The sequence below is a fragment of the Acinetobacter sp. YH01006 genome, from assembly GCF_013420445.1.
Lineage (GTDB): Bacteria > Pseudomonadota > Gammaproteobacteria > Pseudomonadales > Moraxellaceae > Acinetobacter > Acinetobacter pseudolwoffii.
In genome coordinates, this window is the sequence record NZ_VOYB01000018.1 from 1 (window position 1) to 55,294 (window position 55,294).

47 protein-coding genes, 1 tRNA gene and 3 pseudogenes are annotated in these 55,294 nt (G+C 41.7%); 35 read left to right on the plus strand and 16 right to left on the minus strand.

Annotated elements, in window-relative coordinates:
• Positions 1–133: 133 nt before the first annotated feature.
• From FTT73_RS12885 to FTT73_RS12920, 8 genes and pseudogenes are all read left to right on the plus strand, one after another.
• A pseudogene (locus FTT73_RS12885) lies at positions 134–1,102 on the plus strand (tyrosine-type recombinase/integrase); the annotation flags it as partial.
• A gap of 620 nt (positions 1,103–1,722) precedes the next feature.
• Entirely contained in the window at positions 1,723–3,174 is a 1,452-nt protein-coding gene (locus FTT73_RS12890) for a hypothetical protein (RefSeq protein WP_228127733.1), read from the plus strand.
• The gene (locus tag FTT73_RS12895) at positions 3,171–4,634 is read left to right on the plus strand and encodes a hypothetical protein (RefSeq protein WP_005096117.1); all 1,464 of its coding nucleotides are present in this window, start codon (positions 3,171–3,173) and stop codon (positions 4,632–4,634) included. Before FTT73_RS12890 ends, FTT73_RS12895 begins: the two co-directional genes overlap by 4 nt.
• Before the next feature lie 32 nt (positions 4,635–4,666).
• Positions 4,667–5,077 (plus strand): hypothetical protein, encoded by a 411-nt coding sequence (locus FTT73_RS12900; RefSeq protein WP_180077114.1) that lies wholly within the window; start codon positions 4,667–4,669, stop codon positions 5,075–5,077.
• Between the two features lie 52 nt (positions 5,078–5,129).
• Entirely contained in the window at positions 5,130–8,852 is a 3,723-nt protein-coding gene (locus FTT73_RS12905; protein WP_005096121.1) for a tubulin-like doman-containing protein, read from the plus strand.
• A gap of 79 nt (positions 8,853–8,931) precedes the next feature.
• Positions 8,932–10,344 carry a lipopolysaccharide assembly protein LapB gene (locus FTT73_RS12910; protein ID WP_180191539.1) on the plus strand — a complete coding sequence of 471 codons (1,413 nt, stop codon included), beginning with the start codon at positions 8,932–8,934 and terminating at the stop codon, positions 10,342–10,344.
• A gap of 28 nt (positions 10,345–10,372) precedes the next feature.
• Positions 10,373–11,035, plus strand: coding sequence for a hypothetical protein (locus FTT73_RS12915; protein ID WP_005096125.1), 663 nt, complete (start codon positions 10,373–10,375; stop codon positions 11,033–11,035).
• Between the two features lie 72 nt (positions 11,036–11,107).
• Positions 11,108–11,659: a DUF2799 domain-containing protein gene (locus FTT73_RS12920; RefSeq protein ID WP_005096126.1), complete on the plus strand. Its 552-nt coding sequence runs from the start codon at positions 11,108–11,110 to the stop codon at positions 11,657–11,659.
• Between the two features lie 93 nt (positions 11,660–11,752).
• Here the strand turns inward: FTT73_RS12920 and FTT73_RS12925 are convergent.
• Positions 11,753–11,923, minus strand: a pseudogene (locus tag FTT73_RS12925) (IS982 family transposase); the annotation flags it as partial.
• A 27-nt stretch (positions 11,924–11,950) separates the two neighbouring features.
• On the opposite strand from FTT73_RS12925, the gene FTT73_RS16410 reads away from it, so the two are divergent.
• From FTT73_RS16410 to FTT73_RS12955, 7 genes are all read left to right on the plus strand, one after another.
• Entirely contained in the window at positions 11,951–12,079 is a 129-nt protein-coding gene (locus tag FTT73_RS16410) for a hypothetical protein (RefSeq protein WP_005096127.1), read from the plus strand.
• A gap of 300 nt (positions 12,080–12,379) precedes the next feature.
• Positions 12,380–13,603: an efflux RND transporter periplasmic adaptor subunit gene (locus FTT73_RS12930; protein WP_180077116.1), complete on the plus strand. Its 1,224-nt coding sequence runs from the start codon at positions 12,380–12,382 to the stop codon at positions 13,601–13,603.
• Entirely contained in the window at positions 13,600–14,823 is a 1,224-nt protein-coding gene (locus tag FTT73_RS12935) for an ABC transporter permease (protein ID WP_074383142.1), read from the plus strand. The genes FTT73_RS12930 and FTT73_RS12935 overlap by 4 nt, the downstream gene beginning before the upstream one ends.
• Positions 14,816–15,538, plus strand: a complete 723-nt coding sequence (locus tag FTT73_RS12940) for an ABC transporter ATP-binding protein (protein ID WP_159138448.1) — start codon at positions 14,816–14,818, stop codon at positions 15,536–15,538. Before FTT73_RS12935 ends, FTT73_RS12940 begins: the two co-directional genes overlap by 8 nt.
• Before the next feature lie 202 nt (positions 15,539–15,740).
• Positions 15,741–16,157 (plus strand): YeeE/YedE family protein, encoded by a 417-nt coding sequence (locus FTT73_RS12945; protein ID WP_100357595.1) that lies wholly within the window; start codon positions 15,741–15,743, stop codon positions 16,155–16,157.
• Position 16,158: 1 nt separating this feature from the next.
• The gene (locus FTT73_RS12950) at positions 16,159–16,581 is read left to right on the plus strand and encodes a YeeE/YedE family protein (protein ID WP_005096132.1); all 423 of its coding nucleotides are present in this window, start codon (positions 16,159–16,161) and stop codon (positions 16,579–16,581) included.
• A complete protein-coding gene (locus tag FTT73_RS12955) occupies positions 16,578–17,453 on the plus strand; it encodes an MBL fold metallo-hydrolase (RefSeq protein ID WP_159516390.1) in 876 nt (291 codons plus the stop codon). Before FTT73_RS12950 ends, FTT73_RS12955 begins: the two co-directional genes overlap by 4 nt.
• Before the next feature lie 174 nt (positions 17,454–17,627).
• Here the strand turns inward: FTT73_RS12955 and FTT73_RS12960 are convergent, their stop codons facing one another.
• Positions 17,628–18,128, minus strand: coding sequence for a Dps family protein (locus tag FTT73_RS12960; protein ID WP_005096135.1), 501 nt, complete (start codon positions 18,126–18,128; stop codon positions 17,628–17,630).
• A 778-nt stretch (positions 18,129–18,906) separates the two neighbouring features.
• On the opposite strand from FTT73_RS12960, the gene katE reads away from it, so the two are divergent.
• The 7 genes from katE (at position 18,907) to FTT73_RS12995 (ending at position 25,874) form a co-directional block, all read left to right on the plus strand.
• A complete protein-coding gene (gene katE, locus FTT73_RS12965) occupies positions 18,907–21,030 on the plus strand; it encodes a catalase HPII (protein WP_180077118.1) in 2,124 nt (707 codons plus the stop codon).
• Between the two features lie 59 nt (positions 21,031–21,089).
• Positions 21,090–21,299, plus strand: coding sequence for a hypothetical protein (locus tag FTT73_RS12970; RefSeq protein ID WP_005096139.1), 210 nt, complete (start codon positions 21,090–21,092; stop codon positions 21,297–21,299).
• Positions 21,300–21,350: 51 nt separating this feature from the next.
• Positions 21,351–22,334, plus strand: coding sequence for an acyl-CoA dehydrogenase (locus tag FTT73_RS12975; RefSeq protein WP_180077120.1), 984 nt, complete (start codon positions 21,351–21,353; stop codon positions 22,332–22,334).
• Complete coding sequence (locus tag FTT73_RS12980; protein WP_180077122.1) at positions 22,322–23,107, plus strand: PIG-L deacetylase family protein; 786 nt, start codon at positions 22,322–22,324, stop codon at positions 23,105–23,107. Before FTT73_RS12975 ends, FTT73_RS12980 begins: the two co-directional genes overlap by 13 nt.
• The gene (locus tag FTT73_RS12985; RefSeq protein WP_180191540.1) at positions 23,097–23,711 is read left to right on the plus strand and encodes a class I SAM-dependent methyltransferase; all 615 of its coding nucleotides are present in this window, start codon (positions 23,097–23,099) and stop codon (positions 23,709–23,711) included. The genes FTT73_RS12980 and FTT73_RS12985 overlap by 11 nt, the downstream gene beginning before the upstream one ends.
• Positions 23,708–24,421, plus strand: a complete 714-nt coding sequence (locus tag FTT73_RS12990; RefSeq protein ID WP_005172136.1) for a glycosyltransferase family 2 protein — start codon at positions 23,708–23,710, stop codon at positions 24,419–24,421. Before FTT73_RS12985 ends, FTT73_RS12990 begins: the two co-directional genes overlap by 4 nt.
• A 205-nt stretch (positions 24,422–24,626) precedes the next feature.
• Positions 24,627–25,874 (plus strand): MFS transporter, encoded by a 1,248-nt coding sequence (locus tag FTT73_RS12995; RefSeq protein WP_100534449.1) that lies wholly within the window; start codon positions 24,627–24,629, stop codon positions 25,872–25,874.
• Between the two features lie 26 nt (positions 25,875–25,900).
• Here the strand turns inward: FTT73_RS12995 and FTT73_RS13000 are convergent, their stop codons facing one another.
• Positions 25,901–27,334, minus strand: coding sequence for a trehalose-6-phosphate synthase (locus FTT73_RS13000; protein ID WP_005096146.1), 1,434 nt, complete (start codon positions 27,332–27,334; stop codon positions 25,901–25,903).
• The gene (gene otsB / locus FTT73_RS13005) at positions 27,291–28,172 is read right to left on the minus strand and encodes a trehalose-phosphatase (protein ID WP_100357582.1); all 882 of its coding nucleotides are present in this window, start codon (positions 28,170–28,172) and stop codon (positions 27,291–27,293) included. Before otsB ends, FTT73_RS13000 begins: the two co-directional genes overlap by 44 nt.
• Before the next feature lie 1,152 nt (positions 28,173–29,324).
• Here otsB and FTT73_RS16195 point away from each other — a divergent pair.
• From FTT73_RS16195 to FTT73_RS13025, 4 genes are all read left to right on the plus strand, one after another.
• Positions 29,325–29,561 carry a hypothetical protein gene (locus FTT73_RS16195; protein WP_171255728.1) on the plus strand — a complete coding sequence of 79 codons (237 nt, stop codon included), beginning with the start codon at positions 29,325–29,327 and terminating at the stop codon, positions 29,559–29,561.
• A 373-nt stretch (positions 29,562–29,934) separates the two neighbouring features.
• Positions 29,935–31,128: a peptide antibiotic transporter SbmA gene (gene sbmA / locus FTT73_RS13015; protein WP_180077126.1), complete on the plus strand. Its 1,194-nt coding sequence runs from the start codon at positions 29,935–29,937 to the stop codon at positions 31,126–31,128.
• 682 nt (positions 31,129–31,810) lie between these two features.
• On the plus strand, positions 31,811–32,767 hold the full coding sequence (locus FTT73_RS13020) for a hypothetical protein (RefSeq protein ID WP_180077128.1): 957 nt from the start codon (positions 31,811–31,813) through the stop codon (positions 32,765–32,767).
• 463 nt (positions 32,768–33,230) lie between these two features.
• Positions 33,231–33,719: a hypothetical protein gene (locus tag FTT73_RS13025; RefSeq protein ID WP_005172120.1), complete on the plus strand. Its 489-nt coding sequence runs from the start codon at positions 33,231–33,233 to the stop codon at positions 33,717–33,719.
• A 207-nt stretch (positions 33,720–33,926) separates the two neighbouring features.
• Here the strand turns inward: FTT73_RS13025 and FTT73_RS13030 are convergent, their stop codons facing one another.
• The 5 genes from FTT73_RS13030 to gatC all read right to left on the minus strand — a co-directional run bounded on the left by FTT73_RS13030 (position 33,927) and on the right by gatC (position 39,108).
• Positions 33,927–34,532 (minus strand): hypothetical protein, encoded by a 606-nt coding sequence (locus FTT73_RS13030; RefSeq protein WP_180077130.1) that lies wholly within the window; start codon positions 34,530–34,532, stop codon positions 33,927–33,929.
• A 193-nt stretch (positions 34,533–34,725) separates the two neighbouring features.
• Positions 34,726–35,718 carry a hypothetical protein gene (locus FTT73_RS13035; protein ID WP_180077132.1) on the minus strand — a complete coding sequence of 331 codons (993 nt, stop codon included), beginning with the start codon at positions 35,716–35,718 and terminating at the stop codon, positions 34,726–34,728.
• A 63-nt stretch (positions 35,719–35,781) separates the two neighbouring features.
• Positions 35,782–37,263: an Asp-tRNA(Asn)/Glu-tRNA(Gln) amidotransferase subunit GatB gene (gatB, locus tag FTT73_RS13040; protein WP_180191541.1), complete on the minus strand. Its 1,482-nt coding sequence runs from the start codon at positions 37,261–37,263 to the stop codon at positions 35,782–35,784.
• Positions 37,263–38,741: an Asp-tRNA(Asn)/Glu-tRNA(Gln) amidotransferase subunit GatA gene (gene gatA / locus FTT73_RS13045; RefSeq protein ID WP_180191542.1), complete on the minus strand. Its 1,479-nt coding sequence runs from the start codon at positions 38,739–38,741 to the stop codon at positions 37,263–37,265. The genes gatB and gatA overlap by 1 nt, the downstream gene beginning before the upstream one ends.
• A 52-nt stretch (positions 38,742–38,793) precedes the next feature.
• Entirely contained in the window at positions 38,794–39,108 is a 315-nt protein-coding gene (gene gatC, locus FTT73_RS13050; protein WP_005096170.1) for an Asp-tRNA(Asn)/Glu-tRNA(Gln) amidotransferase subunit GatC, read from the minus strand.
• A 132-nt stretch (positions 39,109–39,240) separates the two neighbouring features.
• Here gatC and FTT73_RS13055 point away from each other — a divergent pair, with 132 nt between their 5' ends.
• The 6 genes from FTT73_RS13055 (at position 39,241) to FTT73_RS13080 (ending at position 43,995) form a co-directional block, all read left to right on the plus strand.
• Positions 39,241–40,287 (plus strand): rod shape-determining protein, encoded by a 1,047-nt coding sequence (locus FTT73_RS13055; RefSeq protein ID WP_004279360.1) that lies wholly within the window; start codon positions 39,241–39,243, stop codon positions 40,285–40,287.
• A gap of 16 nt (positions 40,288–40,303) precedes the next feature.
• Positions 40,304–41,161 carry a rod shape-determining protein MreC gene (gene mreC, locus FTT73_RS13060; protein ID WP_005096172.1) on the plus strand — a complete coding sequence of 286 codons (858 nt, stop codon included), beginning with the start codon at positions 40,304–40,306 and terminating at the stop codon, positions 41,159–41,161.
• The gene (gene mreD, locus FTT73_RS13065) at positions 41,148–41,639 is read left to right on the plus strand and encodes a rod shape-determining protein MreD (protein ID WP_005096176.1); all 492 of its coding nucleotides are present in this window, start codon (positions 41,148–41,150) and stop codon (positions 41,637–41,639) included. Before mreC ends, mreD begins: the two co-directional genes overlap by 14 nt.
• Positions 41,627–42,193, plus strand: a complete 567-nt coding sequence (locus FTT73_RS13070; protein WP_005172102.1) for a Maf-like protein — start codon at positions 41,627–41,629, stop codon at positions 42,191–42,193. Before mreD ends, FTT73_RS13070 begins: the two co-directional genes overlap by 13 nt.
• A gap of 41 nt (positions 42,194–42,234) precedes the next feature.
• Entirely contained in the window at positions 42,235–43,689 is a 1,455-nt protein-coding gene (rng, locus tag FTT73_RS13075; protein ID WP_005096179.1) for a ribonuclease G, read from the plus strand.
• A gap of 132 nt (positions 43,690–43,821) precedes the next feature.
• Positions 43,822–43,995: a PA1571 family protein gene (locus tag FTT73_RS13080; RefSeq protein ID WP_005096185.1), complete on the plus strand. Its 174-nt coding sequence runs from the start codon at positions 43,822–43,824 to the stop codon at positions 43,993–43,995.
• 207 nt (positions 43,996–44,202) lie between these two features.
• Here FTT73_RS13080 and FTT73_RS13085 read toward each other — a convergent pair whose 3' ends face one another.
• On the minus strand, positions 44,203–45,585 hold the full coding sequence (locus tag FTT73_RS13085) for a wax ester/triacylglycerol synthase family O-acyltransferase (RefSeq protein ID WP_180077137.1): 1,383 nt from the start codon (positions 45,583–45,585) through the stop codon (positions 44,203–44,205).
• Between the two features lie 465 nt (positions 45,586–46,050).
• Positions 46,051–46,785 carry a phosphoadenylyl-sulfate reductase gene (locus FTT73_RS13090; protein ID WP_004646224.1) on the minus strand — a complete coding sequence of 245 codons (735 nt, stop codon included), beginning with the start codon at positions 46,783–46,785 and terminating at the stop codon, positions 46,051–46,053.
• Between the two features lie 204 nt (positions 46,786–46,989).
• On the opposite strand from FTT73_RS13090, the gene thrH reads away from it, so the two are divergent.
• Complete coding sequence (thrH, locus tag FTT73_RS13095; RefSeq protein ID WP_180077139.1) at positions 46,990–47,607, plus strand: bifunctional phosphoserine phosphatase/homoserine phosphotransferase ThrH; 618 nt, start codon at positions 46,990–46,992, stop codon at positions 47,605–47,607.
• 60 nt (positions 47,608–47,667) lie between these two features.
• On the opposite strand, the gene FTT73_RS13100 is transcribed toward thrH, so the two are convergent.
• A complete protein-coding gene (locus FTT73_RS13100) occupies positions 47,668–48,837 on the minus strand; it encodes an OmpP1/FadL family transporter (RefSeq protein WP_180077141.1) in 1,170 nt (389 codons plus the stop codon).
• 314 nt (positions 48,838–49,151) lie between these two features.
• On the minus strand, positions 49,152–50,417 hold the full coding sequence (locus tag FTT73_RS13105) for an OmpP1/FadL family transporter (protein WP_180191543.1): 1,266 nt from the start codon (positions 50,415–50,417) through the stop codon (positions 49,152–49,154).
• 781 nt (positions 50,418–51,198) lie between these two features.
• Between FTT73_RS13105 and FTT73_RS13110 the strand changes: the two genes are divergently transcribed.
• Complete coding sequence (locus tag FTT73_RS13110; protein ID WP_180077145.1) at positions 51,199–51,657, plus strand: DUF2147 domain-containing protein; 459 nt, start codon at positions 51,199–51,201, stop codon at positions 51,655–51,657.
• 66 nt (positions 51,658–51,723) lie between these two features.
• Here the strand turns inward: FTT73_RS13110 and FTT73_RS13115 are convergent.
• Together FTT73_RS13115 and FTT73_RS13120 are read right to left on the minus strand one after the other, a co-directional pair.
• Positions 51,724–51,799 (minus strand) — tRNA-Arg (locus tag FTT73_RS13115).
• A 92-nt stretch (positions 51,800–51,891) separates the two neighbouring features.
• Positions 51,892–53,247, minus strand: coding sequence for an amino acid permease (locus tag FTT73_RS13120; protein WP_005172091.1), 1,356 nt, complete (start codon positions 53,245–53,247; stop codon positions 51,892–51,894).
• Between the two features lie 333 nt (positions 53,248–53,580).
• On the opposite strand from FTT73_RS13120, the gene prpF reads away from it, so the two are divergent.
• Complete coding sequence (gene prpF, locus FTT73_RS13125) at positions 53,581–54,771, plus strand: 2-methylaconitate cis-trans isomerase PrpF (RefSeq protein WP_180041179.1); 1,191 nt, start codon at positions 53,581–53,583, stop codon at positions 54,769–54,771.
• A 412-nt stretch (positions 54,772–55,183) separates the two neighbouring features.
• Here the strand turns inward: prpF and FTT73_RS13130 are convergent.
• Positions 55,184–55,294: pseudogene (locus FTT73_RS13130) on the minus strand (IS701 family transposase); the annotation flags it as partial.

Here is a 55,294-nt window from a genome sequence, read left to right on the forward strand (position 1 = left end):
ACCCATTCGTCCAGGTAACAGATCTTTAATCTGTTCCCACTGCTCATCTTTTAATGCATAGCGTTTAGTCATAAAAGTATAATGGGGACAAGGCGGTTTTCCTCAAGCTAATTGATGACACGCCCTAACTAATCTGGAACCTGAATCAAAAGAGTATCGGGAGCTGGACGGCGAAGGCTTATATTCCCGTGTAAAGCCTGATAGTAAAAAAGCGTGGTTATTCAGATACAAGAAGGCAAATGGCAAATGGTCGCGGCTTGGCATCGGTACGTATCCTGAATTGTCGGGAGCTGGCGCACGTAAAAAGGCCAGAGAAATCATTAAGGATATTTCACACGGCGATAATCCAATCATCACCAAGCAAGAACGTAAACGGCAAGAACTAGAACAGCACAATGCCACCTTTGAAGTTCTGGCCCGTGAATGGTTAGACACCAAAGCGAATACTTGGGTGCAGGACACGATGACCAGAAATAAAAGTGCATTGGAAAAACATGTATTTTCTGTTTTTGGCAAACGCTTGTACACCAGCATAAAACCGATTGAATGGATGAATCATTTAAAAGGTATTCAGCAGAAGCAGGATATATATGAACAGGTGAACCGAGTTCGTGCTATGTGTCGTGATATATACGATTTTGCCAAAGTAACTGGGAGAATGGATTACAACCTGGTGGAAGGCATCCGAAAATACCTACAACAAGGCAAAAAAGAAAATATGGCTCATGTGACTGAGCAGGAGTTACCAGCACTACTAAGAGCAATCAATAATTATCCAACTATAGATGTTCGGATGGGATTGCAGCTTTTAGCAATGTTATTTTGCCGACCTACTGAGTTAAGGGGAGCTAAATGGGAGGAGTTCGACCTTGAACAAGGGCTATGGAATATCCCAGAGCACCGTATGAAGAAACGGCGTGAGCATGTTGTGCCTTTATCTACTCAAGCAGTGACGATATTAAAAGAATTGCAGACCTACCAAACCAATTCAGATTATTTATTTCCGAGCAGATCGGATAAGAATAAGCCTAAATCAGACACCGTTTTTATTATGGCTTTGCGCCGTATGGGATATGAAGGCAGGCAGACACCACACGGATTTTCTTTTTCAAATTCATAATTATATCTGATAGATAGAAAAGTCATCCGCAACTGTTTGAGGCAGGACTAGATTTAAAAATGATTGTTTCTGCGACAAATTTACTAGTCGATGGTGGCTGACGAGTTTTGCGGATGACAAATGCCTTTGGTTACTTTGGGCGAAACCAAAGTAACAAATAATTTACAAGAATTTGATTTATAACATTAATATTCCGCCTTGAATGACTAAAAAATTAAAGAGTCTATTTCTAAACTCCTTAACTGATCAGCATTACCTAATATTAATGGTTTTTTATGTGAGATCTATATCTCACTATGTGCATATAAATTGAGCCACCGAAATCATTCAGCAATTCAGATTATGGAGTCATTGGCTTAAACATGATTCATGTAATGATGATTATTTTGACTAAATCGTTATATGGGAAAATTCAAATAAAACATGAAACAATTTGTTAGTTTTTGTTAAATAATATTTGTCCATTGTTAAGGTTATATTAACTATCTAATTTTATTAAAAAAAATCAAATAAATAGTTTGAAAGTAAAAAAAACTGTCTAGAATGTTGCAAAAGAAACTCAAAATATGGGGTGTGTCTTGATTCATAATCAGGATAAAGTAGTGTGGAATTTAGCATCCGGAACTTGGGTTCAAGATGACAAAGTCGGTTATACCTTAAAAAATACGCCGAATTTAAGAATTGCAGATCATGTGAATCCTCACTTTGTTAAGCAATTACTTAATTTGCCAAGTTTGGGTGCGAAAATGTATCCTTCTGAATTTTTGTATGATCCTGAAACGGGTAAGCGTCTAGAAAAAGCAAAAATCAATTCAGATTCATATTGGCTTGCACCTTATGGGCAAAGTTTACATTATGATGATGGTCGTCAATATGTGGATAATCACGGCTTGCAATTGAGTAGCCAACTCAAAGAATTAGAACGTAAACCTGATGTCAGTAATGATGCGCTACTGAAAATTAAAATGCCGCCAAGAGGAATTTTTGAATTTGTGTCTATTAAAACAGGTACAGATATTCCTCAGCTAATAGCATTGAATAAAGTAAATGGAAGTCTATCAATTTGGAGCCAATATAATAATGAATGGCTAGATTTAAGTAATCAAGGTCCGCGTTTAGAGCGCTGCCCAGAACCAATAGAAGAATATTTACACCTTTTAGGTGTTATGAGTGCAGATGGAACACCTCATTTATATATTCCGACTAAAGCTGGTTTGGCACGAGTTATTATTGATGGGTTATCGTTGAGATATCAGACGCAGTATGTGACTGAACATAATCCATGTTTGGGTATGCCTGTATATTGGAATAAAAAAATATTACAACCAATGTTGATCAATAATCAGCTGCAGGTTGTTGATGTACTTACTCGGCAGACATCAGTAGTAGTAAATAATCCAGCATCAGAAATTTATTTTGAAAAAGTAGTGTATGACAATAGACGTATTATTTGGATTGGTAAATCAGGCCAGTTGATTTTAAAATTTGAGGGGCTTGATAATCAAGAGCTAAGGGTCGTTTACGAGATGTGGATACCAGGATATAAGCCTGATTTTCGTTTTGGCGCACCTTATGATGATAGAAAAGGTAATTTCTACCAATTCTGTACAAGTCAGAATGCTGAGAAAGGACCTTGGTGTTATATCGAGCTCGATGCAGAAAAACCACATGTACAACCTTCTTTATTTCGTTTTACCACTGGCTTTTCAAAATTCTACCTGGGTGACAAACTTGACGTAAAAGATATTTGGAAAGAAAAAGTTGGTGTTGAACCAACACATCGTTTTACGGTTCCACTTATTGAGGATGAAAAGCACCAACTAATTTTAGGTTTTAGTTTTGATACAGATACAAATATAGGTATTGAGCAGAAACTTGCAGATGAGTCTAAACAGGATATTATGCTATTTATAGATACGCATGATGGGCTCATAGATTTTCATCGTGTTCAAGTTGAAAAGCCGTTGCAGTCAAGATTCTTTATTCATCAAAACATTTTGTATTTTTATAACCCTAGCTTAACTGAAATCTTAGGCTGGGAGCTTGCTGCATGAAGAAAATAGGATTAATGGCTTTAGTTAGCCTTATATCATCTTTGACTTGTGCAGGACAACATGCATTTTTAGTCCAAAACTCTGGTTGGATGGAACCCTTTTACCAAGATCAAAACTCGCAATTAAAACCACTTGTAAATGCTGTGGTTCAAACCGTCACGCAACCGAGTGACACTATTGCGGTAGCAATGTTTAACCAAAGCAATGCTGTGTCTAAATCACCTACGGTGATTTATCAAGGCGCCGGTAAACAAAATATTAGTCAGCAATTAAGCCAACAGAGCATCGCGAAAAAATCTGATAAAGCCTATGCAGATACCGATTTTAAAGAAGCTGTCGTTGCCACGATTACAGGTCCATTTGCGAAAAAGTCAGGCATTATTTGGATTTTTACTAACAATAAAAATAGTCCAAATAATGATGCGGCTACGGCTGAGCGCAATAAAGAATTCTATGAGCTGGTACATTTAGATCCTGCCATTAACAAAGTTATGGCATATCCATTAAAAATGCCTGTGCAAGGACAACATTTTAATGCATCTGGCTTAATGGTTTATGCCCTGGCTTATGGTGATCAGGCTGAAACTGAATTAAATCATTTGGTTCAATCAGGTCAAATGGAAAAGGTTTTCACCCAGCAACCTGCATTGTTAAAACCTTTAGACAAAGAACCAGTTCAACTCATTCCAACAGGTGTGAAAAACTCGTCTACGATTCATGCTTCTTTAGCATCTGATCAAAAAACCTTGGTTTTTAATTTAGAACCTAAAGATGTTATTCCTGAACTGAAGCTAACAGCAGATCTAAAAAACAAATTTTATCCTTACAACATTGCTGCAACACGCGTTGAAGCAAAGTTGAGATTGGCCAATGGTATGCAAGCACCGATTCAGATTTCTGAATCAGATATTCGTTTGATGACCAAAGACAACACGAAGCTAGAATTTCAAGTGCCAATTCCTTCGCATTTAATTGTGTCTCCATGGTCTTGGGAAGTGTTTAAGGCAATGGGTAAGGCAGTTACGATTCCTGCCAATATTGACGTGACTCTGTATGAGCAGAAGCTGAGCTTATCTGAAGATTTTAAACAGAATTTGCAAAATTTATTTCCTGGTGACCCCTTATCGGATGTCTTTGTTGCACCACAAAGTATTCAGTCTTCCACAGCCACAATTCCTGTGCAATTCCGTTTGCAATATCCATTATGGCCAGTTGTAGTCATGATTGCAGGGGTTTTATTGGCACTTGTATTCGGCATTTTGGCTTTGGCATTGAGTTCAAAACGTAAAAAATACGATGTTTGGGTTAATGGCTTGAAAAAACAAACCATCCAATTAAAACCATTTTCCAAGATGAGTGTTTATGGTGATTCAGGGGAAGAAATTGCGATTGTGAAACGTGGTATTTCAGACGCATCTGTTCAAGTTATAGATAAAAAATTTAGTGTAATACTTCGTTAAATAGTAAGTTTAATAAACATCCAGGGGGATATATGTCAGAGTCAAATACAAATAACGGTTTTGTTTTACCAACAGCAGATGAACAAGCTCAAACTGAAACAGCTACAGTAGCGCAAACTGTTCAAGCAGTGAATATTCCAACAGTTCAAGAAGAAACTGGTTCTCGCGATCTCATGATTGCTGGAGGAATTATCGTTGTTCTTCTCATCGCTTTCTTTTTTGCAAAACGTGGTTTCAGCAATAGTTTGGTAAAAAAACGTATTTCTCCGAGCAAAGCAAGTATGGCAGGTTGGTGGTTATTTATTTTCCTTGCTGCAGTTGCCATTGGTGCAGTCTTGGCAGCAGTCAATCCAGTGAAATTCTTATCTCTGCTTATTTTGGGGCCATTAGGTGTTGTTGCATTGCTAAGTGCTGTCCTGGCATTCACATCAAGCCGTGCTTAAGCACTGAATATGAGTTAAGTAATTAAAAAATAAGCAAAAATAGGGGAAGAAAATGACGGACACGCAAAATGTCAACACAGGCACTGCAGCCAAAGCAGCAGAGCAGACCGTAAAACTCCGCCCAACACTTTATATTGGTGTCGGTGGTACAGGTATGGAAGTGATGATGCGTGTACGTCGTCGTATTCTAAATGCAAGTTGGGGCAGTGATAATGTTCGCTTAGAAAACTTATCACAGTTTCCAATTGCACAATTTATGCATTTTGACTTAGATCAGGGTGCAATTATTGATAGTGGCCGTGCACAAACTGAAGATTTGCAATATAACTTAGTCAAGTTTACGGATGATGAAAAAATTGTAGAGTCTTTTGATATTGAGAAATATAGCCGTGATGATGCATCACTGAGTCGTTATCCTCATATTCAAAATTGGTTACCGTTAACACCGAGAAAAATTCGTGAATTAGGCATTGATCCTGCAAAAGGTGCGGGACAGATTCGATCTGTATCACGTTTATATTTCTTTGATAAATATCCAAAAACACGTGACAAAATTCGCTCAAAATTAAATACATTAAAAGCAGGTTTATCACGCGATGACATGCTGAGAAAATTAAATCTACAGCTGGATACAAGTAAATTCCGTATCGTGGTTTTGGGTTCTGTGGCGGGTGGTACAGGATCAGGTTCATTTTTGGATATGGGGTGGTTATCTAAATGGGTAGCAAGCAACGAAGTTGAAGCTGCTGATGTAGAGTTGATGTTGTTCTTACCGACGGGTTATTCAAGTGCCAATAAAGCACGTACTGAGGCCAATGCTTATGCAGCGTTGATGGAAGTTGAATCTGCAATGGTTGGGCATTCAAAGTATGTTGAAAAATGGGATGATTATGATCGTCCACAGCTTGCATCGAAGCCGTATGATGAAGTTCATTTAATTGATTCCGGTAACCTCGCACGCCAGCATACGGACAATATGAATGACGTGTATTCAATGATTGCGGATACTTTGTTCGAGGATTTTCGTTCTGCTGACTTTGCCAACCGTAAACGTTCGGTTGCAGTAAATCAACGTCAACATAAAATTCATATGTTTGCACCACCTGTACCAACAGGGCGTTTTGGTGACATGAAATTGAATTATTCATGTGCATATTCAGCATTTGGTCAATCGACTTTGGACACACTTGGTCGTGCTCGCTATGATGAATATGCGTACAGTTTGGCAGCGGACATGCTTAAAGCCTTCTTTGGTGTAGCAAGCGCAAATCCTGCTGCTAACCGGGCGAGTGAAAAAAAGCGTGATGCATTCATGGCCGAAAATATGAATCTCAATTTGGTGCCATTTAATAACCTTCCTGAGTTTTCAGCTGCGACATTAAAAAATCCAGAAATTCGTGAGTTAAATACCGAATTTATGGATTTAGAAATTGTAGATATTTTATTACGCTCAGGTCAGAACGGTGTCGAAGTAGATATCGCAGAAGAAACACGTCAGCGTGTTAGTCAGCGTATTAGTGAAATCAGTATTATTGATCGTGAACAGTGGGCAAATGAAGTCCGCAAAACAATGCAAAGCTTAATGCGTGATGTCATTCGTAATACAGATGCTATGGCAGATACAGCTGAAGACCGTGTCATGCGACGTCGAAAAGCATTATTTGAAAGTCTCAAAAAAGATATTGAAAGCCGTTTATATTTATATTTAGATAATCACGAACAAGGTGGTTTCGAATATGTGATTTCGCTAGTCGAACAAATTAAAGACCGTATTGAAAATGCTAACTCAGGTATTACATTACAGCTCAAAAATTCAGCCAATCGTTATACTGCGATTAAAGATGCCTTATTGACTTATGAATATGAAAAGCAACTGAAAGATTTAGAAGAAACAAAGGGTAAAGGGCTTTTAGCTATATTTGGTGGTGGGAATAAAGAAGAGCAAGCTCGTGCAGTGTTGGATAACCTGCGTAAAGATATCGCAAATATTCTTTCTTTCCACCTGCGTGCAAAAGCAGCTTTAGAAGCCATTGAACTGATGCAAGATATTTCAAACTGGTTAGGTAACAGTTTGGGTGTGGATGAAAGTGGAAAAACAATTTGGAATGGTGTGATGGGTGACCTGCAAAGTGGTCAAGAGTCTGTCATAGATATGATGAAACGTCTTGATCACGATCGCGAAGTGATTCATCAACAAATTCGTACCAAGCATGCAACTTTACAAATTATTGAAACTGACGATGTAAAAGAGCGTGAAATAGATCCTCGTTTAATGTGTGAATGGGCGGCTGAAGCATTTAAGGATTTTGGTGGTTCAAAAGAGCTATTTAAAATTCTTGTTGACCCGGATCAGCAAACACCATTATTGCTTAAAATTATTCGCATGGCAGAGCGTCGTCTAGTTATTTTTGAACAAAATGATCAAGAAGAAGATGCATTGTATAAAGCACTTGAAAATATGAGTGTAGTTGAACGTCAGAATGTATTTACTGAGTGGTTACAGCGTGCCATGCCTTGGGTTGATGCCAAAATGGGCGGTGATTTCACCCCACCACCAGACCGTTTCAAATGTTTTATCGGTGTGAATGGTGCAGATCAATTTAGCAAAAAGTACAAACATGAACTGACGGGATGTATTCCAAGTGGTTTAGGCTTAAATGCTCAAGCATTGTCGATTGTCGAAACCGGAGAACCTGGTCGAGCAGTCTGCTATGTCGAGCTATCAGGTATTCCTCTTACGATTTTACGGGGTATTGAGACTTGGCGTACTAGTTACCGTAAAGAAAGTGAAAGAACACCACTACATACGCATATTGACTCAACACGATTCAAGCATCCATATGCACCAACACCTGATGAATTAAACAGCTTGGCTGATGATTTTAAATGCTACTTAAAAGCAGTGATGTTGGGTGTTTTAAAACGTTGTGACGTTCCAGGCTTGATTCCAAGTGGGCAGTATGAATTTGCGGTCGCACGTGGCGATGTGCGTCGCTTAGGCAATGAACGTGGTTTCCGTTTAAATGGTTTACCTCAGACTTACCGTGATAACATTTATGATCAAGTGCAGCAGAAATTTAAATCACTCAGTGATGCAAATTTAACAATGCTAATTGCATTAGTTGATCATTATGAACGAGAGATTTATACCCCTCGTCTTGTTCAAAATGAAACGGGTGCGCAAGTTGAACATGTCGGTTTTGCATGTGCTATTGCAAAAGAATTAAAGAAAGAGCTGATCGAATTAGCTGAGCGTAAGGAAATTCCTCAAGAATTGATCGAGCGTGCATATGAATTAACTGAATATCGCGAAGAAATGGAAAAATGGGCTGAAGTACTCAAAGATTCAGATGAAGATGCATATCAGGATGAAATTCGCGAACCAAATAAAGGTCGACGCCTGAAGTGGGTGATGAATATGTCACCAAGTATCCTACAAATACATGAACAACTTCTTGTGAAAAATAGCATGGCAGATGTAGTACCAATAGCGACATTTGCGATGCCTGGTATGACACCTCCACCTACTCCAGGCGCAATGCCACCCCCAATTTTGCAGCAACCCCAGTATCAATATCATATTGCGATCAATGGGCAAAACTTTGGACCATACCCTCATTCAAAAGTAGTTGAAATGTTGCAGCAGCAACAGATTAACTCTGCAACGATGGTATGGCGTGAAGGTTTAGCTAATTGGATCGCAATTGCCCAATGCCCTGAGCTTGCAATACCTGTGCCGCCACCAATTCCTAGTATCCCGCCAATTTTACAATAATTGCTCATGCAGTATTGTCCTTGAAAAAGGGCAATACTGCCAACGCTCAACACAAAAAAGAAGTAATAGGTTAAATAACATGGCTAAGCAGAACGAAGAGATGGTTTGTATTGAATGTCAGCAGAAGCTACAGCTCAAGGTAAAATATTGTCCTTTTTGTGGTACTTTGCATGACGTTCAACTCCAAACTCCGCCTGTAGAGTCAAAGGAAATACCAATCATTCCAAGAGAGTCATTGAGCGAAAATCAAGATTCAATTGGAAGTCAAAGCCAAAATGAAGCTCAAATCGAAGAAAAATCAAACTCATCGGTTGTAGTTAAACACATCACAAAGCAGGGCAATAAAGAGCTAGTGGGTGTCATCATTGTTGGTTCGACCCTTGAAAACATGCGAACTTATGATCGTTACGCCTTTAAAAAAAATGAAGGAATTTTTGTACGTTTAAAGCATCTAGCAAATATTCCAAATGAATATTTAAGTTTGGAACAATATCAACTCAAGTTTCAAAGTGATCTGTCAGTCTTAGATGCTGAACCAGATGAGCCTCTTGAACCGATACAGCCTGCGGCTCCAATCGTAACCCCTCCACAACTACCATCAACCAGTCAACCTACACTGTTAGATCCACCACAGCAAAAAACCTCGAGTTTTAAATATATTGCGATTGCCTTTATCGTACTTTTGATGGTGATCTTTTTCTTGTTTAGTGGTAAAGAAAATATACAAGAAGAAGTGTCTATAGACGAAGAGGCACAGGTTGATCCTTGTGAAAATGTAAATGCAGAAATTAGTAGCTTTTTGAGTGAAAAAATGCCGACACGTGCATTGAGTATCATCAAACTCAACCAGGCAGAATGTAAAATTAATGCAAGTTTTGTGCAGTTGGTTGTATCTGCAGAAGCGCAAACCACCTCTGCAAAAGAGAAACTCACTTTAGCAAAAGAGTATTTGCAAGCTGGAAACTTGGAGTTAGCACATCAGACATTGCTTGCTGCATTAGAACTTGATGCGGAACTTGTAGGTGGCCTAGAGCTGTTGCCACAGATCGAATCGATGATTGAAGAATTTAATCTTCAACAAGAAGAAGAGCTGGAAGCATCTATAGAAAGTGAAACTATACAAAATGAAGTTGAAAATTTTCCACAGCAAAATATGCATCAAGAAGTTGAGCAAGCACAGCGTTTAGCACAAGCAGAGCGTGAGCGTGCAGATGCACAACGCCAGGCAGAACAGGCTCAAATAGAACGTCAGAAAGCTGAAGAGGCTGCACGTAAACTAGCAGCAGAAGCAGCACGTCGTCAGAATGAAGCACGTTTTGATTCTCAGCTCAGTCGTGCAGAGCGTGCATTAAATGCAAATAACTACGGTTTGGCTAAATCTTTGGCTCGAGAAGTATTGTCTGCTTCTCCGAGTAATGGTCAAGCAAAACGTATTTTACGTCAGGCTGAAGCAGGTGAATCAGCAGCCTTTGACGATATGGTAATTCAATAATCATTTTATACTTTAAGAGGGAAATTTAATGAAAAAGACAATATCTGTTGCTATGTTGAGCTCAGCTTTAGTTATTTCAGGTTGTGCGAGTACAGGGGGATTGGCAACGTCAGCCAATGGGGGATGTAATACGGGAATGTCTACAGCAGTAGGCGCACTACTTGGTGCAGCAATTGGGGCATCTGTGGGTGATAGTAGTTATGCTGCAACAGGTGCTGCTATTGGCGGTGCGGTTTTTGCAGCAGGATGCTTAATGATTAATGCCCACACCATTCAGAAAAAATCAGCTGCTGAAGTTGAAACGGCATATAAGAAAGCCAATAAAGGGAAATTGCCTCAAACAACAAGGGTTCAACAGTATTCTACTGTTATTTTACCTAATCAAACTGTGGCAGCGAACCAAAATATTACAGTAAAATCAGATTTGACTGTTGTAGAAGGTGTTGCTGATCCTCTTCAGCGTGTCCAAGAAAAATTAGTTCTAAAAGATGCAAATGGAAAAGTGATACGTGAATTGGTGAAAGATGTTCAGGTTTCAACAGCCCAAGGCTATAGTTCTGGCGATTTTGAAAATTCATTCAGTTGGAAGTTTCCTTCGAGTGTATCAAAAGGACAATACTTACTTGATACTGAATTACTCGTGAATGGTAAAAAAGTCGCAAACAATACTCGTACGATCACATTAGTCTAAAATCTCTTAGAAATCCCAATATGTATTGATACATATTGGGATTTTTACTGTAGCCAATATTTTGAGAACTTCATGAAATTAAAAATGTTGCTGTTAGGCAGTATTGTTATGCTGAATGGTTGTGCAATTATGTCTAAAAATGAGTGTTTATCTGCCAATTGGGGTTTAATTGGTCAGAATGATGGTTATAACGGTAATGGTTCATTCATGCAAAAGCGTACTCAAGCATGTATGAAACACAACGCTATTTTAGACACAGAAGCCTATACCACTGGTTATAAAAAAGGTCTAAAAAATTATTGCAATCCACAAACTATTTTTGATTACGCATTACAAGGTAGAGGAACATATCAGAGTTGCCCAATGGAAATGCAAAATAACTTACGACCTTATTACAATGTGGCGAATAAGTTTTATGTGGCGAATAAAAATTTAAAATCGATTGAAGATACAATTGCGACAGCAAAATCTAATATGTATAACTCTGATCTTAAGGAAGAATCACGAAAGTATTATCGTGAAAAATATAACGAAGCTAGCAATAAGTTGGGGCAAGTTCAGCGTGAATATAATATGGCAGAACGAGAAATTCTGCAATTCAAGCGAACGGCAAGTTTTGAATAATAAGAGTTAGTTATAAGATTGAAAAATATAGTTTCTCAGATAGCTAGAAACTGTATTTGCTTATTTCAAAGATTAATTTAACCCTCATCCTGTTTAAGCCAATGACTTTATAATTTGAATGGTTGGCTTATTTCGATGGGTTAATTGGTATGCACATAACGAAGCATAGATGCCAGTTAAAGACCCTGAAATACTCCGAGCTTTACTCGTCACTAAATTATAGTGTCCTTTCAATAGGCTGAATAATGTTTCTATTTTGCTGGGCTTTTTTAAGTAAAATCCCTAGGTACCATGAAGGCAGATCCGCGTGATTTAAACTGGCAGAAAGTTAATCAGGAAATCCGGTTGGCGCCTTTGGGCGAAAGCCTGTCGCAACGTGATCAGTTATTGGGTAAAATTATTAAATCAATCATTCATTAAACAGGCTAAATCAACGATGTTTTAGCCTGTTTTTGATGCTATCCAGATCTTTGACATGGCGGTCGCTTCATACAGCGGACTTTTAGCTCATTCATTCAAATGTTGCAGCTGCCATAGATCACTTTAGCTGAAATCGATAAGTGCTGGCTAAACATGCTCAGGAATCCAACATTTCATTTAAACTCAACAAAATATCTATAAATCTATGCAGGAACCTGTTGTAAATTAGACACTCGAAGAAAATAAATAAAGCGTTATCTTTCTTATTCAATATTCGATGCATCAACCGGAGATTCTCAGTTGCGCGCTGCCCGCTATAAAATTTTGCTCATCATCTTATTGTTACTGGCAGTCGGTTTTGCTCTGTTCCGCTGGTGGCAGGGGCCGGTTCTACCAAGCTATACCTTGAACACCATGCCGCTGATACAAAATGTAGTGGCCACCGGACGCGTGGCGACAGTCTCGCGTGCTCAGGTGGGCAGTGAAATTAGTGGCGTAGTACTTGAGCGGCGGGTCACGGAAGGAGATCAGGTGAAACCTGGTGATCTCTTGGTGGTGCTGAAATCGGATGAATTACTGGCCCAAGTACGACAGGCTGAACTGGCACTGACTGAATTGGCCACCAGCAGACGACCACAGGCGATAGCAGAACTGGCCAGTGCCAAAGCACAACTGGAACAGGCCAGTCGTGAAGCAGCACGGAGACGTAATGCCGAAGCGGGTATCCTGTCGGCTGAAGAAATAGAACAGGCCTTAGAGGCAGAAAGAGTTGCCCGCAACAATTATGAAACCGTTCGTCTAAAAGCAGCGGCATTGTCTACGGGACAAGTTGAAGAAGCATCGCTTCGGGAACAGCTGGCAGTGGCGCAGGCGCAACTGGCAAAAACCAGAATTCGGGCTGCGGTCGCAGGTACAGTACTGACACGGGATGTCGAGCCAGGCGATCTGGTTCAACCAGGACAAACCTTATTTACCATTGCCTTAACGGGCAATACAGAAATCCGGGTGCCACTCGATGAACGGAATTTACCGCAACTGGCCTTAGGGCAAAATGCCACCGTGATTAGCGATGCTTATCCGGATCAGTCTTTTCCGGCCCGCATTAACTTTATTGCACCGAGTATTGATCCGCAGCGGGGCACGGTAGAGGTCAGATTAACCGTCAACCCGGTGCCAGATTTTCTGCGTCAGGACATGACCGTATCGGTCAATGTCGAGACAGATAAACGGGAGCGGGCACTGGCTATTCCGAACGATGCGCTTAGCAATATTAAAGGCAATAAGGCAGTGGTCGTGTTGGTACGTGATAGAAAAATCCAGCGCCAACCGGTGACTTTAGGTTTACGGGGTCTGGCCATGTCAGAAGTAACTTCAGGTTTGAGTGAGGGTGATCAGGTGCTGGCCAATGCCGAATCGTTACTGGAAGAGGGTGCGCGAGTCCGTCTCAAGCCACAAGATAGCTCATTGATGAGCTCGACTGACGCGACTGATAGCAAGAATGAATTACCGGTGAAATTCGATTGAAAAATTTTTTCGAGCGGCTTTGGATCGAATGGAAAATCGCGATCAGTTTTTTGCGCGAAGGTCGCGCGCAGTCCATTATGATCACGGTGGGCGTCGCCGTTGGTGTGGCGGTGATTGTGTTTATCACGGCCCTGATTCAGGGGCTACAGGCCAATATTGTCGAACGTACATTAGGTACACAGGCACATATCCGTCTGCTCTCACCCGATGAAGTCAACCGGATTGTGCCGCCGCCTGCCGGGACGGTGCAATTGTTACAGGAAGATAAACGCGCACAACGACTGCGTTCCATCAATAATTGGCAGCAGATTACCGAAACGCTGGATCAGTTGCCGATATTAACTGCTGTGTCGCCTGTGGTCTCCGGGCCGGCCTTTGTACAACGCGGTGATGCGATTGAATCCGTGGCCTTGGTCGGAATGGATCTGGAGCGTTATCAGCAGATCATTCCATTGAAAGAATATTTAACCAGTGGTCAGTTACGTGTTGGCGCAGACGATGTACTGATCGGCAGTCAGTTGGCCAAAGATCTGGGGGTTCAGGTCGGTAGCAAATTGCGACTGGATACCGGTCAGCAAAACAGTGCCTTGGTAAATATTGCCGGCATATTTGAACTGGGCGTGCGTGAACTGGATGCGCGTTATGTTTATCTGGACTTGAAACAGGCACAGTCTTTACTCGGCCTGCCCGGTGGTGTAACTGTCATTGATCTGACCATTAACGATATTTTTGAGGCTGATGAAATTGCGGCCCAAGTGGGGCGCCTGACCTCATTAAAGGCCGAAAGCTGGATTTCAACCAATGCACAGCTGATGAATGCGATTACTGCACAGAGCCTGTCTACCAATATGATTATTGTTTTTGTTGCCATTTCAGTGGCTTTTGGCATTGCCAGTGTCATGTCCGTCAGCGTGGTACAGCGCACCCGGGAAATTGGTATTTTGCGTGCGACAGGCGCCACCCAGTCACAAATTTTAAGAATTTTCCTGTTTCAGGGGGCCATATTTGGTCTGCTGGGTTCGGTCGTTGGCAGTGCAGCCAGTTATGGTCTGGTCTGGGTATTTAATAATTTTGGCCCCGGATTATTTTATATCCCGATTTCGATCGAGCTGGTACTTCTGGCTTTATTGTTGGCGACATTAACAGGGGTATTGGCCGCTGCAGTACCATCACGCCGGGCAGCGGCACTCGATCCGGTGGAGGCGATTCGTCATGTCTGAACCATCTCAAGAAGTCCTACGTTTAGAAGCGCTGCACAAATCTTATAATATTGGTCAGCCCAATGAAATTGAGGTCTTGCATGGTATTGATCTGTGTATTGAACGCCAGGATTTTGCTGCTCTGATTGGGCCTTCTGGCTCCGGAAAAAGTACGCTATTGAATATTCTGGGATTGCTGGATCAGCCGAGTAGTGGCGAGCTGTATTTGCTGGGACAGCCGACCAGTGCCATGGATGATCGTGGCCGGACTGCGTTACGTGGCAATAGTATTGGATTTGTATTTCAGTTCCATCACCTGATTCAGGCATTTACTGCACTGGATAATATTTTAATGCCCTTGATGATGACGCGAGGCAAACCCGGACAGCAAGGCTTACAACGGGCACGGGATTTGCTGGCTGCAGTGGGGCTGGAAAAGTTTGCTGATCGTAAACCGAACGAGCTTTCCGGTGGGCAGCAACAGCGGATTGCGATTGCGCGGGCTTTGATTACAGAGCCAGCCTTACTTCTGGCCGATGAGCCTACCGGTAATCTGGATACGCAGACCGCCGCCGACATGTTTGAGCTGTTTCGTAAAGTGCATCGTGAACGCGACTGCGCCGTTCTGCTGGTGACACATGACCCGCGCCTATCCGCCACCTGTGATCGAACCATTAATCTGGTCGATGGCCGGATTGAAAGTGATTCCCATACGGTTCATCCAATTGAAACTTAGACAATATTTCAAATATTAGATTGATCCGATCCAGATTATTTCTTTATTAGTCACAGCTGACTAGGGCTGAAACCAGAGAGCTTAGCATGCATTGGATTTGAGCCTATAATCATCTTCCATCAAATAAGTTAAACAGACTAGAACTTGAATAATATTTAATTAAATATAATATCAAAATATATAGTGATGAAAGTGAAATATGATGCATGACTTCCTGAGCGCTTTTCTCGGTGGTTTACTTCTTGGTGTTTCAGTGGTCGGCTATCTGTATATTCATGGCCGGATCGCGGGCATTAGTGGTCTGATTGGACAGGTACTTAATCCTAAAAGCATTTTCAAGACGCCAGCTCTGTGGTTTTTATTGGGTCTCATCATCATTCCATTTGCTTATGGACGATGTATACAACCTGAAATCGAACTGAATACCAGTCCCTGGATGATGATCATTGCAGGTTTACTGGTCGGTTTTGGCACCCGTTTAGGCTCGGGATGTACCAGTGGCCATGGGATTTGTGGCATCAGCCGTTTATCTAGACGTTCAATCTTGGCTACAGCCGTATTTATGTGGGCTGGATTTATGACAGTTTATGTGATTCGTCACCTGATTGGAGTGCGCTAAAATGAAAAATCTGCTGGCATTTTTATGGGGTGGTTTATTCTCAGTTGGCTTGATGATTTCCGGTATGGCCAATCCTGAAAAGGTTCTGGATTTTCTGGATGTTTTTGGCGACTGGGATCCGAGTCTGGCCTTTGTGATGCTGGGCGCGATTATGGTCGCCTTTATTCCTTTTCAGAAAGCCACGCGAAATCCGGTAGCTAAAACTGTATTTCATGAGCCGATCCAGTTACCGACTAATCAGAAAATTGATTCTAAACTGATGAGCGGCAGTCTTTTATTTGGTATCGGCTGGGGAATTGCCGGTATCTGTCCGGCACCCAGTCTGACACTCATTGGTTTAGGCCACTATCAGGCTACTTATTTTATTATGGCCATGCTGGCAGGGGTTTATCTACATCGTCAATGGTCAGGAGCATCATCATGAGTCATAGCGCCGTAATTCAAGATTTTTTTCATGAAGATAGCCATACTTTTAGCTATGTGGTGGGTGATCCGGCCACTGGAAAATGTGCGGTGATTGATAGCGTGCTGGATTATGATGCCGCTTCTGCCAGTACATCGACCAGACATGCGGATCGAATTATTGCCTATATACGACAGCAGAACTTTGAGGTTGAGTGGATTCTGGAAACCCATGTGCATGCAGATCATTTGACCGCAGCGCAATATCTGCATTCACAGTTGGGCGGCAAGATTGCCATGAGCCAGCATATTTCTATTGTGCAGGAAGTCTTTGGCGCGATCTATCATCTGGATATGAAACAGTTCAATCTGGCTCAGCCTTTTGACTATCTGTTTGCGGATCATGAAAAATTCAATATTGGTTCACTACAGGCCTATAACATTCCGACACCGGGGCATACACCGGCCTGTCTGAGTTATGTGGTCGGGAATGCAGTCTTTGTCGGTGATACCTTGTTTATGCCAGATTATGGCACTGCACGTTGTGATTTTCCCAAAGGCAGTGCGGCAACGCTATTCGATTCGGTGCAAAAACTGTATCAATTGCCGGATGATACCCGGGTATTTCTGTGCCATGACTATTTACCGGAAAGCCGTGATCACTTTGTCTGTGAAACCGATATTCAGACCCAGAAGCAGCATAATATCCATATTCACAGGGGGATGGCCAAAGCTGAATTTATTGAAATGCGCCAGCAACGCGATGCCCAATTAGGTATGCCAAAACTGATTTTACCAGCGATTCAAATCAATATACGTGCCGGTCAATTTCCTGAAACAGAGGCCAATGGTATTTCCTATTTAAAACTGCCGCTGAATTATTTTCATGCCTGAATGCCTCAATTCTTAAAACCTGGTGATGAAAAGAGGATGTACACGACTGCATACATCCTCCAAGTTTTTAGTGCTTCATTTTAAAGGTCATATCTTTGGGATTGTTCTAATCGGCTAAGCAACACTCGTGTCATCCCGCTCATCCGCTTGCTCTCAAATGCGATTAATCATGCTTTATTGATCCAGACTACTTCTGAGCATCCAGGCAGTTTTTTCATGTACATCTAGTCGCTGGGTCAAAATATCCGCTGTTGGTTGATCATTGGCGTCTTCAATCACTGCAAAAATACTTCTGGCGGTACGTGCTACGGTCTCATGGGCATCGACCAGTAGGCGCAGCATTTCTTCAGCTTTTGGCACCCCTTCAACCTCTTTAATAGAGGTCAGTTTTACAAACTGTTTATAGGTGCCAGGTGCTGCAAAACCCAAGGCCCGGATACGTTCAGCAATCACATCCAGCGCATTCCACTGCTCGGTGTATTGGGTCATAAACATATTATGCAGGCTATTGAACTGGGGACCGGTGACATTCCAGTGGAAATTATGGGTCATCAAATACAGGGTATAGCTGTCTGCCAATAGTCGGGATAAACCATCGACAATCTTGGCACGATCATCATGCGAAATTCCGATATCAATTTTCATTGCTTTAGATTCTTTTTTAGAAGAGGCCATGCTCTTACTCCTTAAAATTTAACAACATGCTGTGTATTAAAATAAAGTCAGATGTATTCGAAGTTTGAGTCAAACGAGGGTTTGATCTTGATAATGACTCCCGAATTGAAACTTAATTTCCATTATCAATATGAACAAGCTGAAAGATTTAAGTGTTTATAAGTTATAGATATTAGATCAATAGACAGGCAGGAAGTTTAGTCATTATGTATAGCCTGAAGAGAGGATTGTAACTTTTCAATTTAATAAACTTTATTTCTCTTTATCAACCTAGCGATAATTATCCCAACAGATTTAGAACGTTGAAAAAAGCCTTAGCTATTTCAGAATGGAAATATTGCACTGATTCATGATGACGGATTTGTATGCACTATCACATCTTGCCTGAAGAACTTTTATTGCAACATAGCATGACTAAAATTTTATATCTCTTTTAAATGAATGAGATGGCTGTGTGCAAAGATCATAAAAAAGAGGGGGTTATAAAAAAATAACACAACGCTGCCTTAATTAAACAAGGCACAACAAAGAATAATAAACCTCTTTCCTAAATGCAGTTATGTTAGGACACAGGCGCAGTCAATAACAATATCCCAGAAAGCAAAATCCTTCGAGACAGAACACTGAGATGAAGTGCTGACTTGAGACAGCATGGGCTGTAGCAATTGGGTTTGCGGGAATCATGTTATTGGCCAACCCATGCGAGACATAAAGCTCAAGCGACTTTGAGATAGACAAAAATATCTGCACTAAACTCAATCTCAGCAAGGAAAACATCATGAAAATTAAGGCGAATAGTCCAGCCACAGGCAAAAATGGTTTAGATAAGCAAAATACCAATAAAAAGAGTGAGCAGCTTGACGTATATCGTAGCGATGCAACCGAGCAGACGCTCACCACCAATCAGGGCGTTAAAATCTCAGATAACCAGAACAGTCTTAAAGCAGGTGTTCGTGGTGCGACCTTAATGGAAGATTTTATTCTGCGTGAAAAGATCACCCATTTTGACCACGAACGTATTCCGGAGCGTATTGTGCATGCGCGTGGTGTCGGTGCACATGGTTTTTTTGAAGCTTATCCAGGCAATGAAAAACTGACCAAAGCAGGCTTTCTGACCAATACCAGTGTACAAACGCCGGTATTTGTACGTTTTTCTACGGTACAGGGGCCGCGTGGTTCGGCAGATACTGTACGCGATATTCGTGGTTTTGCGACCAAATTCTATACTGAAGAAGGTAATTTTGACCTGGTGGCGAATGATGCGCCGGTATTCTTTATTCAGGACGGGATCAAGTTCCCGGATTTTGTACATGCGGTGAAGCCTGAGCCACAAACTGAAATTCCAACCGGTGCATCAGCACATGATACGTTCTGGGATTTTGTTTCTTTAGTGCCTGAATCAGCGCATGCGGTGATGTGGGCCATGTCAGATCGGGGTATTCCGCGTAATTTAAGAGCCATTCAAGGCTTTGGGGTGCATAGCTTCCGGTTGATCAATGCCGAAAATAAAGCGGTTTTTGTGAAATTTCACTGGACGCCAAAACAGGGTCTCGCCCAACTGGTCTGGGATGAAGCACAAAAACTGGCGGGTAAAGACCCGGATTTCCATCGTCGTGACTTATACGAAGCGATTGCATCCGGGAATTATCCAGAATGGGAGCTCGGTGTACAGGTCGTTCCAGAAGAAGATGAAATGAAATATGATTTCGATTTGCTGGATCCAACCAAAATTATTCCGGAAGAACTTGTGCCGGTGACGCCGATTGGCAGAATGGTGCTGAACCGTAATGTCGATTATTTCTTTGGTGAAACCGAGCAGGTAGCATTCTGTCCGGGACATATTGTGCCGGGACTAGATTTTACCAATGATCCCTTATTACAAGCACGTCTGTTCTCCTATACCGATACCCAGCTCAGCCGTTTAGGTGGTCCAAATTTCCACCAGATTCCGATCAACAAGCCGGTTTGTCCGTTCCACAATAATCAGCGTGACGGGTTACATCAGCGTATTGTACATACCGGTCAAGCCAGTTATGAACCAAACTCGATTGATGATCACTGGCCGGCTGAAGCTCCGCCAGCAGCACAAGATGGTGGTTTTGAAAGCTATCAGGAACGTATTGATGGTCACAAGATCCGTCAGCGCAGTGAATCTTTTAGTGATCATTTTAGTCAGCCTCGTCTTTTCTATCGCAGCCAGGCACCCCATGAGCAAAAACATATTGTCGATGCCTATGTCTTCGAACTGAGCAAGGTAGAACGCAAATATATTCGTGAGCGTGAAGTACTGGAAGTGCTGTGTAACATCGACTTGGACTTGGCACAACAAGTCGCGGATCAATTGGGCATTGAAATTCCGGCAGAGAAAAAAGCGGCAACATTGCCAGAGGTACAGGTTTCACCGCGTTTATCTTTCGAGGCCTTTAAACCCGAAGATATTCAGGCACGGAAAATCGCGCTACTGGTACATGATAAAGCCAATGAGGCCAGTATCAAAGCCGTTCAAGCCTGGGCAGAATCAGAGGGTGCTGTGGTCGATGTACTGACCCCGAAACCGGGTCCGGTACTGGGTCAGCAAGGCGAGGTAATTCCTTCTGACGGTATGCAAAAAGCCGAGCCATCGATTGCCTATGATGCCGTGGTGATTACTGATGGTGATAATTATGATGTGGTGATGAAAGATGGTGTGGCGACTCATTATCTGCTGGAAGCGTATAAGCACCTGAAACCGATTATCTTCCTGGGCGATAAAGCCAAGCTGATTGAAGATCTGCGCCTGATCAGGGATGAAGGGACTTTGGCGCATGAACAGTTTGACGCGGTACAAGACAGCTTCAAGACTTTGATCATGAACCATCGTGTCTGGGCGCGTGAACTGGTTGCAGAAAGCATTCCTGCCTAAACCACTAAAGGATAGGAGCCTTGGCTTCTATCCTTCTGGTTTCAAAATGGATAAATAATATGGTGAGACCGGATGCCAAAAAGTTATTGGCACAGGTACAGCAAGCCAAATGGAACCGAGAACAGGACATCTATCTCATTGAGCATAACCATTTGCCTTTAGCTGAACTGATGCAGCAACTTTGTTTCAATGAAGAAGAAATCATGGCACGCCGTAAGGTATTAGGCCTGACCACACGGTTAAAACAAATGCGAAAACTTTCCCATTAACTGACTTTAGAACATAACAACAGTGCCGTATCTTTATGAGGAAGAGCCTGCATGAGCCTCGGTTCAATATTACAAAGATTTGAAAATTCTCCGCTGGAGCTAGAAGAAAAAATTCCTAAGACCCTAATGGAACTGGTATCGATTTCCGATCAGATTCCTTATCCCGCTTCTGGAAACACCTTAAAACGCTGGCGGATGCTTAGTCAGGTTTCCGCAAGCAATCTGAGTCTGGGCAAACTGTTTGAATCACATCTAGATGCCTTGGCCATTTTGCATGAACTGAATATTCCGCTAGAGCAAAAAGGTCTATGGGCAGTCTGGGCGGCAGAAGGCGGGCCAAGCCCTTTAATATTAGACGCTGGAAAACTTACAGGAATAAAGCCTTGGTGTTCTGCCTCGGTCTGGGTGCAATATGGTCTGCTGACTTATCGTGATGAGCAGCAACGATCACAGTTGCTGATTCTTGATCTGCAACAAGCAGGCATTCAGCATCATATGGACACTTGGCAGGCGGTAGGCATGCAGCATACCTTGACTGCCCGGCTTGAACTGAATCAGGTCGATGCTAAAAAAGTTGCAGTGCCGAATGCCTATCTGGATCGGGCGGGCTTCTGGCATGGCGCCGCCGGCGTGGCTGCATGCTGGTATGGTGCAACCGTGCGTTTGGCTGAATATTTAAAACAGGCTGTCTTGTTAAAACCGCATGCCTATAAGGCCATGTATCTTGGTGAAAGCAGTCGGGAGCTTTTAGCGACACAGGCTTTGTTTTATCAAGTCGCAGATTTAATTGATCAGCAGCCTAAATTTCCCCATCAATTACAGATTCAGGCCTTGCGTGCTCAGGTTGAAGCAACCGCTTTAAACGTGCTGACTCAGGTGGGTAAGGCCCTTGGTGCTGCGCCGTATTGTGAGCAGCCACATTTTGCCCGACTTGCAGCCGATCTGCCGGTATTTATTCGTCAGAGCCATGCCGCCTTTGATCTGGAACGGATTGGTGAATTGAGTGTGCAGGAGGAAGAGTTATGGACATTATAAGACACGAGATTGTCGAAGACCGTGTCATCCATGGCGAAGGTACACGGCTTGAAGAATGGCGCTCTTGCCAGATTTTGCAACAGATGCCGGAATTCGATATTCCCAGCATTATTCCATCAGATGCCCGAGTCTGCATTATTGCCCCGCATCCGGATGATGAAATTTTGGGTTGTGGTGGTCTGATTCAGCGTCTGGACACATTGGGATATCAGATTGTACTTTTTGCCGTTACCAATGGTACCGCCAGCCATCCAGACTCGATTTTGTATAACCCGGAAGAGTTGAACCAGATTCGTCCTGCTGAAACGCGAGCAGCTTTGGAAGAGTTAGCATTGAAGCAGAATATTCTGCGGATTGCGCTGGATATTCAGGATGGCCAGGTCGCAGAACAGCGAGAACTGCTGAAACAGCATTTGCAATCTTATTTGCAGCCCAATGATGTGCTCATTACCACCTTTGTGCATGATGGACATCCAGATCATGAAATTACAGGGCAGGTCACCCAACAGCTGGCAACCGAACGGCACTTATCCTGTATTCAGGTCCTGATTTGGGCCTGGCATTGGGCCACACCTGGAGATACCAGAATTCCCTGGATCGTCGCTCATCAACTCAAATTGACTGATCGAGAATTGCACTATAAGTCTCGAGCTGCGCGGTGTTTTAAGAGTCAGATCGAGCTTGACCCTAGCATAGAACAGGCACCCATTCTGCCAGAGCAGGCATTACAGCGTATTTTACAACCCTGGGAGGTGTATCTGTATGAACAGTAAAGCAGCCTATGATCAGGAATATTTTGATGCCTTATATGCACTGAATCAGGGAGATCCCTGGCACTATGAACAACGCTGGTATGAACAGCGCAAACGGCAGATTTGTCTGGCGGTCTTGCCGCGTTTGCAGTTTGACTCCGCGATTGAAATTGGTTGTAGTAATGGCATCTTCAGTCAGGAACTGGCGCAGCGAACAGCAACTTTAATGTGTCTGGATGCCAACGAAACTGCTATTCAATTGGCTCGGCAGCGTTTACATGCTTATCCGCATGTACAGGTACTACAGCAGATTGTGCCAGATCACTTGCCGCAACAGAAATTTCAGCTCATTGTGATCAGTGAGATTCTATATTATCTGAACCCGATTGCACTGCAACAGGTGCTGGCATGGTTGCATACTGCACTGGAACCGGGTGGATGTATCTTGAGTTGTCATTGGCGCGCGCCGATTGCAGGATTTAGCTTAAATGGTGAAGAGGTACATCGACAATTAAAAGCCCAGTTAAAATATAAGCATAATCTCAGCGTACAGGATTCAGACTTTCTGGTCGATCTGTGGCTGAATTCTGCGCAATCCGTAGCTGAGCAGGAGGGCTTGAAATGAAGAAAATTGCGGTGGTGATTCCGGCCTGTAATGAAGAAGCCTATATCGAACGTTGCCTGAAGGCATTAAAATCTGCACGACTTTACTTCTTTCAGCATGTGGGAAAATTAGCAGTTCTGCCCGAGATCAAGATTCTGGTGGTTTTAGACAGTTGCACCGATTCTACTGCAAGCAAAGTTCAGCAGTCGGGAATTCAGACGATCAGTTGTCATTTTAAAAATGTAGGAAAGGCACGTCATTTGGGCGTTCAGCACATGATCGAGCAGGGTTGTGACTGGATTTGTTGTACCGATGCCGATTCTTTTGTACAGCGTGACTGGTTTCAGGTCATGTTGCAGCACCAACCGGCGGATGTGATTTGTGGGGTGGTCGATCTGGATGAATGGGGGCATTTAAGCACATTAGCCCGTCAGACTTATCTGAGTCATTATCAGGACAAGATGGATCACCGTCATATTCATGGGGCAAATCTATGTTTTAAAGCCGCGTCTTATCTACAGGTAAACGGCTTTCAGCAACTGGACTGTCATGAAGATGTCGATTTCATCCATCGCCTAGAACATGTCGGGGCAAAGATTATCTGGTCGAATCAGCTCAGAGTGACCACCAGCAGTCGGCTTAGCTCAAAAATTGCAGCCGGTTTTGCACATTTTCTGCAAAATCTGGAGCTTAAACAAGCCGCTGAAAAACCGATCAGCCTATGCAAATAAAATTACAAAATTATAAATTTTATACAATCAGCCACTTGTAAAAAATCTTGAAATTAGCGCCTAAAAGCTATTCCATTTAAAATTATTCTGTTTATAATTCACGCAAATTAAGCCCCACCTACTTATACATTTCAGCTATAAGTCAGTGGGGTTTTTCTATGGATGATCGGTAATGGATGCCTGAGCCTTCTTTTTAGGTAATACAATGTTTAATCAAACTCTGCTTTCTCGAATTCAGTCTCCATCACCCCATCTATGGCAGAAAATAGCGACTGCATTGTGCTTCTTTAGCTTGGGTTTTAGTACCGCAGCTTGGGCACCTTTAATTCCCTATGCACAGCAGCGCCTGTTACTCAATCATGCAGACTTTGGTCTGTTATTACTCTGTGCCGGAATTGGATCCATGCTGGCGATGCCACTGGCAGGCCGACTCGCCAATACATTAGGTTGCCGTGCTGTTCTGGCTGTGGTGTTAACAGCATTTTTGTTTATCTTGCCTGCTTTGGCGTATAGCCCGAATCATTTGATGATGGCGATCAGCCTGTTTTTCTTTGGGGCCAGTGCTGGTGCTTTGGGGGTGACAGTCAATATTCAGGCCGCACAGGTTGAGAAAAAACTTGCTAAAAGTTTAATGTCGGGTTTCCATGGCGTATGTAGCCTCGGTGGTCTGGCCGGTGTGCTGGGAATGACCACGTTAATGGGATTCGGTCTAGCGCCTTTAACTGGCGCAGTTATTGTCAGTGCGATTTTGCTATTGATTGCAATATTGGCTATTCCTTTTAGCTTGGGGATTGAGCCAAAAACAGTGCTAGAGGAAACCTCCTCATCAGAACAGTCAGCGACAAAAGCAGCACCCACCTGGGCGATTCTAGGCATCGGTTTGATCTGTTTTGTGGCGTTCCTGTCCGAAGGCGCAGCGATGGACTGGAGCGGGATTTATCTTGCCAGCCAGTTCAATTTGCCAGCGGCTCAAACTGGTTTGGCTTATAGCTTCTTTGCGGCCTTGATGGTATTGGGTCGTTTCAGCGGACATCTCATTATTCAACAGTTTGGTGAAAAAAATACCATTCTACTGAGTGCAATTTTGGCTGCAACCGGTTTATTGACTGTGGTCTTTGCACCAGTCTGGCAAGTAGTGTTGCTGGGCTATGCCATTCTCGGTCTGGGCAGTGCTAATATTGTACCGTTAATGTTTTCACGTGCAGGCCGTCAAAAAACCTTGGCTTCACATGTGGCATTATCCTATGTATCGGTATTTGCATACACAGGTTCACTGATCGGACCGGCATTGGTCGGTTTCGGCAGTGAAATTATTGGCTTGAGTCTGGTGTTTAGTGTGATTGCGATAGGTCTATTCAGTATTGTGATTTTGAATCATCTGACTGCAGATCCAAAAGATGCACAAGCGGCCGAAGAGCTTATTTCTCCGCTACAAAACGAAACACCAGCATAATGCTGGTGTTTTTTTCAGGTGTGTATTTAAGCATGCACACTGAACTGGGTGGAAATTCCGCTAGCCACCGGACGATAGATTCGTACACTCTGTGATTTTTTCAAGTCAGTGATAAATTGATCTCGCCAGCGAATAATATCGAAGTTTTTCAAGCCTTGGCTTAAATAACGATAACGTTCTAAACGCTCCGATTTAGACATGCGCAGCGCTTTTTTCAAGGCTTTGGACATACTGTCATGCTCATAAGGATCGACCAGTAAGGCTTCTTTCATTTGTTCAGCAGCACCGGCATATTTAGACAGAATCAAAACACCCGGATCGAGTGGATTCTGCGCCGCAATATATTCTTTCGCCACCAGATTCATACCATCCCGGATCGAATTTACCCAGCAAATATCTGCCTTACGATACAGTTGCATTAAGGCTTCATGACCTAAGGTTTCATAACTGCAATCGAAAGGTTGCCAGTCTGCTGTGCCATGCTGGGTATTGAGTTCCTGCACGGCAGACTGGAATTGCTCATACAGGTTTTTATAGGTTTTGACATCCAGTCGGCATGGGCAGGCAATTTGCAGTTGCTGAAACTGATGTTTAAATTCGGGCTGATCTTCCAGCAAGCTTTGCAAGGATCCGATTTTCTCCAGTAAACCCTTACTATAATCAATCCGGTCGACCGAAATAATACGTTTATAAGGACGGACTGTCTCGAGATCAAAAGGCAATTTGCTAAGCTGGCTATCAGCCGCCTGATTTTGCAGTTGAACTGGATGCACGCCAATTGGATAGCATTTCACATAAATCCGTCTTGACTGATAATTCAGGATTTCATCATGACGATGCTTGATTTTTAAGGTCTGTTCCAGAAACTGGATACAGTTTTTCTGATCGCGTGGGGTTTGAAATCCGAGTACATCAAAATGAGCCAGATGATGCGCCAGATCCTGATAGGCTGGTAAAGTCTGCCAGAGTTTCAGTTCAGGAAAAGGAATATGCAGGAAGAAACCAATACGGTTACGCATACCCAGTTTCCGACAGTAATGCGCCACACTTAAAAAATGGTAATCATGAATCCAGATGATGTCATGGGGAGAGGCGACCTGTTTCAGATGCTTGGCAAAGCGTAAATTGACATCTTTATAGGTTTTGAAATCCTGTGGCTGATAATCCACAAGTTGATGCTGATCATGCATCAGCGGCCATAAGGCATTATTGGCAAAACCACAATAAAACCCCTGATATTGGGGCTCAGTCAAAGGACTCGTATGATATTCAACATTCTGATGTTTGAGGATTTGAAACTTCTGCTCTTTGCCATGATCGACTCTGGAACCATTCCAGCCGACCCAAATGCCGCCAATATCCTGCAAAGCATCCTGCAATGCCACCGCTAATCCACCTGCCTGTGTATTGTCTGGGTTAGGTAGATTCACACGATTTGATAACACAATGAGTTTTGACATGTGATTTCTCCAATAATTGTTGTTGTTGTGCTTTAAATAATGCTAAAAGCTCCGTTAAAAAAGCTTGTACTTGTGTTACGTTTTCGAGCCGATGTTGTGCTACGGTGTTGCCCGTGCCGACTTTAATGGAGCAGCCTTTTAAGCTATTAATCACCTGAAAGCCAGCTTCATCGGTCAGGTCATCACCGATAAAAATAGGGTAATGATCACTTAAATGAGCTTGCTGGTGAATGTGTTGAATGGCTGAACCTTTGTTTGCACCTTTGGGTACCAGCTCAAATACAAACTTCCCGGCCTTCAGTTCAAATGCTTGAAAGTGGGTCAGACAATCCAATGCAAATGTATGCACCAGATCTTCTAAATGTGGATGTTCACGAAAATGCAGTGCGACCGAATAGTCTTTCTTTTCTATTCGAATCTGAGCAAGCTGAGCGCTATGTTCAGTAATATAATTTTTTAATAATTCAAATTGCTCAGAATTTAAATCAATTAAATGACTTAAACGCGATTGATAGTTTAATTCCAGACCATGTGAGCCGGCAATATTCCAGTCAAAGGGATAAATAAGTTTTTGAGCTTGTGCAATAGAACGACCAGTGATTAATACCAACTCAATATATTGTTGTAGCTCTTTCAAGGTATTTAAGGTTTCATCTTTAATTATATTTTTTGTTGGATCAGGATGGAATTCGGAAATAGTTCCATCAATATCAAGAAATAAAATAAGCTTATGAGAATAAATAACTGGATTGAGTTGAGTTAAAATCACTTGAGCTAATAGAGGAGAAGGCACTATAAGTGAATCTTCTGCATCTTGACCAGAGTGTTGAGCGGACATAAACTCTACCTAAGTATTTGAAATAAAATTAATTTAAATTTTAAAACTGCCTGATTAATTTTTAATCTAACAAATATATAGCATATTTCATTTAATAGACTGGATTTAAGTGCAGAAAAGAAACATTTTTAACAAGTACAGTTACTTTGTAAAATTTGGAAATATTTTTCATGTAAAAGATATTATTCTTAATAAATTTTAAAGATAATGCTCTGACTGTTTTTTATTAATTTATTTTTATTTAGGATTATTTTTTATTTAAGCCATAATATTCAATGTGATTGCTTGAGTTGTTTAAAATTTTAATCGCTATAATTTAGTATTTTATTTTTAAAATTTGATTTATTTTAAATGTAGATAATATAAGTTGATTTTATTTAAAATGAATTTTTTGGATGAAAATAATTAACCCTATTCTTGGAGTGAAAAAATAGAAGACAAGCTGTTGAAAATTATTATTTTTTAAATATATAAAAGGTCATGAAGATATGGGGGCTATTAGAGTGTTACAGGATAAGAACTTATTGCTCTATAATTTTCTTTAGATCGGATATAAAAATTTGACGATGTTTAAGGATTTTTTAAATTAGTTTTACAGATTTAAATTTTTCTCATTATTAGATTTTTAATTTTATCATTTGGTATAAAAAGTCACTCATATAGACTGAGGTTTTTTTAATTTACTGGTCATAAATAGCTAGAATATTCAGGTTTCAAAATCAAGACGTTGAGCTTAGATGAAGTTAAGCTAAAGAAAAGGTGTGTAAGGAAAGAAGATCCTTTAAGTACTGGAACTTACATAAAAAGGGAAAAACGGGTGAAAATTATTTAGTCCAGGCCAAAAAATAGGTGGATTTTCAACTATAAAGTTGTTTTTTGTACGAATCATATCCCGCTTAGACTGCTAAGGACTTCTCAGAAAAGAAGAGAAATGAATTTTAAGAAGGGAATAAAATAACGATAACTTACATTCAAAAGGAAGCTTAGTTGAGGGCCGTATCATATCAATTCAGCAGCTGGCACAGATACAACCCGTCTGTTCAAAATGGAGAAAGTGCTTAGAGCTCTCTCCACAGCTCATTTTCATCTTTTAAAGGAATTGTGAAGTTAAAGTCATCATCATTACTGACCAAAAGACTGGTGGGAGTCTGCATGACCACTTTCAAAACAGTGCCTGCCTCAAAAATAATCGGGGTGCAATTTTCCTTTTCTAAGGTCAATGGTTTAAGTAATTCAATTACCGAACTTTCCATAGTTTTATTCCAAAATAAGATTACTTTTCGAGAGTTAAATCATAGCATGATTTTTGAAAATTTAACTATTTCTGCGAAAAATGAGAACTGGGTCAATGATTTGTTCACTTCAGTAGTAGCAAAACCTTTTATCTAAACATCTATAAAACCATTATTGAGTATTTGATTTTATTCTATTTATAGAACCTTAAGAAGCTATATTCGTTTGTAATAAAACAGATAGGCCGTACTGATGTACAGGATTTAAAAATACATAAGGCAAAAACTTGATGATTCATGTGCCTGATTGCCTCTGGAGCTTTAGATAGGCTGATCAAGAATAAAAAGACTCATTAAGAGAAAAATACGTTTTGAAAATCTATAAAAATAAATTTTATAAGGGACTATGCATCGCTATGTTATTTTTAAACTAAATTGAAAATTAATGCTTTATAACAGTAAAAGTCTAAAATAAGAATAAACTAGGCGTCATTTGGATGACCAAGAGATAGAAGGAGAACTAGGTCAGCATGTTCAAGTCATTTTTCCCGCAACCCGTCTGGTTTTTTAGCAGCCTGATTTTGTGGTTTATCCTTAATCTTGTGCTTTGGCATACTGGCGGATCAGGATGGGGAGTCTATTTGGGTTTCCCTGAAGGCTATTCTGAGGAAAGTCTCGCTATCGGTATCAGTCGTTTCTGGTCAGCCAAGTTTCTCTGGTTCTACCTTTGGTTTTTTCTTGCCACTGCCATATTTGCTCTATTCTGGACGTGGAAAGCACAACATCCATGGCAGCGTTGGTCAGTCTGGGGCTCGGCTTTTATCCTGTTTAATATCTGGTTTGGGGTACAGGTCAATGTCGTTTTAAATGAATGGTATAGCCCATTTTATGACCAGATCCAGAAAATGCTAGGCAGCGGTGGCGGAGATGTTTCACTTCTCTATCAAGAAGCTTTAACCTTTATTTATATCGCCATGATTTACGTCACTTTGGCCGTATTGAATATGTTTTTCGTCAGCCATTATGTGTTCCGCTGGCGTACCGCGATGAATAACTATTACACGGCACATTGGGAACAATTGCGTCATATTGAAGGCGCATCCCAGCGTATTCAGGAAGATACCATGCGCTTTGCCAAAACCACGGAACAGCTGAGTGTTTCCCTGATTGAAGCATTGATGTTATTGATGGCGTTTCTGCCTATCCTGTACCAGCTTTCAAGTCATGTAAAGGTTCTGCCAATTGTGGGAGAAATACCGCATGCTTTAATGTGGGCTTCTATTGGATGGGCCGTATTGGGTACCGTCATTTTGATGGTGGTCGGGATGAAACTGCCAGGACTGGAGTTTAATAACCAGAAAGTCGAGGCTGCTTACCGTAAAGAACTGGTGTACGGAGAGGATCATGCTGATCGGGCTCATCCGCTGACACTGCAAGAACTGTTTAGCCGGGTACGCTGGAATTATTTCCGTCTGTATTTTCACTATGCCTATTTCAACCTAGTCCGGATCTGGTACTTACAGTTAGACAATATCTATGGATTATTTATCCTGTTTCCGAGTATTGCAGTAGGAACGATCACCCTGGGTTTGATGATGCAAATCCTGAATGTATTTGGAAAAGTACGTGAGTCCTTCCAATATCTGATTTTATCGTGGCCGACCATTATTGAGCTGATGTCGATCTATAAACGTTTAAAAGCATTTGAATCCCATCTGGATTAATTTTTTCTAAGTTACCCATTAGATTGTAAAAGCCAAATGATTTTATCTTTGGCTTTTTATATCTAAATCGACGTTAATATCTAATCGAAAAGCTTGATCTGACCGTTGGTTAGATCAGATCAAATAGGAGCAAAATATCCCAATATAGGGGTATTCAGGTCTGGTTTTCCTGATTAGAATCTTAATGACCAGCGAAGATGGAGTTTAATTTCCAGCGGTTTAACGTATAAAAATAAGAAGTGTACGTTGAGGAAATTATTCTGATGCTGATCTTGTTCAGACAATGCTATAGAGGGTAAAAAGTAATTTTTTACACATGATAATAAAGATCTGTACCGTTATCCTGAATAAGCTGCCGAAGAAAGATTGCTATCTTTCTTCGGCTTTTTATGTGGTGTTCTATTTATTTCTGATTCAATCCCGCTGTTATTTATCCTTTAACTACGCGCCAGAAGGATGCTTATCTCAATTTTTATAGGCTGAGGCTTGGCATAATGTATAGGGTTGTGAATGATGTGCCTCCTTTTTATCTTTTAAATTTGATACTTATCAATATCTTGTGTTTGTTGTTTGCTGATATTTAGGCTATGTTATACGGGAATCTGGGGTTGAGATATTTGCTGTGAAGCTAAACGTAATAATTCTAATAATAGGGGCAATAGGCTTGGCGGGATGTAATAGCGTGAGTCGGCTGAAATCAGGGGTTTTACATCCTTTTGCCAGTCCGGAAGAGCTAATCGCCAAGCGGGCTTTGAATCAACGTGATGGCAGTGCAAAAGATTATATTTATCTTTGGGGGCAAGCACAGAAAAATAACAGCACTCAGGCCATGTATCCGCGTTCGATCCTGACGCAATATTGTCATGAACAAGGCGGTAAATTTTCCCTATTGTATAGAAGTAATTTTAATGCCGTGGCAGATCCTGCCCAACGTAAACGCCTGAGTACAAACCGAGGTGTGATACAGGGCAGCGGCGCCTATCAGTGTCGTATGGATGGCCTGGCTGAAAGCTGGATCGTCTCGATCGAGCCGGTTTCTGAACGACAGGTCGATAAAACCAGCCAGAACCGTAGCGTTCGATTGCTGACCAAGTTGATGGGTGCGACTGAGGCAAGAAACTTTTACCTTGCTGCAAATAAGAACACTGTTGCTACCCAGAAAAAGACCGCTGCATCGATAAAAACGCCTGTAACGAAGAGCACGAATGAACTTAAAGAATCAGCGCGTAAAGAGCAGGAAAGGAAAGAATTAGAGAGAAAGGAATTAGAAAGAAAAGAGCTAGATAAAAAACAGATCGCGACGACGGTAGTCCCCGTGAGAGCTTCAGTGGTAGAAACACCCCAACAGCAGCAGATGAAGCTCTATGTGGCAGCACGCCGTGATATTAATAGTGGCAAGAACCTGAATAATGCCTGCAATAATGCGCAGCGTGCCTACAATTATGGCAAATTGCAGGGGACTGAGGGAACTCGGGTTTATACCGAATCTGGTATGCTGGTTGCTCGCTGTTTGAACGGGATTCCGGCCTATGCCAACCGTTTCCCGAATGCTAAAGCTCAGGCCAAGCGTGTGCTACAGAATCTGTCTAACAACTATAATCATAGTGGTGCGAAGAATATGTTGAGACAGATCAAATAAGCACTGAATTAAACGCATTTAATCCAGAATCCGTATGATGATTTTGATTCACCAGAAGATGGGATAAAAAATCAGTTCAATCAGGTCGGATATAGAGGATGAGATCCGACTGCGTTTGCTGGGCAAGTCGCGCGATTCGAACATCCATCTTCGAAAAACAGGATGGATCAATAACAATACGGTCAAGCTAAAGAACACAACCAGTCTCCAAGGAAGGATGCTGTTGAAGGTGTTTGCAGTCATCATGATTATTTTTTTGTTTGAATTTGAATAATAACGCTAAGTTTACTCGATCAATATCACCATCTAATGAATAGCATGATGGGATGAAATTTTTCATCTGAATTAATTTTAAATCCAGTTCATGTTTTACAGAGTTCTATCAGTATATTTCCTTTTTACATGATACAAAGAAGCTATTTTCAGCGCCAAAATGCTGATGTCATATTAAAAGGAAGTGGTGATGGGTTTAAAAAGTTCTTCTCGTATTCGTTCATTTTTTCTAGGTGCAGCATTGTTGGGAGCAGCACAGGTTACGATGGCGGGCCCAACGGTCGATCAGCTGAGTGACTGTTTGATGAAGTCCACTACAGCCACTGATAAAACTACGGTGTTGCAATGGACATTTGTGGCATTGGGCAATCATCCCGATTTAAAGGCTTTTAGTAATGTGACTGCGACTCAAAAGGAAGCATTAGACAAGAATCTGGCGACGGTGTTGCAGCGCATTTTAGTGGAGCAATGTTCAGCACAGACCAAAGCCGTGATTCAGGCTGAAGGTTTGCAGGCTGTTGGCGATAGTTTTCAGGCTTTAGGTAAAACCACAGGAGAGGAAATTTTAAAGAATCCTGAAATTAATAATCAGCTCAAAGGTGTGTTGCGTTATATCGATTTAAATCGTGTGGCACAGACTTTTTTGACACCGGATTTGTTGAATAAGTTGGGATTGTAAATTGGTTTTTTTAATCACCTCTCCCTTGAGCACTCAGAATATATTCTGAGGATGCTCATCACTTGCACTTCATTTTAAAAGCCATTTTTACCTCTCCCTAGCCCTCTCCTTTCAGGAGAGGGAACTTCCAATATTAAATTGTTGCTGTTATATGATCAGTAATGATTGCTCCCTATCCCTATGGGAGAGGGCTGGGGTGAGGGCAAACTACAACAAAGCAGGATAAAACCTCTCAAACTCTTTATTCACAGCTTCCCCACGCAACAAATAGCCTTTGGGCTGTATATAGCTATAAATTTCCCGAGCTGGCTGTTCATGCCAACCAATGTTAAAAGCGCAGAGTTTTGGGAAAAATTGTAAATGGCTGTAGTTGAGATTATTGTGAATCCAATAAGCAAGCTGTTGCCAATTGGCTTGGTCTTTTTCATACAGTTCTAAAAACGAGGGAATCACAATACACGCCGTTGCACCATAGCCTTTTGTATCGGGATAGTCCCAGATATGGCTAGCGAAGTTTTTCTCATTACTTGCGCAGTTATGTCCCTTTTCGTTGCCGAGTTGATTCACGCTTGGCGAGCGGTATGCAGAACGAATAGCGATACGCTCGAACTTTGCTTGCAGTGGTTCGAGCAGTTGTTGACAGAGTTCTGTGCCTGTACGGATGGCAATGTCAGGATGGTCGGGGAAGTTGGGTACACCGTACCAATTGGCGATTTCGCTATAGAGGAAATCACGCATAAAGAAGGACTTTGACAGTTGGATGCGCCCTAAGTCTTCGAGTTTGGCGATAGAGGATACTTTTTTGATGGTCATGTTGTTTTGGGTGTGAAGAGTTTGGATTGATTGTATTCTTAAACTTTTGAAAATTAAATAATAACCCTCTCCTTTAAAAAGGAGAGGGAACCACGCGTATTAAATTGAATAAGAGACAAAGTCTCCCTTTTTAAAGGTAAGAAGCGACGCTTCGCAAGGAGAAGGATTAGTAAAATTTGATACATCATAAAATTTATTTTTTGATCTTTTTAAATGAGGATATGATTTTTTGAAATTTATTTTTGTAATAGACATAAGTCATGTGTTTTTTGCTCCCTTTATCAAAAGAAGTATTAATATTTAAAGGATTATAATCATTTTTAAAATGTAGAAATTTTTCTCTCTTTTGATTTAATTTTTCCTGAAAATCAATAATTTGAAAACTTTTTATTGCTAATGCTCTGGATTCTATACCGATATTTAACTCTTGCTCTAACTTTTCTCGATCTAATTTTTCTGCTGATTCTATTTTAAAGTTTTCAATTTGAATCCAAGTGTATTCTTTCTTAATATAAATTGAATGTAATTTGTCTTTTAGATCATAAAAATTAAGAATATAGGCTGTATTTAATGGGACTGTTGTTTCATTAAATTCTAGTCTTTCAGGTTTTAAAAGACGGCTATAAAACCTATAAAACTCATTGTGCGGTTTTAGTTTTTTAACTTTATAAATCCCTTCCGAGGTGTGCAAATGTATTTGGTATTTGTTAGTGAGTTTACTTGAGCGTAAGGAGTAAGCATTTATACCTGATGAATAGAAATAAGCTTCGTTAAATTCTTCGTAATAGTATTCATATCCCTTAATGATAATAGGGTCTTCTTTGGTTGCTTGCTTTAAATGAATATAGGTGTTTGATCCAATTTTTACATATACATCAAATATTATTATTGGCTTATCTTTTCGATTTATTAAAGTTAAATCTATAAATGATGTATCAAAACTATCTTCAGGTTTTCCAAAAAAATGAGTTGTAGATAGATTACCTAATATTGAAAGTCCTTCTTTTCTATGAAAGTTTTCAATTGCAAAAAGACCACCAATTGCACCAAATATATAGGCAATATATTGATACTTTTTTTCAAAAAAATAAATCAGATCAAAATTATACTTTGAAAGTTGATAGATAAAAAAAGAGAAGAAAAAAATACTGATAAACCAAAAAATATATCTTAAAGATTTATACATTGTAATTTTTCCAAAAAATTAAGGGGCTTTGATAGCCCCTTAATTGTATTGAAGATTTATGTGTTAACCAATCAATTTCTTCATCAATTCATTCACTTGCGCAGGGTTGGCTTTACCTTTTGCGGCTTTCATCACTTGACCAACAAGACCGTTGAAAGCTTTCTCTTTACCAGATTTAAACTCTTCAACCATCTTCTCGTTGGCAGCAAGTACGTCTTTAATAATTGCTTCAATCGCGCCTGTATCAGTTTCCTGTTTCAAGCCTTTTTCCGCAATAATCTCGTCCGCAGTTTTGCCTTCGTCCCATATAAAGCCGAACACTTGTTTCGCGATCTTACCGTTAATCGTATTGTCTACAATACGTGCAATCATGCCACCAAGTTTTTCTGCAGATACAGGAGAATCTGCCAATTCTAAACCAGCTTTGTTTAAAGCCCCTGAGAATTCGCCCATCACCCAGTTTGCCGCAATCTTACCTTGTGCAGCGCAACCAGCAGCCTTAACGACTTCTTCATAAAACTCTGACATTTCACGAGTAAGCGTTAGAACGTGAGCATCGTACTCAGTCACGCCAAAGTCCGCCACAAAACGCGCACGACGTGCCGCAGGCAGCTCAGGCATGGTGGCTTTGATTGCTTCGATTTGTTCATCCGCAATCACCACAGGTAACAAGTCAGGGTCAGGGAAGTAACGGTAATCGTTGGCTTCTTCTTTTGAACGCATTGAACGCGTTTCCATCTTCACAGGATCGAATAAACGCGTTTCCTGATCAATGGTGCCGTCCCATTCCAGAATTTCCATTTGACGTTCAATTTCAACATTGATCGCTTGTTCAATAAAACGGAATGAGTTCAGGTTTTTCAATTCGCAACGCGTACCGAAGGGTTGACCCGGACGACGTAAAGACACGTTACAGTCACAACGGAACGAACCTTCTGCCATGTTGCCGTCAGAAATGCCTAACCAGCGCACCAGCGTATGAATCGCTTTAATATAAGCAACCGCTTCTTCAACCGAACGCATATCTGGTTCAGAAACAATTTCAAGCAGCGGCGTACCGGCACGGTTCAAGTCAATGCCTGACATACCTTCGAACTGGTCATGAATCGATTTACCTGCATCTTCCTCAAGGTGCGCACGGGTTACGCCAATCCGTTTAACCGTGCCATCTTCAAGCTGGATGTCGATATGACCCAAGCCCACAATCGGGTTGTCCATCTGGCTGATCTGATAGCCTTTTGGAGAGTCCGGATAGAAGTAGTTTTTACGCGCAAATACAGACGCCTGATCGATGTAAGCATCGATGCCCAAACCAAAGCGAATCGCAAGATCAACCACTTCTTTGTTTAATACCGGTAATACGCCCGGCATAGCCAAATCAACCAGGCTGGCTTGCGTGTTTGGATCATTACCGAAAACAGTCGATGAACCTGAAAAAATTTTGGTATTGGTGGCAAGCTGAGTGTGAATCTCGATACCAATAACGACTTCCCAACCATCAATCAGGTTGGATTTTGGTTTAGCCGATTTTTGAGCTTGAGCCATTATGCGTTCTCCTCAGCAATTGCAGCGCGTTTTGTATGCCAATCGGTGGCCTGTTGATACTGGTGTACCACAGACAACAATTGAGATTCTGACCAGTAATTCCCAATCAACTGTAAGCCAACTGGCAAGTTGTTCTGGTCAAAACCAACAGGCGCATTAATCGCAGGAAGACCTGCCAGGTTCACTGCAAGTGTATAAATATCGCCTAGGTACATTTCAACCGGAGTCAAATCCGCACCAATTTTATAGGCAGTCGTTGGCGCAGATGGCGCAGCAATCACATCGACAGATTCAAAGGCTTTAAGGAAATCTTGCTGGATCAGGCGACGTACTTTTTGTGCTTTCACATAATATGCATCGTAGTAACCCGCGGATAACGCATATGTGCCAATCAGGATACGACGTTGCACTTCTGCACCAAAACCTTCTGAACGTGAACGTTTGTACAAGTCCATCAAGTCCACTGGATTTTCACAGCGGTAGCCATAACGCACACCGTCAAAGCGTTGTAAGTTAGAGGATGCTTCAGCAGGTGCGATCAGGTAGTAAGTCGGAACGTAGCTTTCGGTCATGTTGAGGTCGATCTCAACTAGCGTAGCGCCCATGTCTTCTAACTTTTTCAATGATTCTTCGACACGTGCTTTAACATCTTCAGCTAGGCCGGCAACATTAAAGTACTGTTTTGGAATACCAATGCGTAAACCTTTGACGGATGTATCATTCAGGTTCGCCACATAGTTATCAACCACTTGATTCATTGACGTTGAATCTTTGGCATCATGACCGGCCATCACGTTCATCAGGTAGGCACAGTCTTCCGCTGAGCGTGCCATCGGGCCGCCTTGGTCGAGGGATGATGCATAGGCAATCATACCGAAGCGCGACACACGGCCATAGGTCGGTTTAAGTCCAGTCAGGCCACAGAATGACGCAGGTTGACGAATAGAGCCACCGGTGTCAGTACCGGTAGCGAAGGGTGCCAGATCCGCTGCAACAGCTGCTGCTGAACCACCTGAAGAACCGCCAGGAACATGGTTTAAATTCCAAGGGTTAGCCGTTGCGCCGTAATATGAGTTTTCAGAGGTCGAACCCATGGCGAATTCGTCCATGTTCACTTTACCCAAAGTCACCAGGCCCGCAGCTTTGCCTTTCGCGACAACGGTGGCGTCATAAGGAGAGATAAAATTGTCCAGTATTTTAGAACCGGCAGTGGTTTTGATGCCTTGAGTACAGAAAATGTCTTTATGCGCGATTGGTACGCCTGTTAACACATTTGCACCACCTGCCTTACGCAGTGTGTCAGCCGCATCAGCTTCTGCCAATGCCAATTCAGGCGTAACGGTTACATATGATTTTACTTGAGCATCAATTTTTGCAATACGCTTTAAGTAATGTTCAGTCAATTCGCGAGATGAAAACTGGGCATTTGCCAGACCTTCACTGAGTTCACGAATGGATAAGCGATGTAAATCTGTCATGAGAAATAATTCTTTACGTTTAATTTAATAAAAAGAATGAACTGGGTAGTAATTACTCAATCACGCGCGGTACGAGGTATAGACCATCCTGAACAGCAGGTGCAACTGCTTGGTATTGCTCGCGATGATTGCTTTCTGAGACCACATCTTCACGTAGTGGCTGAGGATGGTCGAAAGGGCTCTTCAGCGGTTCAATTCCGTCGGTATTGATGCCTTTCAATGTGTCCATCATGCCTAAAATCTTATTTAAACTTTGAGCATATTCAGCAGATTGCGTATCATTGAGAGATAACCTTGCAAGGTGGGCAATGGCTGAAACTGTTTCTGCACTTAAATCTGCAGAATGCTGTGCATCCGATGTAGACATAATATTACCTAATCAGTATTAAAAAAATTCAAATTATCATGCGTTATGATAAGCGATTGACTTGTCCAAATCATCACATTTAGTTAAAGTTGCCACCTTGCGTCCATATAAAGTTTAATTGAGAACGTCCCCGTGATTCTAAAACGACTAATAGGCTTGTTTTCGCCAGATCTTGCCATTGATTTAGGTACTGCAAATACACTTATTTATGCGCCAGGACGAGGCATTATATTAAATGAACCCACGGTTGTAGCCATCCGTCATAGTGGTTCACATAAAATTGTTGCCGCTGTAGGTCTTGAAGCGAAACAAATGCTAGGTCGTACCCCAGCCAATATCTCAGCAATCCGCCCCATGAAAGATGGGGTGATTGCGGATTTTGAAGTCACTGAAACCATGCTGAATCAGTTCATTCGCAAAGTACATGAAAACCGTCTGTTTACTCCGGCACCGCGTGTGGTGGTGTGTGTACCATGTAAATCGACGCTGGTTGAACGTCGTGCTATTCGTGAAGCGGTATTTAATGCTGGTGCACGTGATGTCCGTTTAATCGAAGAACCGATGGCAGCGGCCATTGGTGCAGGTATGCCAGTTGAGCAGGCCTGTGGTTCAATGGTGGTCGATGTCGGTGGTGGTACCACTGAAATTGCGATCATTTCCCTGCAGGGTTGTGTCTATGCAGATTCTTTACGGATTGGCGGTGATGTCTTTGATGAGCAGATCATTAACTATGTGCGTAAGGCGCATGGCTGTGTGATTGGTGAAACCACGGCAGAAGTGATCAAAAAAGAAGTGGGCATGGCCTTGCCAGATGAAGGTGCTAAACCGCTTGAAATTGAAGTTCGTGGCCGTAATCTTGCAGAAGGTGTACCACGTGCGATTGTGGTTAACTCAGACGAAGTGACTCAAGCCATTTCAGATCCTTTGCAAAACATTGTGTCTGCGGTGAAATCAGCACTAGAACACACACCTCCTGAGCTTTCTTCGGATATTGCTGAACGCGGTATCGTGTTAACCGGTGGTGGTGCATTGCTGCGTAATCTAGACAAGCTGCTGGCCAAAGAAACCGGCCTGCCGGTTGTGGTGGCAGAAGATCCACTCTCATGTGTAACCCGTGGTGGTGGCAAGGTACTCGAATTTTTCGACAATCCAAATCATGACATGTTATTCGTAGGCTAAGAAAAGGATTCGGCGGGTGCAAGCACATCTGTTTTCTCGACAACCGCCATCTTTTCGCTCTTTTATCATTGCATTGGTAACATGCTTGGTGGTGCTTTTCTTTGATTGGCGCATGCCACATGTTGTACAACCTGCAAGGGATGTCCTGTACGCGGCCTATAATCCTATTTATGCTGTGGCCAGTTATCCGGTATTGTCGCGAGAGTGGTTGAATCAACAAACCAAGTCTGAAGTTCAGTTGCGTCGGGAAAATACCGCGATGCAGGCTGAGTTGTTGCAGGCGCAAGTTCGCTTACAAAAAATCTCTGAACTTTCTGCTGAAAATACCCGTTTGCGCGGTCTGCTCGATACACCACTGATCATTGACGGGCGTATTGAAATTGCGGAAGTGATTGGCACCGATGCCGATCCTTTAAGACATATCATTGTGATCAACCGGGGTTCAAATAACGAGCTGAAAGTCGGGCAAACGGTACTGGATGACAAGGGGATTATGGGACAGATTATTAATGTCTATCCGCATAGTAGCCGGGTCATGCTGTTGTCTGATAAAGAACATTCATTGTCAGTGCGTCTGGAACATACCGGAATGCGTGCCATTGTCTCGGGGACGGGTGATCTGGGACGTTTGAAAATGGAATATGTACCGACCAGTGCCAATATCAAGGTCGGGGAAAAAGTCTATAGTTCCGGCTTGGGCCAACATTTTCCGGCAGGTTATCTGGTGGGGCAGGTGTCCAAAGTACAACGACATAATTCAGGTGAATTTGCCCAGATTGATGTAACGCCAGCCGCGCAGCTGGCCGGTGGTCATCATGTGGTGGTGTTATTTTCCGATTCATTGGCGATGGAGCAACCGCATGTCAATCGCTAAGATGAAATCCAGAAAGCATCGTGATCCCTTATTTGCCATCGTCATTTCGGTGATCGTGGCTTCGATTTTGATGGTCTATCCACTTTCTTATACCCTCTCGGGCTGGCGTCCGCTGTTCATGCTGATGGTGATGCTATTCTGGGTGTTGTGTCAGCCGACCTGGTGTGGGATCTGGTTTGCCTTTGGTACCGGTATTTTTATTGATTTGCTGCTGGACGCACCTTTAGGTCTGAATGCCCTCAGCTTTATTATTATTGCCTTTTTAGCCCGATTCCTGACTCGTGAACGCCGTATCCTGACCTTTAATAATCTCTGGGTGATTACGGGGCTGGCAATTGTTGCACATTTGCTGATGATCTTTTTTGCCCAGATTGTGGCAGGCGTGCAATTTTCTTTTGCCAGGCACTGGATTCCAATGCTGACCAGTATTCTGGTGTGGCCTGTCCTCTATTATATGTTGAAAAAATGGCGCATATAATTCTCGCTTCCAGCTCACCTCGGCGTCGTGAGTTATTACAGCAGCTCGGACTGAGCTTTGATATCTACAGTCCGGATATCGATGAATCTGTGCGTGAAGGTGAATCCGTCGCGGCTTATGTTGAACGTCTGGCACGAGCCAAGGCTGATGCAGTGGCCGAGCGTTATCCAGATGCAATCATCATTGCTGCGGATACCAGTCTGGGGGTCGATAGTGAGATTTTGGGTAAACCAGAATCCAAGCAACATGCCATTGAAATGTGGACAAAAATCTCCGGTCGGTGGCATGATGTCTATAGCGGTGTCTGTGTTCGTACAAAAGATGAAAAATACAGTATAGTGGTACGTACGCAGGTCGAATTTCAAATCCTGAGTGCCGCAGACATGGAAAGTTACTGGGACACAGGTGAGCCGCTGGGGAAAGCCGGGGCTTATGCGATTCAAGGAATTGCAGCACGTTATATTCCAAAAATACAAGGCAGCTATTCCAATGTGGTCGGCTTGCCGCTCTATGAAACCGTACAGTTATTACAGACAGTTAAGGCACTAAATTAACTGCTGATAAAAAGAATTTTTATAATGTTTTGAGTGTAATTATGTCTGACGAGTTATTGATTAACGTCACGCCGATGGAATGTCGGGTCGCGTTGATTGAAAACGGCACGGTCAATGAACTGTTTGTCGAGCGTACGGCCAAGCGTGGCTTGGTCGGTAATGTCTATAAAGGCAAAGTGGTACGGGTCTTGCCGGGTATGCAGGCTGCGTTTGTGGATATTGGTCTGTCCAGAACGGCATTTTTGCATATCAATGATATGGTCTGGCCGCGCCAGCAGCCCACCCCAAATGTCTTTGAACTGCTTCAGCCCGGTCAAATCCTCACGGTTCAGGTGATGAAAGATATGCTGGGTACCAAAGGTGCCCGTCTTTCCACGGATTTGTCTATTCCTTCGCGTTATCTGGTGCTGATGCCTTATGGCAATCATATTGGGGTGTCGCAGCGAATTGAATCTGAGGAAGAGCGCAATCGTTTGCGTTCGATTATTGAGCGGATTCAGGCCGAGCATAAGCTGCCAGGCTCAGTGATTGTACGTACCGCTGCTGAAGGTATTGAAGAAGCAGCCATTGCCCAAGATATGGCTTATCTGGCCAAGCTTTGGGAATATATCCAGCGTAAGCAGAAGATTATTGCAGTTCCCTCGCTGATCTTTGAAGAATTGCCTTTACCACAACGGATCATTCGTGATCTGGCCAATGAAGAAACTGCAAAAATCTACGTCGATTCACGTGAAATTCATGCCAAGCTGCAAGAGTTTGTCGAAGAATTCGTGCCGAATATGCGAGACCGCTTACTGCACTACCCGGGCGAGCGTCCAATTTTTGACTTATATAATGTTGAAGAAGATCTGCAAAAGGCGCTGCAAACTCGTGTTGCGTTGAAGTCGGGCGGTTATCTGATGATTGATCAGACCGAAGCGATGGCCACCATTGACGTCAATACCGGCTCTTATGTGGGTGGTCGCTCACTGGAAGACACTGTTTTTAAAACCAATATGGAAGCGACTCAGGTCATTGCACGTCAGTTGCGTCTGCGTAATCTGGGTGGAATTATCATCATTGATTTCATTGATATGCAGGAAGCGCAGCATCGTGAAGAAGTGATGAAACAGTTTGAGCGCATGTTGGAACGTGACCATGCTAAAACCAAGATTACTCAGGTATCTGAACTGGGTCTGGTGGAAATGACCCGAAAACGCACCCGTGAGTCACTGGAACATTTACTCTGTGAATCCTGTCCGACTTGTCAGGGACGTGGTTATGTCAAAACAGCCGAGTCAGTATGTTACGAAATATTCAGAGAAATTCTGCGTTATGCACGTGCTTATGAGTCGCAGAGTGGCTTTACTGTTGTCGCGCATCCCGCTGTAATTGATCGTTTACTAACAGTAGAGGCCCCAGCAGTCGCTGATCTAGAGCATTTCATTAATCGCGTGATTAAGTTCCAAGTAGAAAATCTGTATACGCAAGAGCAATACGATATCATTCTCAGCTGAAATTGTAACAGAATATCGTTAAACACTTGTTACATCTGAAATTTTACATTGGTGCTGTTATTTACAATACTAGATGCATGAATTAGCCAAAGCCGTTTCTCCCAGTTTCAGGCTTAGCAAAAGGAGTGTGTTATGAATATGAGTAAAGCAGTAATTAATAAAGGCCTAAAACACGTATTAGAACCAAAGACTGTACATGCAGGATATATCGTCGATGAGCGCGGTAATGAAGTCCAGATTACCGCCAGCATGATTCGTAATGCCTGCCATCAATTATTACAACAGTGTCGTACCATCAAAAGCTAATGCTACCGATACAGAATCTTGTGCAGATTGAAATAAATTCTAGGCAATCAAAAATGGATGCATCATCCCAAAAATATAAAATAAATTTAAAACGATATTAAAAAATAAAACCAAGGGGCTCTATGAGCCCCTTAATTATGTGCGCTAGGACTGGCAAAAATGATCAGCATCTTTGGCAGTCCATCTATCTTATTTATTCATCCGCGGCTAGCTTACCGCCCGTAACTTTGGGACAGGTTCGCCATCTACAATAAGTTCAAAACGTTGAATTTCTTCTTCCAGATGCGTCAGCAAGTTCTGCATTTTCGGCAGGGCATTACGACATGCGGTCAAGCCGACTTCCAGTTTGTCTAGATAGCTGGTCATGGTGATATTCAAGGCCTGACCATCCAATACGATGGAAGCCGGATAAAGTGCTTCAAGACGTGCACCATTCCAATACAATGATTCTTGTGGCCCAGGCACATTGGAAATAATCACATTAAATGCCTGGCGCGTTGGCATTAAACCGGATGCAATGTTCAGACCGGCTGCACCATAGACAAAGGCACTATAATTTAAAATCTGATTGGCATTCATGCGTTTAAAACGTTCCTTGGCACTCAGTACACTACCACGTACAATTTTGAGACGTTCCAGAGGATCTTCTTTATGGGTGCCCAGATTGGCCAGAATCATGGTAATGCGATTGGAAACATCCGAATCATCACTTCGAACCGAGGCCGGAACCATGGCAATTAATGGTTTTTTCGGTAAAGCATGTTGTGATAGTAAATATTCACGTAGTGCACCTGAACAGATGGCCAGTACCATGTCATTAATCGTGACGCCCAAGGCTTTAGAAATATGCCGTAAACGTGAAAATTCAAAGGATTGTGCCGCAAAACGACGCGAAGCACTGACACGTTGGTTCAGAATACAACTTGGTGCCTGAAAACTGGACACATAATCCGGATTGCGCCCCATATCCTTCATGACGGTCTGAGACAGCTCATAAGCGACGCGTGGTGCGCATTCCAGTTGGCCTTTAATGGTTTGCAGGACATTTTTAAAAGCATTGACCTTAGGTGCTTTAAGGCGTTTGGCGCGTGGCCCTTCAACACACCACGGTGGCACAATACTTTTGGCATTCGGATCATGCGACAGCGATTTTTCGACCAGACGCATGCCGGCGATTCCGTCCACCATCGCATGATGGATTTTGAAATACATGGCAAAACGATTACCTTCAATCCCTTCAATAATATGACAGGTCCATAAAGGCTTGGCACGATCAATCAGCGCACTATGTTCTTGTGAAATATAAGTGAGCAATTCACGGATACGGCCCGGTTTCGGCAGGGCAATATGACGAAAATGGTGATCTAAATCAAATTCTTGGTCTTCATCCCAAAACAGGCCATTTAAATAATTATTAAAAGGTGGAATCGGCGATGATTTGGAGTTTTGAATATCCGTGACGAGATCCTGAATAAAGGAAGCTGGTGCATTTTCGGGAATTTGGAATAAAAATAGCCCACCTACATGCATAGGCTGCTGCCGTTTCTCTAAAGTTAAGAAAATAAAATCAATTGGATGTAATGGACGCATAGCGTGGATTGCCTCACTGCATTCTCTATGGCTTTTTTACTAAAAAGCCTTGTTAGAATTATTACTTTAGTTTTTAAAGTATATCTTTTTTAACATATAAATGAACTGCTTTATCTTGCCTCAACTGTGAAAAAGTGGCTATTGACAAGAACAAAATGTCTTCCTAAGTTTATGAAATGTGAAAATTTTAGTTTTAAAATAGTTTTCTAAAAATAGTATTTACTAGGCGAAGTGGAGTGTAACTTAATAATTATGTGTTATTAGAAGAATAGCATTGTGTTCCATTTCACATTTTATGCAAATAAATCAATGAGCTAAAATTTTATCAATTCTTTAATTAAAATAATATTATCCCGATAAAAGGTAATTTCTATCTTGTCACTAAATGTAAAATTATCAATTAAAAAAGACTATCTTTATTAAAAAAAATAGTCTTTCAATCAATAGGAGCGATAAAACTTAACTTTATTTTTTTAGATTGCCAGCATGCAGACCACATTCTTTATGCGTGGCTTCTTCCCACCACCAGCGGCCTTCACGTTCATGCTGATTCGGCAGGACAGGGCGGGTACAGGGTTCACAGCCGATTGAAACAAAACCTTTTTCATGCAGCGCATTATAAGGCACTTCCATCATGCGGATATAACTCCAGACATCTGCACTGGACCAGTTGGCCAGAGGATTGTATTTGATCAGCTGCTTACCCGGACCGGAAAAACCTGGATCTGCCTGAACCACAGGAATTTCATTACGGGTACCCGGGCTTTGGTCTTTACGCTGACCGGTAATCCAGCCATCCAGCGTGGCCAGTTTTTTACGCAGTGGTTGAACCTTGCGTATACCGCAACATTCCTGATGGCCATCTTCAAAGAAACTGAATAAACCTTTTGTCGTCACTAGATTTTGCACGTCTGCAGTTTCGGGGAAGCAGATTTCAATCTCGATATTATAATGCTTACGCACCCGTTCAATAAACTGATACGTCTCTGCATGTAGACGGCCAGTGTCCAGACTGAATACCCGGAACGGTTTACCGAGATGCGACGCCATATCAATCAATACAACATCTTCAGCACCAGAAAATGAAATCGCAATTTCACCTTGCTGGCTCAGTGCAAGTGCCAAAATTTCATTGGGCGATTTATCAGCATATTCAGATGCAAGCGCATCAATACGATCAATAGTAGGAATGATGGTCATGAGAGTCCTGGCGATATAGGCTTGGAAAGGACATAGCCTATATTAATTAATTTCACATCTATTTTAATAGAATTGATTTAGTTGACTTATCACTAAAAAATAAATACTTATGAAAAAAATAGATTTAAAAAAGTACAGTGCAAAATCTGTTTCTTCAGCTATGATAGTGCAAAATTTTTTCAATACAACTTAGAGGGAATGTTCATGGAAGTCGTATGTCTAGATTTAGAAGGCGTGTTGGTTCCAGAAATCTGGATTAACTTTGCCAAAAAAACCGGTATTAAAGAGCTTGAAGCGACGACTCGTGACATTCCTGACTATGATGTACTGATGACCCAACGTCTGAATATTTTAAAACAGCACGGTTTGGGCTTGAACGATATTCAGGAAGTGATTGCAGAAATGGGGCCTTTCCCAGGAGCAAAAGAATTTGTGAAATGGGTGAGTACGCATTTTCAATTGATTATTCTTTCAGATACTTTCTATGAATTTGCACATCCACTCATGAAGCAACTGGATTGGCCGACGATTTTCTGTCATAAACTGGAAACAGATGAAGCAGGTATGATCTCGGCTTATAAACTTCGTCAGCCAGATCAGAAACGTCAAGCTGTTAAAGCACTGCATGGTTTGAACTTCCGTGTGATTGCGGCAGGGGATTCTTATAACGATACGACAATGCTGGCTGAAGCAGATCATGGTTTCCTGTTTGATGCACCTGAGAATGTCATTGCAGAATTCCCGCAATTCCCGCCAATTAATGGTTATGACGCGTTAAAAGAAGCCATTCGTAATGCTTCAGTGCGTGATATTCCAGCTTAAAGAATCAAAGTAAATAAAAAAGGCGCTATAAGCGCCTTTTTTATTTAATCTATGAATTAATTAGAAGCGATAACCGATCTTCATGCCATAACCCATTGCATGATTGTCTTCAAATTCTCCAACTGGATTTCCACCAGTTTGTGCAGTTGCATCACCTAGCCAAAAATATTTCACACCTGCCTGGATGAAATAGTTTTCAGCAGGGCTATATTGCGCGCCTAAACCTACATTCCAGTAGCCTTCAGTTGGACCTAGGGTTGTTACAGGGTTACCGGCTCCTGAGTCATAACCTACAGAAGCTGAACCTGACCATTTATTAGTAAATTTACGACCTAAACCTACTGTTGCAGACCATTGGTCATCAGAGTAGTCGATCAGATTCTGCTTTTTACCACGTAAACCTGAAGCATTTGCTAATAAAGATGGTGTAACAGCAAATTGATCCCAATGCACCCAACGAATATTTGCAAATGCTAAAGTATTTTTTGCAATGCCTGTTTGGAAGTCTAAATTAACAGATTGAGGTGTCGTTGCATTAACACTTGATGTAAGTGCTTTTAATGATGGAACAGGAAGCTCAGTGCTTTCTTTGGATTTTGCATTATGTTCAATTTCAGAACGATAAGTTACAGCGGCTTTTAAAGCAATTTCAGGAATCTGATAAGCAAAACCTGCTAACCAGCCATATGCTTCTTCCTGCTCGATCTTAATATTGTAACCACTTAAAGTTAAAGGGGGTGCACCATATGCATTACCACGTAACTTAATGTCAGCTTCTACAGTTTGCCATACTGGACCAGCATAAAAATTCCAGTTTTCTGTAGGTTGATAACCAATTAAAGCGGTTATATTATGAGTATCTACTTCAACTGAAGTGCCTTCTATTCCATTACCAAATGAACCGGCAATTGAAGAATATTTTGCATCAGCACCAAAAGGTTGATCGTAAATCAAACCAAGTGAAATTTTATCAGTTGCTTGAACTTTGATTGCTGCGGAAGGAAAGTAATAGTCTTCCCCCATATCACTGATTTTTTCGCCCTGTAAACCTGCTACTGTAGAAGAGCCTTTAACAGTTGGATCAAGAACAGAAATACCTGCTTCAGCATAGTTACCCGGCTGTAAAAAAGCAGAAATAGATTGACCAGAACGGTCTAAGCCAGCTGCTTGAACTGCAGAAAGAGGTAAAGTGCTAAGTAAAATAGCAGAATAAATTTTATTGAGCTTCATGGTACGTTCCCTGATGCCATCTGTAACAAAAATGTGCTGGAAAAGTAACATAAATTTAAAAAGAGTAAATACTCAACTCTGTTGAAGAAATGAACTAAGGCGGTTAAACAAAAGGATTGCTTAGAGTTTTTATACTAATTTTATTAATTCAAGTGCATGAAAAATATAAATTTTAAATAATTAAAAATAGTGTAAAAGAACTAAAATTTTATTAATTTTAATCGATGCTAAAATAAGCGATTGATATACGATTGTATAAAAGTAGAGTAAAAACAAAAAAACCACCCGGAAGTGGTTTTTTATTTTAGGAGAACTTAGAAGCGGTAACCCATTTTTAAGCCATAACCTAAAGCGTGGTTATCTTCAAAGTTACCTACATTTGGATTAGCAACTGTTAAAGATTGAGCATCACCTAGCCAGAAGTACTTCACACCGCCAGCAATAAAGTAGTTAGGCGCTGGGCTAAATTGTAAACCAAGGCCTACATTCCAGTAACCTTCTGTTGGGCCAAGTGTAGTTACAGGATTACCAGCACCTGAGTCCCAACCTACAGAAACATTACCTGCCCATTTATCGTTAAACTTACGACCTACCCCTGCGGTAGCTGACCATTGTTCTTCATTATATTCAACTAAATTACCACCAATAAGAGCTGGAGAAGTACCAGGAATACCAGAAGCTCCTAAGGTATCAAGAAGTTGTCCAAAATCATGAGGACGAATTGCAAAGTCAGACCAGTCTACCCAACGGACATTTAAGAATGCGACTGTATCAGCCATGATACCTGACTGAAGATCAAGGTTAACAGACTGGGGAGTAGTTACATCAGTTTTACCAGTAGTAGGGGTGCCACCTAACATACCTGTTACAGCACCAACTGGATTTCCACCTAGAGTTTCTGTAGAAGTTAATTGATGCTCAATTTCCGAACGATAAGTTAAAGATGCTTTAAGAGCAATTTCTGGAATTTGATAAGCTAAACCTGCAATCCAACCAATTTCAGAGTCTTTTTTCATGTTGGCATCATAAACCATGCCTGGGAACGTGGCGAGGGGGACACCACCTAAAGCACTATAAGCTGTTCCTCTTAAATGTACTTCACCTTGAGCTTCTTGATAAACTGGGCCAGCATAAAAATTCCAGTTTTCATTTGGTTGGAAACCCAATAAGAAGGTTAAGTTCTCTGTTTTAACTTCTGCTGAAGTACCTTCACCTAAATAAGAAAATGCTGTGAGACCAGCATTAGGTGCTGAATACTCTGCCTCAGCACCAAAAGGGCGATCATACAGAAGACCAAAAGAAAAATTATCAGTAACTTGGAATTTTAATGCTGCGGATGGAAAGTAGTAGTCACTAGCCATATCACCTGTAGCTTGATTAGCACCTGGTCCTAATAATGGTGAATTGGACGTTGTACCAGAAACTGATGGATCTAAAACAGAGATACCTGCTTCAAAGTAATTACCCGGTTGTAAAAACGCTGCGATAGATTGTCCCGAACGATCCATTGCAGCAGCAAATGCACCCGTCATTGGTACAGTTGCGAGAATCATTGCAGTAGTTAATGTTTTTAATTTCATTTACGTCTTTCCTTGAGGTACAAATTTATATCTAGCGTTGTTGTTTGCACTTATTTGATTTTTTGGAGATAACGGTTAATAAACCGTAATCATTTGTTACTCCATGTGCCAAAAATACCACAATTAAAATAAGAGTAAATGCTCTAGACTAAAAATAAAGCATAAAAAAGCAGCTAAATAGAGTAAAAATACTAATTAATCATGAAAAACGCATACTTAATTATATATTTTACTTTTATTATCAATAATTTATTTATTTAAGAGAAAAATGAAAAAAATATGTAGATCTTTAATAATTCATTGAATATTTTGTTAAATACATCACATAGTCACTTTTTTATGTCCAAGATGAAATTTCTACTCTAAGCCTTATAGGGGGAACTATTGGAATTTTATCTGAAGACCTCCTAGGCTTTTGTACCTTATTTCATAAAATTCTTTTATTGGCTCTTAGTTTTGCTCTGACTACCAATCGCAATTTATTCCGCTCTAAGAGATATTTGATCTTTCCTTGCGAATATCCGTCTATCTTTATTATTGCTTCTGATCGTGGCTAGAGTAGCCATGATCCTTGTTTATTTTTCTGTTATTGAGCTCAAGGTGATAGAGAAAACTTTATAAAAATAAATTTCATCAGTTAAGAAAATACTTAAGCTGAGTAAGATGTATGTGCTTAAAAATTATAATATTACTGTGATTAGTGAACTAAAATAATTATAATCTGCCGCGATTTTGCACGAATGTGCCTCTGTTTTTTTGTTGAGTTATAAATATCTTGCTTATGAATATTAAATTTTTGGGTGCTATTACATTACTGTTTGGACTGGTCACTCCTGTAGCTGCTATGCCATTTGATCCATTAATTGGCTCATGGAAAGTCATTGATGATCGTACAGGTTATTATATTTCTGAAATTGTGATTCGTAAGAACTCTAAGACACAGCAATATAGTGCGGTGGTTACCAAAAATCGCCCAGTTCCCGGTGTGGCGAATCCGGATGTTTGTGGAAAATGCCGCGGTATGCTGAAGAACCAACCCATCTTTGGTATGGAAGTACTCAAGGGAATGGTGGCAGATTCTCATCATACTCAATTTAATCAAGGGCAATGGTTGAATATTCAAGATGGTCGTAGCTATGTGATTGAAGCGCGATTGAATGAATCTAAAGATCAAATGAAGGTTTTTGGCAAAGCTAAAGATTCAGATACGACCAGTGCAATGACCTGGAAGAAGTTTTAGTTATTTCATTGAGTAATTTAAAAGATAGCCCACTGCCAGAGTAGGTTACGGGAAAGTTTAAAAAGATGGTGCGCCCTGCGGGACTCGAACCCACGTCGGTCGCTTAGGAGGCAACTGCTCTATCCAGTTAAGCTAAGGGCGCAAAAAGAAGGATTAATGTACTGCAAACTTAATTGAAAAAAAAGTTATTGCCGCAGCAATAACTTTTTAAGAATATATACTTATATAAACCGATTAAGTATTTTTAGGCTTAAGCAACTTAAACAGAACGAACATGACCACAATCCAAACCGGAATCATTAAAATAGATTCCTGAAAACCCTGAGTCCACATGATGTAGAGAATCGTAATAATGAAACCTAAGACCAGAATATTGCCTGCTGGAGACCATAGTGCTGGGAATGAGGTCTTTTGGCCGAGCTTCTTCATGCTCTGAATGAATTTGAGATGGGTCAGCGTAATCATGGCCCAGTTCAACACTAACGCACCGACCACAATATAAATCAAGTGGCTTAATGCATCTTCAGGAACAAAGTAGTTAAGTAATACACAACCGAAAATCAGCGCGGCAGAAAACAATACCGCAGGAATCGGAGTACCTTGTTTATTCACTTGCATGAAGACTTTAGGTGCATTTCCTTGCTGAGCCAGACCATAGAGCATACGGCTATTGGCATACATACCGCTGTTATAGACAGACAGTGCAGCCGTTAAAATAATAAAGTTCAGTAAGTGTGCTGCCCAGCCAATGCCCAGTTGACTGAAAATCATTACAAATGGACTTTTATCCAGACCACCAAGCTCAAGCTGATTCCAGGGCACCAGTGATAACAAAATCGTCAATGCACCCACATAGAAAATCAGGATACGGAACACCACCTGATTAATCGCTTTCGGAATGGTCTTCTCTGGATTTTCAGCTTCTGCTGCTGCCATACCGATCAGTTCAATCCCACCGAAGGCAAACATCAGGAAGGCCAGCATGAAGAACAGACCTTCAAAGCCATTCGGGAAGAAACCACCTGCAGTCCATAAATTACTGAAAGACGCAGTCGAGGAAGCATCTGCAGTCAAGATCAGATATAAACCGAAGACAATCATCGAGATAACTGCAGTCACTTTAATGATTGAAAGCCAAAATTCTGATTCACCGTAGAATTTCACATTGCCGAGGTTGACCAGGGTAATCACGATAAAGAAAAACAGTACCGATGCCCAAGCTGGAATAAAAGGCCACCAATAGTTAATATATTTCGCAACGGCAGTAAGTTCGGTCATGGCCACCAGGATATATAAAATCCAGTAGTTCCAGCCCGCAAGGAAACCGGGGAACTTGCCCCAGTATTTATAAGCAAAATGGCTGAATGAACCTGCGACAGGTTCATGAACAATCATCTCACCCAATTGACGCATGATTAAAAATGCAATCAAGCCACCAATGGCATAGCCCAAAATAATAGAAGGACCCGCAGATTGGATCACCTGTGCGGAACCTAAGAATAAGCCTGTGCCAATTGCACCGCCCATGGCGATCAACTGAATATGACGGTTCTTTAAGCCACGCTGAAGTTGTGAAGACTCGTTATTCAAAGTGTTCAGCCCGACAATGGAAAAAATAAGTATAAAGATTGTAATGGAACAAAGTTCAGAAACCTAGTGCAAGACTTTGAATGAAATATTATTATCAGATTTATAATAAAAAATTATAAAAATAAATTAAATAAAAGATAACTGAATCAATATATTAATTTTATTGACATTGTAACTGATGAGTTTCCTGTTTTTTTGCTCTGATACGAATGCTGATTTTTTATACTTAGGTCGGAGCACTGAACTTCCTTGGCTTTAAAGCGATTATACTCTTCTCATAAGTATTCCATAACTTTTACCAAAACAAAGACAAGCCAAAGGATGAAACAATTCATGAGTTTTGCAGCCCAAATCAAGATTCCTGCAACCTATATGCGTGGAGGTACCAGTAAAGGCGTTTTTTTTAAGCTGGATGATTTGCCCGCAGAAGCACAACAGGCCGGCCGGATTCGTGATCAGCTTCTGCTGCGCGTGATTGGTAGCCCAGATCCTTATGCTAAACAGATCGATGGTATGGGCGGCGCCAGTTCAAGTACCAGCAAGACCGTGATTCTGTCAAAAAGCCAGCAGGCCGATCATGATGTTGATTATTTATTTGGTCAGGTGGCAATTGACCGTCCTTTTGTGGACTGGAGTGGTAATTGCGGTAATCTCACCGCAGCAGTGGGAGCTTTTGCCATTTCTAATGATCTGATTGATAGATCACGTATTCCGGAAAATGGGCTGTGTACAGTCCGCATCTGGCAGGCCAATATTCAAAAAACCATTATTGCGCATGTACCAATGCGAAATGGTCAAGTTCAGGAGTTGGGCGATTTTGAACTGGATGGTGTGACTTTTCCGGCAGCCGAAGTACAGATCGAGTTTTTAGATCCTGCCGATGATGATGGCGAAGGCGGTTCGATGTTTCCGACAGGTAATCTGGTCGATACGCTGGAAGTTCCCAATATTGGCAGTTTTGAAGTCACCATGATTAATGCCGGCATTCCCACCGTGTTTTTGAATGCGGGAGATTTGGGTTATAACGGCACCGAGCTTCAGGATCATATGAATAATGATGCGGCAGCGCTGGCAAAGTTTGAAACCATTCGTGCTTATGCTGCGAAGCAGATGGGATTGATTCAGGACATTAGCGAAGCAGCTAACCGTCAGCACACCCCAAAAATCGCTTTTGTAGCGCCATCCAAAACTTATACCTCATCAAGTGGCAAGGTGGTTGCCGAAGCAGATGCCGATATTCTGGTTCGTGCCTTGTCTATGGGGAAACTGCATCATGCCATGATGGGCACAGCTGCGGTGGCAATTGGTACGGCGGCAGCCATTCCGGGGACTCTGGTGAATCGGGTGGCAGGCGGTGTAGAGCGTGAAGCCGTGCGTTTTGGCCATCCTTCGGGGACTTTAAGAGTAGGCGCACAAGCAAGTCAGGAAAATGGAGAGTGGAAAGTGAAAAAAGCCATCATGAGTCGCAGTGCACGTGTGTTGATGGAAGGTTGGGTACGCGTTCCTGAAGATGTTTTGCTCTAGTTTGATTTGCCGACCCATTATTTAGCCTGAGAAAATTACTGTTGTGACCATTACTGGCCAAAATTTTGACTCAGCTATCGTTGGCATGGTAGGAAGTAATAAAAGCTATCAGAGAATACGTTTAAATATCTAAACTTGTTTATATTTAGAGGTAGATATTGTCCAGCCTCATCTTTCCTTTAAAAGTTTAAATGGATTTGTGCAGGTGAAATCCTACTTTGGAAAGACCCAAGGTAGGCAAAGGTCTCTTATTGCCCATACACGACGTCCTGTGGTGATGGGCAATGTGTGGCATCTCTGCCACAGGCACTTGATAAATCCAAGCACTTCAACTCTGGGACAGTAGCGCTGTCGCGGCAGTGGTTTTTTAGTGGAGGAACATATTTTGATATCTATTAGGACTTACGCACTATTATTTATAGATTCTCTGTGGTAGCAGATGATTTTTATCGAGAATAAAGTCATCAATGAAGTTTTTGATAACTGGTCTAAATAATTTCTTCTGCCAACGATATACATTTTC

What these genes read in the sequence shown, in the direction of transcription:
- FTT73_RS12895 (WP_005096117.1), top strand. Translation starts at nt 3,171, where the DNA reads ATGAAGAAAATAGGATTAATGGCTTTAGTTAGCCTTATATCATCTTTG.
- FTT73_RS12900 (WP_180077114.1), top strand. Translation starts at nt 4,667, where the DNA reads ATGTCAGAGTCAAATACAAATAACGGTTTTGTTTTACCAACAGCAGAT.
- FTT73_RS12905 (WP_005096121.1), top strand. Translation starts at nt 5,130, where the DNA reads ATGACGGACACGCAAAATGTCAACACAGGCACTGCAGCCAAAGCAGCA.
- FTT73_RS12910 (WP_180191539.1), top strand. Translation starts at nt 8,932, where the DNA reads ATGGCTAAGCAGAACGAAGAGATGGTTTGTATTGAATGTCAGCAGAAG.
- FTT73_RS12915 (WP_005096125.1), top strand. Translation starts at nt 10,373, where the DNA reads ATGAAAAAGACAATATCTGTTGCTATGTTGAGCTCAGCTTTAGTTATT.
- FTT73_RS12920 (WP_005096126.1), top strand. Translation starts at nt 11,108, where the DNA reads ATGAAATTAAAAATGTTGCTGTTAGGCAGTATTGTTATGCTGAATGGT.
- FTT73_RS16410 (WP_005096127.1), top strand. Translation starts at nt 11,951, where the DNA reads ATGAAGGCAGATCCGCGTGATTTAAACTGGCAGAAAGTTAATCAGGAA.
- FTT73_RS12940 (WP_159138448.1), top strand. Translation starts at nt 14,816, where the DNA reads ATGTCTGAACCATCTCAAGAAGTCCTACGTTTAGAAGCGCTGCACAAA.
- FTT73_RS12945 (WP_100357595.1), top strand. Translation starts at nt 15,741, where the DNA reads ATGCATGACTTCCTGAGCGCTTTTCTCGGTGGTTTACTTCTTGGTGTT.
- FTT73_RS12950 (WP_005096132.1), top strand. Translation starts at nt 16,159, where the DNA reads ATGAAAAATCTGCTGGCATTTTTATGGGGTGGTTTATTCTCAGTTGGC.
- FTT73_RS12955 (WP_159516390.1), top strand. Translation starts at nt 16,578, where the DNA reads ATGAGTCATAGCGCCGTAATTCAAGATTTTTTTCATGAAGATAGCCAT.
- FTT73_RS12960 (WP_005096135.1), bottom strand. Translation starts at nt 18,128, where the DNA reads ATGGCCTCTTCTAAAAAAGAATCTAAAGCAATGAAAATTGATATCGGA.
- katE (WP_180077118.1), top strand. Translation starts at nt 18,907, where the DNA reads ATGAAAATTAAGGCGAATAGTCCAGCCACAGGCAAAAATGGTTTAGAT.
- FTT73_RS12970 (WP_005096139.1), top strand. Translation starts at nt 21,090, where the DNA reads ATGGTGAGACCGGATGCCAAAAAGTTATTGGCACAGGTACAGCAAGCC.
- FTT73_RS12975 (WP_180077120.1), top strand. Translation starts at nt 21,351, where the DNA reads ATGAGCCTCGGTTCAATATTACAAAGATTTGAAAATTCTCCGCTGGAG.
- FTT73_RS12980 (WP_180077122.1), top strand. Translation starts at nt 22,322, where the DNA reads ATGGACATTATAAGACACGAGATTGTCGAAGACCGTGTCATCCATGGC.
- FTT73_RS12985 (WP_180191540.1), top strand. Translation starts at nt 23,097, where the DNA reads ATGAACAGTAAAGCAGCCTATGATCAGGAATATTTTGATGCCTTATAT.
- FTT73_RS12990 (WP_005172136.1), top strand. Translation starts at nt 23,708, where the DNA reads ATGAAGAAAATTGCGGTGGTGATTCCGGCCTGTAATGAAGAAGCCTAT.
- FTT73_RS12995 (WP_100534449.1), top strand. Translation starts at nt 24,627, where the DNA reads ATGTTTAATCAAACTCTGCTTTCTCGAATTCAGTCTCCATCACCCCAT.
- FTT73_RS13000 (WP_005096146.1), bottom strand. Translation starts at nt 27,334, where the DNA reads ATGTCAAAACTCATTGTGTTATCAAATCGTGTGAATCTACCTAACCCA.
- otsB (WP_100357582.1), bottom strand. Translation starts at nt 28,172, where the DNA reads ATGTCCGCTCAACACTCTGGTCAAGATGCAGAAGATTCACTTATAGTG.
- FTT73_RS16195 (WP_171255728.1), top strand. Translation starts at nt 29,325, where the DNA reads ATGACCACTTTCAAAACAGTGCCTGCCTCAAAAATAATCGGGGTGCAA.
- sbmA (WP_180077126.1), top strand. Translation starts at nt 29,935, where the DNA reads ATGTTCAAGTCATTTTTCCCGCAACCCGTCTGGTTTTTTAGCAGCCTG.
- FTT73_RS13025 (WP_005172120.1), top strand. Translation starts at nt 33,231, where the DNA reads ATGGGTTTAAAAAGTTCTTCTCGTATTCGTTCATTTTTTCTAGGTGCA.
- FTT73_RS13030 (WP_180077130.1), bottom strand. Translation starts at nt 34,532, where the DNA reads ATGACCATCAAAAAAGTATCCTCTATCGCCAAACTCGAAGACTTAGGG.
- FTT73_RS13035 (WP_180077132.1), bottom strand. Translation starts at nt 35,718, where the DNA reads ATGTATAAATCTTTAAGATATATTTTTTGGTTTATCAGTATTTTTTTC.
- gatB (WP_180191541.1), bottom strand. Translation starts at nt 37,263, where the DNA reads ATGGCTCAAGCTCAAAAATCGGCTAAACCAAAATCCAACCTGATTGAT.
- gatA (WP_180191542.1), bottom strand. Translation starts at nt 38,741, where the DNA reads ATGACAGATTTACATCGCTTATCCATTCGTGAACTCAGTGAAGGTCTG.
- gatC (WP_005096170.1), bottom strand. Translation starts at nt 39,108, where the DNA reads ATGTCTACATCGGATGCACAGCATTCTGCAGATTTAAGTGCAGAAACA.
- mreD (WP_005096176.1), top strand. Translation starts at nt 41,148, where the DNA reads ATGTCAATCGCTAAGATGAAATCCAGAAAGCATCGTGATCCCTTATTT.
- FTT73_RS13070 (WP_005172102.1), top strand. Translation starts at nt 41,627, where the DNA reads ATGGCGCATATAATTCTCGCTTCCAGCTCACCTCGGCGTCGTGAGTTA.
- rng (WP_005096179.1), top strand. Translation starts at nt 42,235, where the DNA reads ATGTCTGACGAGTTATTGATTAACGTCACGCCGATGGAATGTCGGGTC.
- FTT73_RS13080 (WP_005096185.1), top strand. Translation starts at nt 43,822, where the DNA reads ATGAATATGAGTAAAGCAGTAATTAATAAAGGCCTAAAACACGTATTA.
- FTT73_RS13085 (WP_180077137.1), bottom strand. Translation starts at nt 45,585, where the DNA reads ATGCGTCCATTACATCCAATTGATTTTATTTTCTTAACTTTAGAGAAA.
- FTT73_RS13090 (WP_004646224.1), bottom strand. Translation starts at nt 46,785, where the DNA reads ATGACCATCATTCCTACTATTGATCGTATTGATGCGCTTGCATCTGAA.
- thrH (WP_180077139.1), top strand. Translation starts at nt 46,990, where the DNA reads ATGGAAGTCGTATGTCTAGATTTAGAAGGCGTGTTGGTTCCAGAAATC.
- FTT73_RS13100 (WP_180077141.1), bottom strand. Translation starts at nt 48,837, where the DNA reads ATGAAGCTCAATAAAATTTATTCTGCTATTTTACTTAGCACTTTACCT.
- FTT73_RS13105 (WP_180191543.1), bottom strand. Translation starts at nt 50,417, where the DNA reads ATGAAATTAAAAACATTAACTACTGCAATGATTCTCGCAACTGTACCA.
- FTT73_RS13110 (WP_180077145.1), top strand. Translation starts at nt 51,199, where the DNA reads ATGAATATTAAATTTTTGGGTGCTATTACATTACTGTTTGGACTGGTC.
- prpF (WP_180041179.1), top strand. Translation starts at nt 53,581, where the DNA reads ATGAGTTTTGCAGCCCAAATCAAGATTCCTGCAACCTATATGCGTGGA.